Here is a 52,083-nt window from a genome sequence, read left to right as displayed (position 1 = left end):
CCATTTCCTCAGGATTTTCCCGGCTGAATCCCTTCGGCGGTTCGGGCACGGCCAGTGACACAGCATCATTGGGCTGCACCAGCCCGATGCGACGCAACTGCCAATCCTGCATGCGGGTGTCCCAGACAGACAGGCTGATGACGCCATAGGCAAACCAGCCAAGCAGTATGGCTACCGCAACGAGGTTCCCGCGCAGCGCTGTTCCGTGTCGCTGGCCCACCAGTATGCGGTAAACCAGTGCGGCGAACAGCAGCATGATGATATCCAGGCCCTTGGCGCCAACCAGATCCACCGCCTGCAGAGCAGGCAGAAACGAGGATTGCGCCTCGGCGAAATGTGTTTGGAACAACAAAGGATAGACTGCCATCACGCCGACCAGACACAGTGGAAAGCTCAGAAGCTCCGCCCCCCCCAGCCGACGGGTCAACCAGTGGAAAAGCAGGCAGGCCAACCCCAGAGAAAGACCGGCGTACAACCAGAAGCCGAGGCTCAGCAGTACAGTAGCGAAAGTTGAGTAGTCGTCGAGATGAGCGACAAAGTCCAGCATCCAATGGCTGGCGATGGCAAAACATACCGTGCCGGTAGTCCATCCGCAGAGCAGGGCCGTGCCGGGACTGGCATGGCGAAGCGCGAACAGAAGGGGTACCCAGCCAAACCAGGCAGTCCAGAATAGCTCCGGACTCAGCCAGGGAATCCCGATGAAGCCCCCGCCGAGAAACGCGAGCGCCAGCCGCACCGTTAGCGGCAGTGCGCTGATGTGCGGGTCTGTCCGCTTGGAAGTGCCATCGATGGCCTGTGATGAAACGAGTTGCCGCGACATCGGACAGGAACTCCAGGGCATGCCCGGGCGGATAGTAAGGCCGAGGCTATTGAGCCGACACGTTAAGTACAACCCAGCACGCGAACAATCACCCTAACGGGTGATGGCAGCCGCAGTCAGTGAGACACAGGCTGCCAGCACAGGCAAAAAAAGCTATTCTTTTGCTATCGCGGATTGGAAACAGCTACATGCCACACTGGTTAACCGGCACGCTGACCTGCCTGGTCATTCTGTTCTATACCCTGATCGGAATCGGACCGATGCTGATCCTAGGACTGCTCAAGGTTGCCATACCCCTGCGGGGTTTCCAACGGCGCTGTTCCCAGGCTGTGATGTGGATCGCGGAAACCTGGGCAGAAGGCGTGAATGCGACCATCAGCCGTATGACTGGCACCCGCTGGGATATCCGCTGCGAGGGCGAGTTGAGCCCCCAACATTCGTATCTGGTGGTCTCCAACCACCAATCCTGGGTTGATATTCCGGCCCTACTGCAGGCATTCAACCGCAAAACGCCCTATTTCAAGTTCTTCCTGAAGAAACAACTGGTATGGATCCCGTTCCTCGGCCTGGCATTCTGGGCACTGGACTATCCGTTCATGAAACGCTACAGCAAAGCCCATCTGGCAAAAAGACCACAGGACAAGGGCAAGGATCTGGAGATTACCCAGCGCGCGTGCCAGAAATTCCGCGACATGCCTGTCACCATCGTCAACTATCTAGAAGGTACGCGCCTCACCCCGGCCAAGCATCGGGCGCAGAACTCACCCTTCCGGTATTTGCTCAGACCCAAATCCGGCGGCGTCGCTTTTGTAATGGCTGCCCTGGGCAAACAAATGCGTTCGCTGCTGGACGTTACTATCGTCTATCCGCAGGGCAAGCCCCCCGGATTCTGGGCTCTAATCAGCGGACGCGTCGACCGGGTGGTGATCGACATCCGCCAGCTAGAGCTCGCCGACGAGCTGTTTGCCGGCGACTATGCGAATGACCCCGCGTTCCGGATCCGCTTTCAGAAATGGGTCAATAATCTGTGGCAGGCGAAGGACCAGCGCATAGAGGAGCTGCATGCCGAGATACTGCAGCGCAGATCCGTGTACCTGATTCCGCAGGTGTCCACCGACGCAAATCAGCGCATCGCAGCCAAAGCATCTTCAGGCGATTGAGCCGGTATTCCCAGCGCTTCGCCGACGCTGGCGTTGGTAAGTTGCCCCGCCGCCACATTCAGTCCGCGGCGCAAGTGGGGATCTTCGCTCAATGCCTGCCTGCCACCCTTGTTGGCGAGCGCCAATACAAAGGGCAGCGTCGCGTTGTTCAGCGCCTGAGTGGCGGTGCGCGCCACCGCACCTGGCATATTGGCGACACAGTAATGCACTACATCATCGACTACATAGGTGGGATCGGCATGGGTCGTGGCGCGCGAGGTTTCGGCGCAACCACCCTGATCGATAGCCACATCAACCAGCACCGCCCCAGCCCGCATGCGTGAAACCAGCTCCGCGCTGATCAACTTTGGCGCAGCGGCACCCGGAACCAGAACGGCGCCGATGACCAGGTCCGCAACCACGACCTGCTCCTCGAGCGTTGCCGTGGTGGAGTAAAGGGTATTGATACGGTTGCCGTAGCGAGCGTCAAGCAGGCGGAGCACCTCGGGATTCTTGTCCAGTACGGTAACGTCGGCGCCCATACCAATTGCCATGGCCAGCGCGTTGCTGCCGACGACCCCACCACCGAGAATCACTACCCGCCCACGCGGAACGCCTGGAACGCCGCCAAGCAGTACACCGCGGCCCCCACGGGCTTTTTCCAGACACCCGGCACCGGCCTGCACGGCCATCCGCCCCGCCACCTCCGACATGGGCGCCAGTAAGGGCAGGCCGCCGCGGGCATCGGTCACTGTTTCATAGGCTATACACAACGCGCCGGAGGAGAGCAGGCCCTGCGTTTGCGGCCGGTCCGGAGCGAGATGCAGGTAGGTAAAAAGAATGTGCTTCGGTCCCAGGCGCGCGCGCTCCTGCTCCTGCGGCTCCTTGACCTTGACGATCAACTGCCCTCGCTGGAAAACCGTCTCGACACTACCCAGCTGCGCGCCGGCCGCGGCATAGTCGTTATCAGTGAAGCCAATCGCCGCGCCTGCATCATGCTCGACCGTTACCTCATGCCCGCTGCGCACCAGTTCGGCAACGGCCGTCGGCGTCAGGCCTACCCGATATTCATGGTTCTTGATTTCCCGCGGCACACCAATATGCATGTCATTCTCCTTCTGCTCGGACCAGGGGCCTCACGCCCGACAATCAGTGTAGAAGATAACAGTGCGTATTCAGTTTTATTTACATATGTGCGTTATTTATTACAGCCGCGTTACGTCATAGATGACGCGGGGTAGAGAGCGGATATTGCTGGCCGGCAGCCACGACCTGGTCGCGTCCGGCCGCTTTCGCTTCGTACATGCGCCTGTCAGCGGTTTGCATCAGCTCATCCAGGGATTGTCCATCCTCTCCGAGCGCCGCCACTCCGGCACTGAAGGTCATAACCTGGCTAGCCGCGCCGACATCCAGGGGATTGTCGCTAAGATGCCGGCGCAGATCATTGGCAAGCTCGGCAGCCTGATCAAGCGCAGCGCCCGGCAGCAAAATAGCGAACTCCTCGCCGCCGAGCCGGCAAAGCAGGTCGGTGTCACGCAGGCGGCCAGAGAGCGTTGTGGACAGATGACATAGCGCGCGATCACCCACGTCATGGCCATACTGATCATTGATGCGCTTGAAGTAGTCGACATCCAGAACAATCAGCGAGAGCGGCTTGTTGTCGCGCAGTGCATGGCTACGCTCACGTTCGAGTACTTCGGCGAGCTTCATGCGATTGGCCAGGCCCGTCAGATTATCAGTGCTCGCCAGCTCGATGAGTCGCGCTTCGTTCCTGACCCGGCTGCGCTCGTAAATATGAGAGAGCAGCAGGATTGCCATGCTGCTTAAACCTACGTTCGCCATCATCATCAGGCTAAGCAGCGATTCCTGCACCTGATAGCGATAACCGAAAGCGGCCACGGCCAGACTGATAAACACAAACGACATCCAGAAACCACCGCGCAGACCCAGCAGTAAATAGCAGATGATCGGAATAGTCTGGATCCAGGCGAACACGGTGAAAGAAGTGCGTGGGAGCAGCATCGCCAGTACCATCAATGAAAAAAATGGAACCAGAAAGGCTACTGTTACCCACATCAGATGCCGGGTACGGTCGACAAGACGCAATACAGCGAGGGCAAGCAGCACAAAAAAAACCTCGCCCACCGCGAGAAGCCACAATTCGCGGCCTATATTCAATCCAGCGAACAGGGTACCGCTCACGACTGTCATCCATAATAGCGCCTTGAGTACCAGTCGCCTGTGCTGCTGGCTGGCCTCCAATCCCTCGTCCATCCGTTCACTCCTGAATCGGCTGCCAATTTTCTCCATGGGCCTCCCCGGCTGGCGGTTAACGAAAAAGTCCTCGACTTTTGCGCATAATCGCTTCTCAATTACCACGCGGCTTGGCATTCTTGCGCAAAGTATGGCCAAATGCCTTCGCTAGGCAAGCGCCAATTGGCGACAAATTCATTCAAATCGCGCAATGTAACAAGGATAGTGGATGTGAGTACCATACCATTGCTGGTGTGCGACGACTCGAACATGGCCCGCAAACAACTTATCCGGTCGCTGCCATCCAACTGGCCATTCCGGATAACACAGGCAGCCAATGGGTTGGAAGGACTGGAAGCCATTCGCCAGGGCGATGGCCAAATCGTTCTCCTCGATCTGACGATGCCCGAAATGGACGGTTTCGGGCTGCTCTCCCGGCTGCGCGAAGAAGGACTGCAGGCTGAAGTCATTGTAGTGTCCGGCGACGTCCAGGATGAAGCGGTACGCAGAGCCAAGGCGCTGGGCGCAAAGGCTTTCATAAAGAAACCAGCTGACCCGATGCAGCTGGCCGACGCGCTCAATGCACTCGGAGTCGATATTCCGCTGACCCGGACGGCAGCAGAACAGACATCCCATTTCTCCGACCTGCCCAATGTTTCATTCCGCGACGCTTTTCGGGAAGTAACCAACATTGCCATGGGCCGGGCAGCCAACCTGCTGAGCAAGGTGCTCGGCGTGTTCATCCAGTTACCGATACCCAATGTGAACATCCTGGAGGTCGGCGAGCTGCACATGACTCTCGCTGATGCCCAGCGCGGCCAGAGTCTTACTGCCATTTGTCAGGGTTATATTGGCGGCGGCGTGGCCGGCGAAGCGCTGCTCATATTTCATGATGCTGAAATCAACGATGTTGCCAGGCTACTGGAGACCCAGGAGGATGAGTCGGCGCGGCTGGAGATGCTGCTCGATCTGGCTACCATCATTATCGGCGCCTGCCTCAATGGCCTATCGGAACAGCTCAACATCAGTCTGTCACAAAGCCATCCCCTGGTACTCGGGCAGCACTGCCCGATTGAAGACCTGGTACGCATCAACCAGCGGCGCTGGAAACGCACTCTGGCTGTGGAAATCAGTTATGGACTGGAAGACCTGGATATCCATTTCGACCTGCTGCTGCTGTTCACCGAGGATTCGGTTCCCCGGCTACGGGAAAAACTCGACTTTATGATCAACTGAAAGCACGAAAAGGACCGGACAATGCCCGCCCAGTTTGACATCACCGAACTTCACTGGCTTCTGGACGTAGTCCAGAGCATCGACGTCGGTGTAGTGGTCATGGATCGCGAGTACCGGATCGACGTCTGGAACAGCTTCATGGAAAACCACTCCGGGCTGGGAGCGGACGAAGTTGCCGGGCGAACACTGTTCGAGGTGTTTCCCGAAATAGAGCGCAACTGGTTCAGCCGCAAGGTCGAAACGGCGGTGATGCTGGGCACGCGCGCCTTCACGATCTGGGAGCAGCGTCCCAACCTGGTCCGGTTCAAGAGTTACCAGCCGATCACCGGACTGGCAGACGAGATGTATCAGAACGTCACCATTCTGCCGCTGCGCAGCACCAGCGGCGTCAGCGACCATGTTTGCCTGATCATTTATGACGTGACCAGCGTGGCGGTCAACAAAAGGCAACTGGAGTCGGCGAACACCCAGCTGCAGGAGCTGGCGCTGCGCGACGGCCTTACCGGGCTGCTCAACCGCCGCCACTGGGAACAGTGCATGGAGAACGAGTTCTCCCGCCACCAGCGCTACGAGCGCCCGACCAGTCTGCTGATGTTCGATATCGATCACTTCAAGAATTTCAATGATACCTATGGGCACCAGCTAGGCGACGAGGTAATTCGCGAGGTGGCCCGTCTGACCCGGCTCTATGCCAGGGAGACCGACTTCGCTGGGCGATATGGCGGGGAAGAATTTGCGGTACTCCTGCCCGACACCCCGGTCGACGGGGCCTACCAGTTTGCCGAACGCCTGCGCAAGGCAATAGCGGCACTGCAGATCCCACATAATGGGCAGGTCCTGCACGTGACCATCAGCCTCGGTGTGGCGGAGCTGGTCGACACCATGCTCAATCACACTCAGCTAATCGAATCGGCAGACAAGGCCCTGTATCAGTCCAAGGAAAATGGACGTAATTGCACGACGATTGCAGCAAATGACTAGTCGCAGACAGAAAATGAATATTTGTAGGTTCTTCGCTCCGCGCTCTTTTATTGTGCTGGCACATTGACGTAATATGCGCCGAACCAGGACGTGCCAATAGATAGACGCAGGGATAGCCTATCCTCTCCCGATGACGTTAACCCGTCACATCCTGGTAGTCATCTATTCAAAAATCGTTTAAGACAATGATCATCATGGAGTGATTATCATGGGCAGTAGCAACCGCGGTTGGAGCTGGGCGTACAACAAGGCACGCAGCTATCATGTTTCCCGCGCCAGCGCAGTTATTCGTGCGACGCGTTTCTGGATGACCGGCGATACCGGCTCTTTCACCAGCCATGGCGGGTTTCGCAGGTCACGTATCAGGCGCTGAGGGATAAAAAATTGGTGCGGCCAGCCAATTAGCCATTCTGCTACAATGGGCCGCCATTACGCTTCAGGTGCCCCCCTTGCATTCGTCTTCCTTTTCATCGCTACCGCTGCCATCGGCACTCCTGCAAACCCTCGAGCACCTGGGTTTCGAACAGATGACGCCGGTGCAGGCTGCGGCATTACCGCTGATCCTCACTGGTAACGACCTGATTGCCCAGTCGCGGACCGGTAGCGGCAAGACCGCCGCGTTCGGTATCGGATTGCTGGTACCGCTCAATCCGGCCTTTCTGGGTTGTCAGGCGCTGGTCATGAGCCCCACCCGCGAACTCGCCGCGCAGACCGCCACTGCGCTGCGCACGCTGGCCAGGGCGATGCCCAACATCAAGATCGTCACGCTCTGTGGCGGCACGCCTTTCGGGCCCCAGGCGGCCTCACTGGAACAGGGAGCCCATGTTATCGTCGGCACCCCAGGCCGGATCAAGGATCACCTTGATCGCGGCACGCTGGAACTCAACGGGCTGAACTGCCTGGTGCTGGACGAAGCCGACCGAATGCTCGACATGGGCTTTCATGATGCCATCAGCGCAATTATCGAAATGGCGCCCAAACGCCGACAGACATTGCTGTTCTCGGCTACCTATCCAGCGTCGATCGAGGCGCTCGCCAGCCGTTTCCTGCAGGCGCCCCAGCGCGTCAGCATCGAGGATAGCGAACCACAGAACCCGATTTTGCAGCGCTTCTACGAAATCACGCCCAAGGAACGGCTGCAGGCGGTAGTCCGCCTGCTGGCCGCAGAACGCCTGCAACCCTGCATAGCGTTCTGCCATACCCGTCAGCAGTGCCAGGACCTGCTCCAGCACCTGCAGGCGCACAAGGTCAGTGCCCTGACCCTGCATGGCGATATGGAGCAGCGCGAGCGCGATGAAGTGCTCGCGCTGTTCGCCAATCAGAGCTGCAGCGTACTGGTCGCCACCGATGTGGCCGCGCGGGGTATAGATATTGCTGGTGTTGCCGCCGTGATCAACGTCGAGCTCTCCCCCGATCCGGCAGTGCATACTCATCGTATTGGGCGTAGCGGCCGCGCCGGCGAGCCCGGCCTGGCACTGAGTCTGGTTGCTCCCTCGGAGGGCGGCCGCGCGACCGCGATCGAAACCGCCCAAGGGCGCCCGCTTGACTGGCATCCTACCGCCCAGCTACCGGAAACGCTGGATACCCCGCTCATTGCCCCGATGCGTACCCTGGCGATTTCCGGGGGCCGAAAGGACAAGGTACGTCCCGGCGACTTGCTTGGCGCGCTGACCGGAGACGCAGGACTGCCCGCCGATGCGATTGGCAAGATCAGCATCACCGACTATCAGGCGCTGGTTGCGATCAAGCGCGACTTGGCGCCGGTCGCGCTGCAGCGTCTGGAGCAAGGCAAGATCAAGGGTCGTCGTTTCAAGGTGCGACTGTTTTGAGCGCATCCAAAAGTATTGAAAGCTTTGCCAAGATGAGTACAAGATGAATCTTGAGCAAGTTATGATTTTCGCTATCTTGGCCACCACCATCGGCCTGTTTCTGTGGGATCGCCTGCGTCACGACGTTGTCGCCCTCGCCGCTTTGCTCGCTTGCGTATTTACCGGCCTGATCCCGACTACCGAAGCGTTCAGTGGTTTCGCTCAACCTGCAGTCATCACGGTAGCCGCCGTGCTTATTCTCGGTTATGGCCTCCAGACCACGGGCGCCGTTGAGTATGTGGCTCAAAAGATTCTGCCGCGAGACAGCGGACCGCTAATCAGCATTGGTGCGCTGACCCTCCTGGGAGCCGCGTTTTCCGGATTCATGAACAACGTTGGCGCCATGGCACTGCTCATGCCCATCGCCATGCAGATAGCTAAACGTCAGGAGATAGCCCCTGGCAAGGTGCTGATGCCCCTGGCATTCGGCACGATTCTCGGTGGCATGACTACCCTTATCGGCACGCCGCCCAATCTGATCGTCGCAGACTTCCGTCGTGCTGAGATCGGCTCGTCCTTCACTATGTTCGACTTTACCCCGGTAGGACTATCCGTCGCCCTGATTGGCGTCATATTTATTGTCCTTTTTGGACGCTGGCTTGTCCCCCATCGCGAGAAACATGACGCTGAAAGCTTCGATACCGGGACCTACCTTACTGAAGTGCGTATAGGAGAAGATGCCAAACTGGTGGATCGCCGGCTCGGCGACGTAGAAAAGCTCCTGGACGAAGAAGATGCCCAGATAGTCGGACTGGTACGTAACGATTTCCGGGTCATCTCCCCGCTGCCAAATGAGACATTGCGCGCCGGTGACATTCTGGTCATAGAAGCAGACCCCGGCGCACTGGGGACGACGCTCACCACGCTGGGCATGAAACTGGAAGAGGCTGTGGACACGCGTAAGAGCGCGCACGCCCACGACCAGGAAGAGACAGAGGATGGTTCGGGAACCACCGCGGCACAAAATGCGAATGCACAATCTGCAGCTGTCGAACCAGCGGAAGCAAAGGAAAAAGCAAAAAAAGAAAGCAGTGAGAAGAACCAGGATGATCACATGACGCTGCAGGAGCTGGTCGTACAAACCAACTCCCTGCTAGTCGATCGAAGCGCAACGGACCTGCAGATCCGCTCTCGATTCGGCATTAACCTGCTCGCCATCTCACGGCAAGGTCATCGCTCCATCAGGCGCCTGCGCTGGACACATCTTGGTGCGGGCGACGTATTGCTGATGCAAGGCCGGGCCGAAGCAATCAACACATTTGCTAGCGAGTACCGCTGCATTCCCCTGGCGCCACGGGCAATACTGATTCCGCACCGAAACAAGGCCATCACCGCAGTGGCCATCATGCTCGCAGTCGTGCTGCTCGCGGCGACCGGCGTACTGCCCGCTGCGTTGGCATTCACGCTGGGCGTCCTAGGTTACATGCTGACCAAAGTCATTCCGCTGCGCAAAATATATGATGCGGTGGATTGGCCGATAATCGTTCTGCTCGGAGCCTTAATGCCCCTGGCTGCGGCAATGGCCGAAACTGGCGCCGCGGACCTTCTGGCCCGAACGCTGCTCGACCAGGTGGCACAGGGCAACGCTGTTGTCGGACTGACACTGGTTCTGATCATCACAATGATGCTCTCTGATTTCATGAACAATGCCGCTACGGCGGCCGTCATGTGCCCGATTGCGCTGAGCATCGCAAATCTTTTGGGAGTCAATCCCGACAGCTACCTCATGGCGGTTGCCATAGGCGCCTCGTGCGCCTTTCTGACACCCATCGGGCACCAAAACAACACTCTGATTCTTGGCCCGGGCGGTTTCCGCTTTGGCGATTACTGGCGTCTCGGCTTACCGGTCGAAGTCTTGGTCGTTGCCGTCAGCGTGCCGATGCTGCTCTGGGTCTGGCCGCTCTAGGGCGGGCTTTCGTCGCTGCCGGTGAAGTCGTCCTTGTAGCTAATGGCGCAATCGGGGCAGACGAAGTCCTCCGGGAGCTCGTCCCAGGCGGTCCCTGCCGAGAAGCCCATGTGCGCATCGCCAACCGCCTCATCGTAGACATAGCCACATTCAGGACAGAGATAGCGGCTCATGCAACCACCCCCTCAGCCACAGGGTCTTTCTGTGCATCGCCCAGACCATACCTACGCATCAGCCGTTCACGCTTGGCCGGCTCGAAGTTGATCCGCGAAGGGTCGCGCTCTACGGCGTCAAGCAACCGCTTGTCCATCACCTTGAACCACAGCGACGGAACGTAGGCAATCGCGTACATGCCGAAATAGCCGTTCGGCAGGCGCGGCAGGTCGGGGAAATCACGCAGGGACTGGTAGCGACGCGTGGGATGCGCATGGTGGTCGGAGTGACGCTGCAGATGAAACAGAGCCCAGTTCGAGAACAGATGATTACTGTTCCACGAATGGTAGGGCTGACACCGTTCATAGCGGCCATTGGCCTGCTGCTTGCGCAAAAGACCGTAATGCTCGATGTAATTCGCCTGGGTCAGCTGGAAAGCACCCCAGAACGCGATCAGCAGCAGCACCGGAATCATCTCCACTCCCAGAAACGCGATAAGCGTGCCATATAGTGCAATGCTGATTAGCGCCGGCTGGATGATTTCGTTGTCCAGACTCCATACTGACTTGCCACAGCGATCAAGTCGCTCGGCTTCAAGATCCCAGGCCCGGAAGAAGGCGCCGGGCATCTCGCGAAAGACAAAGCGGTAGATGCTTTCGCCCATGCGCGAGGAGGCCGGGTCTATCGGGGTGGCCACGTCGCGATGGTGACCCCGGTTATGTTCAACAAAAAAATGTCCGTAGAAGCCCAGCGCCAGCGTAATCTTTGCCAACCAGCGTTCAAGGCTGGTCTTTTTATGGCCCATTTCGTGGCCCAGATTCAAGCCATATCCCAGGGTACCGCCGGCAGCCAGTATCACCGCCAGCACACCATGCCAGGGCAGATCGTGAGTGCCGACGAAAATAACACTGACCAGAAAGCTGGCCCAGAGAATCGGCACCAGGGCATAGGTGACGTACTTGTAGTACGGGTCTGCTTCCAGTGCCGGAACCGCGTCCTCTGGAGGATTGCTCTGGTCCTCACCGATTACCGCATCGAGCAGCGGAATAATCAGATAGCTGAAAAGGGTCGGCAGCCATAACCACAACGGATTCGCCGACACGAACATGTACATCAAAGGGCCAATCAGAGCGATGCAGGGCACGAGAAGCGAAAACAGCCAGAGGTGTCTCTTGCGGTCGACATACTCCGGGCTCGATTCGGAGGCAGGGGCGAAACTGTTCATATCGGATACCTTTGTTGTTATTTCACGGAATTAGCCGATTACAATTCGATCATCCTCCCCCGCTCTGACGCCGCCTACCGTTGCAACGGGCAATAAATCGTCATATTGTGACAATTCCATTCGGCAGCGGTGCGGTTCATGTTCAACCAGCAACTCTGGCTAAGCCCCTCGATTCATCCGGTCTATGCGCGACTGATCTGCGCCGAACTGAAACGGCGCGGTTTTTCCGAAACGCAGATTCTGGAAGGAACGCGGCTGAACTGGAATACGCTGCACCACGACAACAGCTTTCTCAGCTTTGATCAGATGCACCGCCTGGTACTGCACGCGCTTGCGCTCAGCCAATGCCCGTGGCTGGGCATCGAAGTGGGTCGACACACCGACGTCTCCGCCCACGGCGCAGCTGGCTATGCCAGTATCGTCACCGGCAACGTCCGCTCAGCCGTGGGCATAATCAATCGGTACTCAAGCCTACGGCAGAACATTGCCGCGTTCAGGATCGATCCCCAGCAGCCAGCGATGCTGGTGCTCGACGAACGACTGATTCTGCCCGAACTGCGCGAATATCTGCTTGGCCATTTCACCACCGCGATACTGCGCTTGCTGGAAACGGCGACCGGCCTGCCCATGCATCAGCAGCTGACCCTGCACTGGCCCATGCCGGAAACCCAGTGGTCCGAGGCCTATCGCCAGGTGGCGGGCAAGGTGCAGTTCAACAGCGATCAGCTCCGCCTGGAGCTGCCGATAGGCTATCTGGACAGCCCCTGCCTGGCCTCGGATCTTGAAGCAGAACGCCTTGCCCTGCGCGACTGTGAGAATCAGTTACAGCGCCTGGTGCGCGGCGGCTCTCTCAGCGAGCGGATCAAGCAACGCTTGCTCAGCTGTGACAGCCAGTATCCGACCCTTGAGCAGATGGCGGCCCAGGAACACATGGCGCCGCGCACGCTGATACGTCATCTGGGTGATGAGGGCGTGCGCTACCAGACCCTGCTGGACGATGTCCGCTGTGATCTGGCGTGCTGGTTTCTATCCCAGACCAGCCTGAGTATCGAAAGCGTGGCGGAGCGCCTGGGCTATCTCGATCCGACCAACTTCAGCCGCACCTTCCGTCGCTGGCTGGGTGTGACGCCCCGTGGCTTTCGGCAGCAGGCACGACGCTCGTCATCCGAGTTTGACGCAAGCACCAGCACAGACCTATAGTCGCGGTCAGGGAAAGCCAACCACTTCACAAAAGCTGCTGATCGCAATTTCAGCCAGCCTGGCAGAACACGCCGGCCGCCGATGATGAATTACCAGGGATTCAGGTCACACTTCGCATATGGTCCTTTTAACGCACGCTCGACCCTGCAAGGCCATGCGCGTCTTGTCATTGCGCATTCTGCTGCTCGCCTGGGTTTCATTGCTCAGCATCACCGCGCTGGCCGCTCCAACGCTGGTGCTCGATGACTCCACAGTAACAGTCTCCGACCTGCAGCCTTTTGTCAGTTACCTGCGCGACCCCGGAAACAGTCTCGACCCCAGCAGTGTAATGGACCAGCCTGGTGCGTTTCGCCCGACCAGCGAACGCGGCGGCCTCAATTTCAGCTATACCCAGGATCGGGTCTGGCTGAAAGTGACGGTAGTCTCCGCAGCCGAGCACAGCACCGACTGGATACTCGAGATGCGCTATCCGTCATTGGACCGGGTCACTCTCTACAGTGTCGGTGCAGACGGCACCAGCGTGCAGCACCAGGGCGATACGCTGCCATACAAGCAACGGGATCTGAAGCATCGGAACCCCATCTTCGGGTTGCGCCTGGAGCCTGGGGAAACCCGCACGCTGTACATTGCCGCGCAATCGCATGGCAGTCTCACGCTCGATGCGCAACTATGGCAGGCAGAGCATTTCCATGAACACAGCCAAGCCTCCTACGTCCTGCTAGCTCTCTATTTTGGCATGTTGCTGGCACTGGCCATCTACAACCTTCTGTTGTTCGCCGTACTGCGTGAACGCTCTTTTGTACTCTACGTATGCTTCGTCGTCTCTTTCGGCGCCGGTGTGGCTGCAATCAATGGCCTGGGCGCTCAGTTCATCTGGCCCGGTCTGGGCGCACCCGGCAATCGCATTCTCCCTTTCGGACTCAGCCTTTCAGCTGCAGTGGGCGTGCTGTTCACCCGTTCGTTTCTCGATACCGCAAGGCGCACACCGGTTCTCGATGCGCTGCTGGCGACCTTTGCCTGGTGCGCGATGCTGGCCACCCTGGTCACCCTGTTCATTCCTATCCAGCCGGCCTTGCAGTTGATGTCGATTACCGGCCTGTTGACCACGGTGGTACTTTTCGCTGCTGGCCTGGTTTGCGTGATCAAGCGGATCCCCGGTGCAAGAATATTCGTCATTGCCTGGCTCATGTTGCTGGTTGGCGGGATGCTCCTGGGATTGCGCAATTTCGGCTTGGTCCCCTCCAACTTCATTACTGTAAACGCAATGCAGATCGGCTCAGCAGTGGAAATGCTGCTTCTCTCGCTGGGACTGGCGGCGCGATTCAACGAGCTCAAACGTCTCAAGGAACAGGCCCAGCTCCAGGCACTTTCCGCGCAGAAACAGGTTGTGCAGGCGCTGGTCCATCAAGAGCGCATACTCGCGCTGCGCGTTGCCGAGCGCACCGAAGCACTGGCCGAAGCCAACAAGCAACTGGAATTACTCGCCATGCAGGACCCGCTGACCGGTCTGGGGAATCGTAGTGCGCTGAGCCGCCACTTGCCGCAAGCGATGCAGCGCACTGCCCGACGACGCGAGTTTCTGTCGTTGACCCTTATTGATCTGGACGGTTTCAAGTCGATCAATGACGAACTGGGGCACGATGTCGGCGACCAGGTGCTGGTTGAAATCGCCAGGCGCCTGACTGACTGCGCCCGCCAGACCGACCTGGTCGGCCGGCTTGGAGGCGACGAGTTCATACTGATCAGCGAAGGAATAGCAGGCCCGGAGGATGCCCTGCAGCAGGGGCAGCGACTGCTCGACGCCTTGAGCATGCCGCTCGAGCTGGACGGTGTCAGTGTCAGCGTTGGTGCCAGCATCGGCATCAGTCTGAGCAACGGCATCGAGCCTGACGTGGAGGCATTGATGCGCCAAGCGGATCAGGCCATGTATCAGCGCAAGCGGAGCGGCCGTCATGGCGTCGTGCTGCATACCACACCGTCGCCCTCGAGGCGTGAGGCGTGAGGCACCTCCGGCGCTGCCTTCCGGCGGCACCGAGGCCTGGACTGCGACTTCCAACTACAACAACATGCACTTCGGCTACAGCTCTGATGCTCTCCGGATGAATATCGGGATCCAGTCCACTGCAACCCACGAGAGCCTGTTGCATGTTTATTTCCCCTACTCTTCGCTGAGCCGGGTGGTGGCTATTCCAGGAAGGCCAGCCCGAGCGTGTAAGCGGTCTCGGCGTAGCGCTGGCCGAGCGCGACTTCCCCCGCCGCAATGCTGTTTTCACGCTAAGCTTGCGCCGGGCGAGCAGATCACTGTGTATGCGCGCGCCGAATCCATGGGCAGCATTGGCGTTACCAGCCAGCTCTGGTCCCCGGCGGCGTTCGCCAGCCACAACGTGGGAAGCACAGCAACGGTCGCACTCTACTGCGGACTGATGCTTGGCCTGGGGATCTATCATCTGCTGCTCGGCGGTTTGCTGCGTAATCGCAATTACCTCCTTTACGGCAATCACCTTCTGTTATTCATGCTGGCCGCGGCGAATGCCTGTGGCCTGCTGTTGCTGCGCAACCTGTATGCTGGCAAGCGCTTTCCGACCCCTGGCGCGCGCTGCTCGGTGGGCTGGCACTGATCAGCGCGGCGCTCGCGCTGATTAGCCTGCTGCTGTCCCCTGCGTGGGCAAGCCGCGCCGTACCCTGGCTGGCGATCGCGGGTACGCTGCTTGCGTTCATTTGCCTAATGCGAGCCGTGGGGCAACAGCTCACCGCGGTCAGAGTCTTTCTACTGGAAACCACATTCATGCCCTGGGTATCACGCTGTTTACGCTGCGCGCAACAGGCCTGGTTCCTGTGCATTCGCTGACCGACCTGGCTGTCCAGGGCAGCAGCGCGGCAAGCCTGTCAGAATCAACTCAGTGTCGCGCCGAGTGCGCATGCGGGGGCCCAACTGTAACTGAAACAAACCGCTACGGAACTGGAGGATGCCCGAGCCAAGTCAAGCAAGGCATTGCTCGAGGATCCACTGACCAGTCTGGCTAACCGAGCTGCGCTGGATCGCCATATAGATCAAGTCCTGCGGCGCAGCCGGCGGCGCCAAACGCCGCTGGCAGTGATGCTGATCGACCTGGACAGATTCAGGCAACTGGCTGACCAATTGGGCGGCGCGACTGCAGACGCGATACTCTGCGTCATCGCCCATCGGCTGGCACGGGCGGCAAGGGAAACTGACTTTGTTGCCCGCCTGGAAGGTGCTGAATTTGTTCTGGTAGCTGATGATGTATCAGACCCGAACGCGGCGCGGATTGTAGCCGAGTGGCTGCTTGAAACGCTCACGCCAAGCGTCGAACTGGAGGATCAGAGCGTGTCGATGGAGCCAAATGTCGGGGTGACTCTGACCCAGGCGGCGGAACTGGACATGCCGCTACTGCTGCGCCACGCCGACATGGCGCGTTACGCGCGCAAGCGCAGTGGTAGGGGTGGCGTCAGCTTCTATCATCCAGGTCCGGTTGACGGCCAGCCGGCCTGACCGCAAGCTGATCGGCCGTCCCGTCCACTCAATCTGCGGGTACCACTCGCAGAACCTTGCCTTCAGCAGCGTCGGTCAGCAGATACAAGGCACCGTCAGGGCCGGTGCGCACGTCACGAAAACGCGCTCCCAGTTCCTCGAACAGGGTTTCCTGTGCGATGACTTCGTTACCCTCGAGCTCGACCCGGCGCACATTACGGGCTGCCAGCGCAGAGATCATCAGGCTGTCTTGCCAGGCAGGAAACAGGTCGCCGCGATACAGCGTCATGCCGGAGGGGGCGATGGACGGCGTCCATTGCACCAATGGCTGCTCCAGCCCAGGTAACGAGGTGTAGGGACTGATGACCGAGCCGTTGTAATCCAAGCCGTAGGTGATCTTCGGCCAGCCATAATTGTTACCCGACTCGATCAGGTTCAGCTCATCGCCGCCACGCGGCCCGTGCTCGTGGCTCAGTACGCGACCGTTCTGCTCGTCATAGACAATTCCCTGCACGTTGCGATGGCCGATGCTGTAAAGCTCCGGCAGCGCGTCGCTCTGGTCGATATAGGGATTGTCTTCCGGCACCGAGCCGTCACGATTCAGGCGCACGATCGAGCCGATATGACTGGCGGTCTTCTGTGCTTCTTCCCGGTAATCGAAGCCATCACCCAGCGTCAGCAACAACGTGTGGTCGGGCAGAAAGGCGATGCGTCCACCGTAATGGGCATCGCCGGCCTTGGCAGGTTGCACACGGAACAGCTCGTCCACCTCCCGCAAGCTGCCGCCGGTGAAGACCGCGCTACTCAGACAGGTATGGTTGGCCTCCTGGGTACCACAGGCATAACTGAGGAAGATGCGGTTGTTACTCTCAAACTCCGGGTCCAGGGCTACTTCGAACATCCCGGCCTGGCCGCTGGCAAACGCCTCTGGGATACCCTCGATCGCCGCTGCCTGCAGTTCACCTGCAGCATCAATATGCCGCAAACGACCGGCCCGTTCGGTGACCAGCATGCCACCGTCAGGCAAAAAGGCCAGGGACCACGGAAACTCGAGTCCTTCAGCTACCGTTTCAATCTGGTAATCCGCTGCCTGTGCGGCGCTGGCAAATGCCACCGCGACCATTGCAACAAGGGCACCACCACTCTTGCTCTTCATGCTCAAATCTCCCATGGACGATGTTCAGCCAAGTACGCGTAAACCACGGCGTGCTGGCGGGCGGGTCAGTCGACCGAACAACCAGCTACCCATACCAACCGCAGCCATCATTATCAGCAAACCGGGCGTTTCACGTGTGGCAGCGATAAAGGTCGGCATCGGCAATACGTAGTTGGCGGTCAGAAAGGCCACCCATATGCCCACCGAACCTGCCAGGAAAAACAGCAGCCAGCGCCAGGGCTTGAAGATCTTGCCGAGCCCGTGTGCCACCGGCAAGGCGACAACGAAGGTGGCAGCCACCATAACCCCGAAAAATGGCGTAAACCCTCCCAGGTCGCGCAGGGTAGCGTCGAGCCGTTCGGACCAGGGTATCGGGACGCCCAACTGCTGGAGTTCCCACAGATTCAACTGGGTTTGCGCGATGGAGCCAAGCGCGGTGGCCAGCAATACGCAGACCAGATAGAAGAAAATCACCCGCAAGATCGTCATTAGCATCGATCGTGTTCCTGTTCCTGTTCTTGTTGTCGTGCTCAGTCAGTAGTTTCGGGCAACTCAGGCAAATTGCGCAACGCTTGCTCGTAAGCAGGCATGTCGAAGGGCTCGTCGCGATCGAGCATCAGGCCGACACTGTAGGCCAGCACCTGGGCCATGAGCTCGACACTTTCCTCCCGCGCATAACCCACCAGGGTGAGCTTGTTCTGGGTAGCCTGCGCGGCAGGAGGCTGGTCAGCAGCAAGCTGATTCTCCACCGCCTCGACCAACCTCTCGCGTGCAAAATTCTCGTCTGGCTCTTCTTCTGGCGCGCGCATGGCCTCTCCTTGCAACAGCGGGTTGCGAACCCTCAGGCTCAGTTGATTTTCGGATCCAGTTCGCCAGTGGCGTAGCGCTGGTACATCACTTCCAGACTGACCGGCTTGATCTTGGAGGCATTGCCGGCTGCACCGAAGGCCTCGTAGCGGGCGATACAGATGTCACGCATCGCCTTAACGGTTTCACCGAAGAACTTGCGTGGATCGAACTCGCTTGGATTCTGCGCCATATGGCGACGCATCGCACCGGTGGACGCCAGACGCAGGTCGGTATCGATGTTGACCTTGCGCACACCGTGCTTGATGCCTTCAACGATTTCCTCGACGGGGACGCCATAGGTCTCCTTGATGTCGCCACCGTACTGATTGATGATCGCCAGCCATTCCTGCGGCACAGAAGACGACCCATGCATGACCAGGTGAGTGTCGGGGATGCGTGCGTGAATGGCCTTGATCTGGTCGATCGCCAAGGTGTCGCCGGTCGGTGGCTTGGTGAACTTGTAGGCCCCGTGACTGGTACCAATCGCAATCGCCAGCGCGTCGACGTGGGTCCGCTTGACGAAATCAGCAGCTTCTTCGGGATCAGTCAGCATCTGGCTGTGATCCAGCGTGCCGGTCGCACCGATACCATCCTCTTCCCCGGCCTGGCCGGTTTCCAGACTACCCAGACACCCCAGCTCGCCCTCGACCGACACGCCGCAGGCGTGGGCCATCTCGACGGTACGGCGGGTCACATCGACGTTGTAGTCATACTCTGTAGGAGTCTTGCCCAGCTCACACAGGGAGCCGTCCATCATTACCGAGGAGAAACCCAGCTGGATCGAGCGCTGGCAAATGGCCGGGGTAGTACCATGGTCCTGGTGCATGACGACCGGGATGTGCGGGAATTCTTCAATTGCGGCCAGAATAAGGTGGCGCAGGAAGGGCGCACCGGCATACTTGCGGGCGCCGGCCGAGGCCTGAACGATAACCGGGGAATCGGTTTTGTCGGCAGCTTCCATGATGGCGCGCATCTGCTCGAGGTTGTTGATATTGAAAGCCGGCACTCCGTAGCCATACTCGGCCGCGTGATCCAGCATCTGGCGCATACTGATAAGAGCCATGAATGTTCTCCTGAACGAATGGTGCAAAAATTGTGTATCAGCCTGCCGCACCTGACGGATGGCTGCAAGTTGTCAGCCGCGCGAACCCGAGCGGTCCGCGCGGGACGAGTATTGCCTCAGAGCTTGGTTGGGCTCGCGGCGGCTTCTTCGAGTATCTGTACCGCTGGCAGGGTCTTGCCCTCGACGAACTCTAGAAAGGCGCCGCCGCCGGTGGAAATATAGGAGATGCGATCAGCTACACCATATTTATCTATCGCCGCCAGGGTGTCGCCACCCCCGGCTATCGAGAATGCGGAGCTTTCGGCAATCGCCAGCGCCAGCGCGCGGGTACCCTCGCCAAACTGGTCGAACTCGAATACACCGACCGGGCCATTCCAGAGGATAGTCCCGGCGGATTTCAGCAGTTCGGCAAAATGCTCAGCGGTCTGCGGGCCGATATCGAGAATCATGTCATCCTCGGCAACGTCAGCGATCAGCTTGACGGTGGCTTCGGCGTCTTCGGCAAAGGCCTTGGCCACCACCACATCGGTTGGCAGGGGCACACTGACACGTGCGGCGAGCTCGCGCGCGGTATCCAGCAGGTCGGCTTCGTGCAGCGACTTGCCTACCGGATAACCTGCGGCAGCAAGGAAGGTGTTGGCGATACCGCCCCCCACGATCAACTGATCACACTTTTCCGACAGGGCGTTGAGCACATCCAGCTTGGTCGAGACCTTTGAGCCGGCAACAATCGCGGCCATCGGACGCGCCGGCTGCTTCAGCGCCTTGCCCAGTGCATCCAGCTCGGCAGCCAGCAGCGGGCCGGCACAAGCCACACGGGCAAACTTGGCCACGCCATGGGTCGAACCCTGGGCACGGTGGGCGGTGCCGAAGGCATCCATGACGAAGACATCGCAAAGCGCGGCATACTGCTGCGCCAGCTCGTCATCGTTCTTCTTCTCGCCGCGGTTGAAACGTACGTTCTCGAGCAGGACGACCTGGCCCGGCTCGATTTCCACGCCCGCAAGATAGTCGCGAATCAGCGGCACATCACGCTCCAGCGCCTTGCTCAGGTAGGCGGCGACCGGCGCCAGACTGTCCGGCTCGCTGAACACGCCTTCTTCCGGCCGCCCCAGGTGTGAACAGACCATCACTGCAGCACCCTTGTCCAGCGCCTGCCGGATTGTTGGCAGCGCGGCCAGGATGCGCGCGTCGCTTTGCACTTTGCCGTCCTTGACCGGCACATTCAGGTCCTCGCGAATCAGCACTCGCTGACCCTTCAGATCCAGTTCGCCCATCGTCAATACGCTCATTTGCGACTCCTTGCTAGTCAATTACAGAATTCATGCCCCTGGGTGCTATCCGGGGCGGACCGCCCGGGCCTGCAATTCCCGGACACTATTCACTTTCTCAGCCAGTAACCCGCCACATCGATCATGCGGTTGGCGAAGCCCCATTCATTGTCGAACCAGACCAGCAGGTTGACCATGCGCGGGCCCGACACCCGGGTCTGACTGCCGTCTACGATGGCCGAGTGCGGATCATGGTTGAAATCACAACTGGCATGCGGCAGCTCGGTGTAATCGAGCAGCCCCCGATAGGCTCCATGAGCGGCATCCTCAAGCAGACGATTGACCTCTGCGGCGCTGGTGTCGCGGCGTGTCTGAAGGGTGATGTCCAACGCTGACACGTTCACCGTCGGAACCCTGATGGCTTTGGCCTGAATCCGGCCTGTCAGTTCCGGTAAAAGTCGCTCTATCCCCCGCGCCAGTCCAGTAGAGACCGGAATGACCGACTGGAACGCGGAACGGGTCCGACGCAGGTCGTCATGATGGTAGGCATCGATTACCGGCTGATCGTTCATCGCCGAATGAATGGTGGTGATCGACACATAATCCAGACCAATCTGCTCATCAAGCAGTTTCAGCAGGGGCACGCTGCAATTAGTCGTGCAGGAGGCGTTGGAGACCAGCCGTGCATCACCATCGAGCTGCGTCTGGTTCACACCGTAGACCACAGTGGCATCCACCGCCTCGGCGTTGGCCATCGGCTGGGAGAACAATACTCGGGGAATCCCGGCGTGACTGAAGCGCAATGCTTCCTCCCGGGTGGTGTACTGACCCGAGCACTCCAACAGCATGTCGATATTCAGTGCACGCCAGTCTATGCCCTCGGGCTCGGACTGCCGCAACACCTGGATGGATTGACCGTCGATCTGCAGGTGCCCGCGCTCAAACGACACTTTTCCGGGAAACCGGCCATGGGTCGAGTCGAACCGGGTCAGATACTCGATACCGGCTTCGTCGGCGAGGTCGTTCAGCGCAACGATCTGCATCCCTTCGCCGCCGCGCTCATGCAGCGCACGCAGCACGCACCGCCCTATCCGGCCATAGCCATTGAGGGCGATACGAAAAGGGGCCGGTGGCACCATCACTCCTCGAGCAGCTCATCGGCTGCTGCCAGAATATTTTCCACAGTAAAGCCGAACTCCTCGAACAGCGCTGGCGCGGGCGCAGATTCGCCAAAGGTATTCATGCCGATAACACGGCCGTCGAGACCCACGTACTTGTACCAGAAGTCCCCGTGGCCGGCTTCGATGGCAATACGCGCGCCGACTTCCAGTGGCAGCACTGCCTGGCGGTATTCGGCATCCTGCTGATCGAACACGCTGGTGCACGGCATGGAAACCACGCGCACCCGATACCCCTGCTCGGTCAGCCTGGCATGCGCCTGCATCGCCAGACCGACTTCGGAACCGGTAGCGATCAGGATCAGCTGGGGCTCACCCTCACAGGCCTTGAGGATATAGCCGCCGCGGGCGATCGCGCCCTCGGTCTCGTTATCGCGCAGCTGGTGCGGCAGACTCTGGCGCGAGAATATCAGCGCGCTCGGCCCGCCCTTGCGTTCCACCGAGTACTTCCAGGCAACCGCCGCCTCGACTGTGTCGGCCGGACGCCAGGTATCCAGATTCGGTGTGCTGCGCAGGCTGGTCAGCTGTTCGACCGGCTGATGCGTCGGACCGTCCTCGCCCAGACCGATGGAATCGTGGGTAAATACATACAGCACCCGCACCTTCATCAGCGCAGACATGCGCACTGCATTGCGCGCATATTCCATGAACATCAGGAAGGTGGCGCCGTAGGGAATCAGACCGCCATGCAATGCGACGCCGTTCATGATTGCGCTCATGCCGAATTCGCGCACGCCGTAATACATGTAGTTGCCCGAGGCATCTTCCTGCACTACCGGCTTGCAGCCTTTCCACAGGGTCAGGTTGGAGCCGGCCAGATCAGCCGAGCCGCCAAGCAGTTCCGGCAATAGCGGACCAAAGGCGTTCAGACAGTTCTGGCTGGCCTTGCGGCTGGCGATGGACTCGCCCTTGCTGGCCACATCGCGGATGAACGCGGAGGCCTTCTCGGAAAATTCTGCCGGCAGCTCACCCGCCATTCGGCGCAGAAACTCGGCGGCGAGCTCGGGATATTCGCTCTGGTACGCAGCAAACCGCTGATTCCATTGCTGCTCGGCCTGGCTACCGGACTGACGGGCATCCCATTCGGCGTAGATGTCGTCGGGGATCTCGAACGGACCGTGCTTCCAGCCCAACTGCTCGCGGGTCAGCGCAATTTCCTCATCACCCAGCGCGGCACCGTGTGAGTCTTCCTTGCCCTGCTTGTTCGGCGAGCCGAAGCCGATAATGGTCTTGCAGCAGATCAGGGTCGGCCTATCGCTCTTGCGCGCGGTTTCGATCGCCGTCTTGATCTCGTCGGCGTCATGACCGTTTACGTTGCGAATGACCAGCCAACCGTAGGACTCGAAGCGCTTGGGCGTATCGTCGGTAAACCAGCCATGCACCTCCCCGTCGATCGAGATGCCGTTATCGTCGTAGAAACCGATGAGCTTGTTCAGCCCCAGGGTGCCCGCCAGCGAGCAGACCTCATGAGAGATACCCTCCATCAGGCAGCCATCACCCATAAACACATAGGTGTGGTGATCGACCACATCGTGACCCGGACGGTTGAACTGGGCAGCCATGATCTTCTCGGCCAGGGCAAAACCCACAGCGTTAGCCAGCCCCTGCCCCAGGGGGCCGGTGGTCGTTTCCACGCCCGGCGTATAGCCATATTCGGGGTGACCCGGCGTCCTGCTGTGCAACTGGCGGAAATTCTTCAGCTCATCGATCGGCAGGTCATAGCCGGTCAGATGCAGCAGCGAATAGATCAGCATCGACCCATGGCCGTTGGACAGTACGAAGCGGTCGCGGTCAGCCCACTGGGGGTTCAGCGGATTGTGCCTCATGTAGTCACGCCACAAGACTTCGGCGATATCGGCCATGCCCATCGGCGCGCCGGGATGGCCGCTATTGGCTTTCTGCACAGCATCCATGCTGAGGGCACGAATGGCATTGGCTCGGTCACGACGGCTGGGCATGGGTAACTCCTGTGAGGCTGACAGATTGACTGGTCAGCGGATAATCCGACCAGGTGCAAGGCCCGGCATTTTCGCGCAAACCGCGGCGCCGGGCAATGAAAACCCCATTGCGATTGCTTCGGGCACCATCCGGGCACCAACTCGGACCCTATATCAAACTATTTTGATATAGATCTTGCGCCGTTGCCATTGGCCACCTACACTGCCCACATGAATGATCTCGCCCGGCTCGCGCCACAGCATCCCAGCCCCACCGACCAACTCGCCGCCTTTTGCAAGGCTGCCGGGGATGCGCTGCGTCTGGATATATTGCGCGTGCTGCGTAATGACTCGTTCGGCGTACTGGAGCTGGCGCAGATTTTCGCGATGCGCCAGTCCGGCATGAGCCACCACCTCAAGGTGCTGGCCAATGTCGGCCTGGTCAGCACCCGACGGGAAGGCAATTCGATTTTCTACCGGCGTAGCCTGCCCGATGCAGGGGGTTGCTGGTCAGGCGTGCATGAAGAGCTGCTCAATGGCCTGGACGACTTGCCGCTTAGCGCTGATCTGCAACGGGCTATCGCGGTGATCCACAGCCAGCGCGCGGAAATGTCCCGTCAGTTCTTCGCCCGGTTTGCCGTAGGCACGCCGGCGCAGCAGGATCTGATCGCGCATTTTGGCCTGTATCGCGAGCCGCTGCTGGGGTTGATCGACGGCCTGCGGTTACCGGCCCGTCGCCTGGCTATCGAGGTGGGGCCGGGTGAAGGCGGGTTTCTGCCCGACCTGGCAGCCCGCTTCGACCGGGTAGTCGGTCTGGATAATGCTGCCTCGATGCTTGATCGGGCGCGCCAGCAATGTGCCGAGGCCGGCCTGGGTAATGTCGAGTGCCTGCTGGCCGATGCGCTCGCAGCCCAATCGGCACTGCCACTGGCCGATTGCGTGGTGTGCAACATGGTCCTGCATCACATGCCCGCTCCGGCAGAGGCCCTGAAACGCTTTACCCGCCTGCTCAAACCAGGCGGCAGCCTGATCCTGACCGAGCTGTGCAGCCATGATCAAAGCTGGGTACGCGATACCTGCGGCGATCTCTGGCTGGGCTTCGATCAGCATGACCTCAGCCGCTGGGCCGCCGATGCCGGCCTGCTGGCGGGCGGTAGCCTGTATATCGGGCTGCGCAACGGATTCCAGATACAAGTACAGCAGTATTTCACACCCGAACTGACCACAACGAACTGACAAACTGACAACAAGAGGGATGGCACCATGAGCGATTACTCGTTATTCACCTCCGAATCGGTCTCCGAAGGCCATCCGGACAAGCTGGCCGACCAGATATCCGATGCCGTGCTCGACGCGATCATCAGCGAAGACAAGCATGCACGCGTCGCCTGCGAAACCATGGTGAAAACCGGTGTCGCGATTGTCGGCGGTGAAGTCACCACCAGCGCCTGGGTCGACCTCGAAGATCTGGTGCGCAATGTGATCAAGGATGTGGGCTATACCTCCTCCGATGTCGGCTACGACGGCGATACCTGCGGCGTGATCAACATCATCGGCAAGCAATCGCCGGACATTGCCCAGGGCGTCGACCGGCAGAAGCCGGAAGACCAGGGTGCCGGTGACCAGGGCCTGATGTTCGGCTACGCCAGCAACGAGACCGATGTGCTGATGCCAGCGCCGGTCACCTTTGCCCATCGCCTGGTCGAGCGGCAGTCCGAAATCCGCAGAAATGGCACCCTGCCATGGTTGCGTCCAGACGCGAAATCCCAGGTCACCTGTCGTTATGACAACGGCAAGGTGGTGGGTATCGATGCCATCGTGCTGTCGACCCAGCACAATCCCGAGATCAGCCTGAGCGATCTGCGCGAGGCAGTGATGGAAAACATCGTGCGCCATGTGATTCCGGCCGAACTGCTGCACGCCGACACCCAGTACCACATCAATCCGACTGGCAATTTCGTGATTGGCGGCCCGGTAGGTGACTGCGGCCTGACCGGCCGCAAGATCATTGTCGACACCTACGGCGGCATGGCCCGCCACGGCGGCGGCGCGTTTTCCGGCAAGGACCCGTCCAAGGTCGATCGCAGCGCTGCCTATGCCGGTCGTTACGTGGCCAAGAACATCGTTGCCGCAGGTTTAGCCGAGCGCTGCGAGATCCAGATCTCCTACGCCATCGGCGTCGCGCAACCCACGTCGATGTCGATCAACACCTTCGGCACTGGCAAGATAAGCGATGACAAGATCATTCAGCTGGTGCGCGAGCACTTCGACCTGCGCCCCTATGCCATCACGCGCATGCTTGACCTGCTCCATCCGATGTATCGAGCCACTGCGGCCTACGGCCATTTTGGCCGCACGCCGCAGGAAGTAACGGTCAATGGCGACACCTTTACCACTTTCCCCTGGGAAAAGACCGACCGCGCCGAGGCCCTGAAAGCCGACGCCGGACTGTAAACAGATTCTGACCCCATCCGAGGGGCGCTGCAGCGACCAGGCACAGTACCGCCAACAGGTCGTCAGGCTCGGCTGGTGTCACTAAACAGGTAACCGCGCCCATTCGCTAACTACGAATGGAGTAATCGCATGAGTGCAGTCATGAACGAGAAAGAATTCAACGACTACAAGGTCGCCGATATGTCGCTGGCCGACTGGGGTCGCCGGGAGATCATCATCGCCGAGTCGGAAATGCCGGCGCTGATGGCGATGCGTCGCAAATACAATGCCGAGCAGCCCCTCAAGGGCGCGAAGATCCTCGGCTGTATCCACATGACCATCCAGACCGCTGTGCTGATCGAAACCCTGACCTCACTGGGTGCCGAAGTTCGCTGGTCGTCGTGCAATATCTTTTCGACCCAGGATCAGGCTGCTGCGGCCATCGCCGCTGCTGGCGTGCCGGTTTTTGCCTGGAAAGGCGAGACCGACGAAGAGTACGAATGGTGTATCGAGCAGACCATCCTGAAAGACGGCAAGCCATGGGATGCCAACATGATCCTGGATGACGGCGGCGACCTGACCCAGATACTGCATGACAAGTACCCGCAGGTACTCGAAGGCGTACATGGCGTCACCGAAGAGACCACCACCGGCGTCCATCGTCTACTCGACATGATGAAGAATGGCTCCTTGAAAATACCGGCGATCAACGTCAACGATTCGGTGACCAAGAGCAAGAATGACAACAAGTACGGTTGCCGTCACAGCCTCAACGATGCGATCAAGCGTGCCACTGACCATCTGCTGTCCGGTAAGCAGGCGCTGGTTGTCGGCTATGGTGATGTCGGCAAGGGCTCCGCTGCATCCCTGCGTCAGGAAGGCATGATCGTCAAAGTCACCGAATGCGATCCGATCTGCGCGATGCAGGCCTGCATGGACGGCTACGAACTGGTATCGCCCTACAAGAACGGCATCAACGATGGCACCGACGCCAGCGTGGACGCCGCTCTGCTTGGCAAGATAGACCTGATCGTGACCACTACCGGCAACGCCAACGTGTGTGACGCAGGTATGCTCAAGGCGCTGAAGAAGCGTGCAATCGTCTGCAACATCGGACACTTCGACAACGAAATCGATACCGCCTTCATGCGCAAGAACTGGGGCTGGGAAGAAGTCAAAGCGCAGGTGCACAAGATTCACCGTACCGGCAAGACCATCGACGTGCAGAACGATGACTATCTGATCCTGCTGGCCGAAGGCCGTCTGGTGAACCTGGGCAATGCCACCGGTCACCCAAGCCGGATCATGGATGGCTCGTTTGCCAACCAGGTATTGGCGCAGATCCATATGTACGGCGAAAAGTTCGGCGACCTGCCCCCTGCAGAGAAGGCCAAGAACATCACTGTTACGGTCTTGCCGAAGAAGCTTGATGAAGAAGTCGCACTGGAAATGGTCAAGGGCTTTGGCGGCGTCGTCACCCAACTGACCAAAACCCAGGCCGATTACATCGGCGTTGAAGTCGAAGGCCCCTTCAAGCCCGACAGCTACCGCTACTAAGCAGCGACAGATTGCGCGCCCCGCGGCGCGCAGTCTGCAGCCGTAGCTCCCAAGGAACCGCAATGACCGAACATACCAATAAAGTCAGCTTTGAATTCTTCCCGACCAAGACCGACGCCGGGCATGAAAAGCTGATTGCTGCCGCCCACGTGCTGGCAGAGCACAACCCCGAATTCTTTTCCGTCACCTACGGTGCCGGTGGCTCCACCCGTGACCGTACGCGCAATACCATCTTGCAGCTTGACCAGGAAGTGAAGGTGCCTGCTGCTCCGCATCTGTCCTGTGTCGGCGACAGCCGGGATGACCTGCGAAACCTGCTCACCGAATACCGCGAAGCAGGTATCAAGCGCATCGTCGCTCTGCGCGGCGATCTGCCCTCGGGTATGGGGCAGGCATCTGGTGAACTGCGCTATGCCAACGAGCTTGTTGATTTCATCCGCCAGGAAACCGGTGATCATTTCCATATCGAAGTGGCCGCCTACCCCGAAGCCCACCCCCAGGCCCGGCACTATGATGCAGACCTGGACAACTTCATTCGCAAGGCCAATGCGGGTGCCGACAGCGCGATTACTCAATACTTTTTCAATGCCGACTGTTATTTCCACTTCGTCGAGCGGGTTCGCAAGGCCGGCGTGGAGATACCCATAGTGCCGGGCATCATGCCCATCACCAATTACAGCAAGCTTGCCCGTTTTTCGGACGCCTGCGGCGCCGAAATTCCGCGCTGGATTCGCAAGCAACTGGAATCCTATGGTGACGACAGCGCGAGCATTGCCGCCTTCGGCACCGAGGTCATAACCCGATTATGCCAACGCCTTATTGACGGCGGCGCGCCCAGCCTGCACTTTTATACCCTGAACCAGGCAGAACCCAGTCTGGCTGTATGGCGCAACCTGCACGGCAAGTAAGCCGCCGCAGGCCTTACCAGGACCGGAGCCCACTGATGAAGCTGACAATCTTTCTGTTCATATCTTCATTGACAGTGGGCGCCATGGCATACGCAGAGCCTCTGCGCATCGTCACGGAAGAGTGGCCACCCTTCATATATGCCGAAAAGGGCGAAATAAAGGGTGCTGACAAGGAAATTACCGAACATCTGCTCCATCAGCTTGGTTATCAGGTGACCTGGAAGCTCAAGCCCTGGCGGCGCGTGCTCCGTGAGGTGGCGGGAGGCGAAGCTGATGCCATCCTCGACATTGCCCCGCACCCCGAATACCGGGCCCGCTTCCTGTTCGCCGAAGAGCCCCTGTCCAGCCATGAAACCGTGCTATTCCATGACAAGCGTCGCCCCTTTGCATTCAGTGGCGTAAATGACCTGGCGGGGCTGAGGATCGGCGTCTCTCCTGGCTATCTGTACAACAACGATGCGTTCATTTCATCCGATGCCTTTTTTCGCGAGCCCGCTCCTACTTTCGAAGCCAATATGCAAAAACTGATGCGTGGCCGCGTGGACATGGTCGCCATGAGTCGGCCGGTGGGGCTGTACACGAGCCGTAGCCTGGGAATCAGTCACCAGCTTCACTATCACCCGACGCCTTTGAGCCAGAGCGATTTCTACCTTGCCTTCCATCAATCGCCCCGATGGCAGAAGACCGCACGGGCGTTTTCCCAGGCGTTAAAAGCATTCAAAACCACGGATGAGTATCAACGCATCCTGCGCGATTACCGCCTGGAAAGCGTCGACGGAACGCTCACCCTGTCTCCCTGATTCACCCTCCGCCAGCTGGCATCAACGTTTTAGCTGCGGTATTGCCTTGTTTCTGTTACAATCTCGCTCCTCCATTTTTTTCATCATCGGCCGCACGGGCAACTTAGCTCCGCAAACGGCCATCACAGGGTTATCTGAATGTCCTTTGCTACTCTCGGCTTGTCCGACGTGCTTGTGCGCGCCGTTGCAGCCACTGGTTATACCTCCCCCACCCCCGTACAGGCCCAGGCCATCCCAGCAGTTCTCGAAGGTCGCGACCTGATGGTTGCTGCCCAGACCGGTACCGGCAAGACCGCAGGCTTTGCGCTGCCGATCATCGAAAAGCTGTATCCGGCCGGCCAGGCCGAGGCCGGCCAGCGCCGCGCGCCGAAGCAGGTTCGCGTGCTGGTATTGACGCCGACCCGCGAACTCGCGGCTCAGGTACATGAAAGTTTTCGTACCTACGGTGGCGAGCTGCCGATGAAAACCGCCTGCGTTTTTGGCGGCGTCGGCGCCAACCCGCAGATGAAAGCCATCGCACCGGGTCTGGACGTATTGGTCGCCTGCCCCGGTCGGCTGCTTGATCTGGTCGGCCAGCGCGCCGTCGATTTGTCCAAGGTCGAAATCCTTGTGCTTGACGAAGCTGACCGCATGCTCGATATGGGTTTTGTGCATGACGTGAAAAAGGTCATCGCCAAACTGCCTTCCCAGCGTCAGACCTTGCTGTTTTCGGCTACTTTCTCTAAAGATATAACCGATCTGGCAAACAAGCTGCTGAACAACCCGGCTCGCATTCAGGTTACGCCACCGAACACCACCGTCGAGCGTATCGAACAGACCGTGTATCGCGTACCGGCCGGTCACAAGCGTGCACTGGTTGCCCACCTGATCACCATGGGTGCCTGGGAACAGGTTTTGGTATTCACCCGCACCAAGCACGGCGCCAACCGTTTGGCCGAATACCTGGACAAGAACGGTCTTCCGGCGGCCGCGATCCATGGCAACAAAAGCCAGAGTGCTCGCACCAAGGCGCTAGCGGATTTCAAGGCCAACAAACTGCGCATTCTGGTTGCCACCGATATCGCGGCCCGCGGTCTGGATATCGATCAACTGCCCCATGTGGTCAATTTCGAGCTGCCGAACGTATCGGAAGACTATGTACACCGGATCGGCCGGACCGGCCGTGCCGGCCGCAGTGGTGGCGCGGTATCACTGGTCAGCCCGGACGAAGAGAAGCTGCTGCGCGATATCGAGCGTATGACCAAGCAGAAAATCGAAGACGGCAGCCTCGAAGGATTCGAGCCGCCGGCGCAGGCGGAGCTGAACAGCGACCGTCCCGAGCGAGCCCGTGGCGCGCCGTCTAACAACGGTCGCGGCCAGCGGCCGGCCAACGGCGCCGGGCGTGGCCAGCAGACTCGCAGCGACAAGCCCCGCGGTGACAAACCCCGCGGAGACAAGCCACGCGGCGACCGTCCACGCACAGACCGACCGCGTAGCGATGCACCGCGCAGCAATCAGCCTCCACGTGCCGCGCGTCCGAACAGCGAGCCACAGGACAGCGTGAGCGAAGAACGTCGTCATCAGGCTCTGGGCAATCGCATCGCGCCAAGCCCGGCGTCAGCCGACGCACCGCGCAAGCCTGCCGGCAACCGTCCGCAGCGCGAGAAGCCGGCTCTGTTCGGTCGGTAAAAGCGATCGTTCTAGAGTAGTCAAAAAAAGCGGACCTGCACCAGGTCCGCTTTTTTCATTTCCGTGGCCAGTATCAGATAACCGGGTCGCGCTCGACCGGGTCAGACTCGACCGGAAACTGTCGTTTCGCTCCACTATGCTGGCCGCTCATCCGCTCCGGGAGCTCTGCCGATTGCAGGTTGCCTTCCCGATCATTATGCAGAGTCATCAATTGACTACTCTGCAACTCCCTCATCAGCGTCGCGTCCACCCCGAAGTTTCTCGACAACGTTTCCTCGGAGAGGTTAGGTACTCGCGCACGGCGCTCGTAACCGGCTGCCTGACGACGTCGATAACCGGCCCAGATGATGATCGTGGCAGCCACAAGCAGACTCAAGATAAGATACAAAACAAGACTGTCTACACCAGAGAGCGTATTGACACCCAACTTCATCCTTGGTCCTTGCCGCTCGTCGATCATGATTCCTCGAATGTTGCCCAGCAGCAACCAGATGAATACCAGCCAGGCAATGAGCGTAAAGACAATATCGACCAACTGCGGAAACCAATGCCGAGGTGTGCGAATAAGATTCATGCTTGCCTCCTGGCGATGCCGCGATCGGGACTGGTCCAGCGGGCGCGCTTCTGTCTTGGCCTGAGCATGACACGCGGAAAGCTGGCCAGCGTGGTGAACAGCGTGATCATCCAGAACACCAGCGGATACCAGATAATCCAGAACAGTGTGCGACCGAGACGCTCTTCGTAGCGCCTTTCGATCATCAGACTGAGGGAAAACTGCAGCAAGCAGACACAGGCCAGCACAAGCCCGGTGAAGCCCGGCGGTACGATAGTCACTACCTGAAGGCTTTCCGGCAGCGTAACGAACAGACCCAGCGTCCAGAGCACGATTGTCATCGCGAAAGTAAAGGCCCACACTGCAGAAAGACCGAACTCTATCAGCAACGGCCACATGTAGCGGAATCGCCACTTCCAGATACTGCTGATATTCTTGCGCAGCACCTCTGCGCCGCCCTGGGACCAGCGCAGACGCTGCTTCCACAGGCCGCGAAGCGTTTCCGGCATCAGGATCCAGCACAGCGCACGCGGCTCATAGAAGACCGACCAATGGTCCAGCTGCAGCTTCCAGCTGATGTCGATGTCTTCGGTGATCATGTTCGGGCTCCAGTAACCCACCCGGCTCAGAGCACTGCGCCGGAAGGCGGCAACCACACCCGAGACAGTGAAAACACGCCCATAAACCCGCTGAGTGCGCTTGATCAGCCCGATGATCGACGAGAACTCCCCAACCTGGATACGTCCGATCAACGTCGAGCGGGTGCGTATACGCGGGTTACCGGTTACGGCGCCAACACGCGGGTTTTCAATCAGAGGCGCAACCAGATAAGCGACTGCGTCTTCGGCGAGCAACGCGTCCCCGTCGATACAGACCAGATATTCGCTACGAGCCGCCAGGGCGCCCATGCGCAGCGCAACGGCTTTACCCTGATTCTTCGCCAAATGCACCACACGCAACCTACTGTCAGTCTCGAGCAGACTGTCGAACAGTGCAGGGGTGCCGTCACTGGACCCATCATCAATGACGATCACTTCTATATTCCAGTAACGCTGCGCCAGCGCGGCCTGTATGGTTTCTACCGCACAGCCTCCTTCATTGAAACAGGGGATTAGGATCGTCACCAGAGGATTGCCTTCCAGCTCCGGGGCCGGCACTTCGCCGGTGCGCGACCAGGGCCAGCGCCGCTCCCAGTGCAACCAGAAGTAGAGTCCACCGGCAATCCACAGGGCAGACATCAACAACGGATAGAAAAAAACAAAACTGAGTAATAGCTCACCCGTGAGCATCAGCGCGAAACCCAGAGGACCGGCAAGCACCAAGAGCAGTACGAGAAATGCAATTAGGCGCTCTTTCATCGCTGGGTACTCCACGCATTCGACAAGACAGGCCGAATCTTGCCTAGGGAGGGGTTATCGGTGTGAGGATCGTCAGGGTAGTAACCGAAATGACGGGCTCCATTCCATTGCAACTGACGCATCCAGCGCACCAACACATCGCTATCTACCGGGGCTCGCTGCCCGGCTCGCCAATCCTGCGCCTGCAACTCGAACACCGTTCGCTCCAGCGCGCCTGAGTGCTTTGCAACCTGCTGCACCAGGGCGGCGAGCCAGCTATCGGATTGCTCCAGGCTGACACCTTCCATCAGGGGCATCGCCATGATTGCGGTCCAGTCATAGCTGACCAGGAAGTCCTGGAGGTTTTGCGCGAACCAGGCTTCACTCCGGGGATTGATCACCGGTCTGGCGAACAGATTGCGCGCGGTAAGTATTTGTGGTCCGCGAATGGCCTTGACCCGCCCCGCTAACTCAAGGGTGAAATCGAGCAGAAAACGGCTCTTGAATCGGGTCCAGCGTTGCATCTGCTCGGCGTCCGAGCGCAACTGGCCGATATCGGCCGGCATCCCCGCCGCAGAATAAGCAGCCAGAGCAGCCGGACTCGCATCCTCAAAGTCTGAAAGTAACGCATCATCGTGAAACAGCAGCCCATGAAAGCTCGCGTGCCGGGCGAGGTCTTCATAGATCTCTGCAATCTGCTGTCTGGCACGCGGATCGAACGGAGACAGTCGCTGGTACTGATCTGGATCCACAGCAATCAAACCTGTCTCCGGGTCAATCGAGGCGACTCTCGGCAACTCTGGATCCAGCGCGAAGCTGAGCACGGGCATCCACGCGAAGACCTCAACGCCGGATCGCGTGCGCAGCTGCCAGGCCGCACGGTTGAACAGGTCGGCACGCATCGGCAAGTGGCGATTAGGGAAATACAGCTCCCTGACCGTGCCATCACCGGTGGGATCGGCGTAAGCCTGCAAAAAGACCGTATTGATGCGCATGTCGGCGATACGCTGCACCAACAGGCCAAGATTCTTTTCCATCTGAACCGGATCAGGATCGTAAACATAATCCAGATCCACGTGGGCCACTCGCATCGCATTGGTTTCTTCGACCCTGGTCACGGCGTTGGCGAAACTGCGGGTGTCAGGGTTTTCACCAACTAACAGGCGCGGCGCGTTGCGCAAATCGTTGACGCTGGCAAGACCGCTGACCAAGGTCAGCGCTACCTTGTGTCCGTTAGCGGCAACAATCTCCAGCGCGGTGCCGCTGGCGGCGCCATATGGCCACACCCAGACCCGTGGCTCGGTGCCGGTAATCGCCTTTATCTTGCTGTTAATCCGCACCACATCGGTAGCGATACGCTGGCGATAAGCCTCCTCACTCTCGTAACGCCCGGTGCGCTCGTCGTACAGGCGACTGGCTGCGGCGGGCTGCAGATTACCCTGCGGGTTGGCGCGCGCGCCAAAGTGCAGATTGTCAGTATGAGCACCAATCTCTACCAGACCCGAGTCGACGATCTCGCGTAGCTGCGCTGCGTCGGCAAAGCGGGCTCGGGGCACCGGAATACCACCGTAATCCACTGCCTGATTCGCCGGCGTATCCAGCCAGACTCCGACCGGCGCGAGAACAGCCGGCCATTGATAGGCCTTCAGGATCGGCAGAACACGTTCTCTGAAACTGGCAAAGCCGTCGTCGAATGTCAGCAACACAGCCTTCTCCGGCAGCGGCTTGCCGCCCAGGCTGGCTTCGAGCACTTGATCCACCGAAACTGCCTGATAGCCGTTCTCGCGTAACCAGGCAAGCTGCTCAACCAGATTCGCGGTACCAACAGACAGAAAAGCGTTGTCTGGATCGGCGTCCTGGACGTCATGGTAGGAAAGCGCCAGCAAGCGACCTGCGGGCCAGGGCGTCTCGCGCGCTGCGACCGGGCGATCCGCGGGAGCAGTGTAGGGGACAGGCTGTTGCGCACACGCGGTCACCAACAGAAACAGCATGGTGACCAGCAACAGGCGATAACGTTCAAGCATATTCATCATAGCCCCTCGAAGCGGAAATTGAGATCGAGTACGAGACGGTACTCCCGCTCCCGTTCGCCGTCGTAAGGCCTGCTCAACGCCGACACGACAAAACCGGCATCAAGCACGCTGTTGAAGCGAATGCGTTGGCCGTAGCCAACCAGACCCATAGCTCCGCCATCAAATCCGTTCTGGCTGTAATGGCCGACACCCACCTGAAGATCGTGGCTCCAGATCGACTCGTAATGCCGGCGCAGAATATGCGAAAGGTTCAGCGTAGCCATCAGACCCAGATCATTCTGTGGATTGAAATAGGGGCCCTCGTCGCCCTGACTATTGCTGCTGGCTGAGAGTTCGGCGCCAAGGTCAAGCAGCAGTCTGGGCGCAGTGTAGAGGCGCTGACGCCCGTCCAGCACGACGCTGAACCGATCATTGCCGTCACTGAACTGCATAGGCGACACGGACAGACCGACTTCGCGCTGCTCGCTGGCTCGCCAGCGAACAAAGGCTGACAGACTGTCAGCGTCGATATCGCTGTTCAACGCGCGCAGCGGCGTTTGCGCAGACAGCAGTTCGGCCGACCAGCCATACTGCCAGAGGTCGTTGATATCATGGGTGCCCGACAGGCGCCCACCCAGACGATTCCCGTAGCCGAAGTCATGCCGCGATACTTCCGCTTCCAGCGTATGATCGCGAATACGGTGCTCGACGCCGGCACGCAGCCATCGGTGATCGGCACTGCCCTCTTGAAACTCACCACGGCCGAACCCGCCACCAGCAAATAGACGCCAGGCATCGCGCATTGGCTCGCTGTATACCACTGCTTCCAGCCCAAGGTCACCCGCGCCGGATATGCTGTCGTCCGAGCTGCTACCGCGGTAGCCGGCGAGGCGCAGTTCAGCCATATGGTGCACCTGCCGCGCACGCTCGAGCCGCTGCGCAGTCAGCGATTCGGGCAAGCGCTGGATTAGATCATCAGCCAGATCATCCGCCTGTCGCCATTCCTGCAGGCTCAACGCGTTGAACCCCTGCCCGGCTTCGACTTCCAGACTGCGGGGCGACGTGCTCTCAGCGATCTTCAGCTCCTGCTCGGCGCGGCGCGGCCAGCCACGGGCCGCGTAAACGCTGGCTCGGCTGGTACGCAGGGATACGTTACCGGGTGCGGCATCGGAAAGCTGTTCGAACGCCTGTTGCGCTGCCGGTAAATCATCACGATAAAGCGAATTGTTCGCCAGCAAACTCTGGCTGTCGAGCCAAGCATTGTTCGGCCGCCCCTGGGGAATTCCGAGAGGGTAAAGCCGGGCCGGCTGAGCCGCCGCAAGCTGCTTGCTCAGGTCATCGGCCTCACTTAACTGCTCACTCTCGATCAAGGAAAAGTACAAGCCCTGGTGATCGGCGATCCACAAAGGATCTCTGCTGTTACCCGCCGCTATCACACGCCGATAAAGCTCCGCCGCTTCCGCAGGCTGACGTGTATAAAGCAACGCACTGGCTACCCAGCGCAGGGCATAAGGGGGCAAAACTGATTGCTCGGCCTGAAAACGTCGATATTCTGCGACCACTTCCGCCATTCGGACTCGCGCATGCAACGCGCCCAGCCGATCAACACGAACCCGCTGCAGATCGGCATCGGCCGCAGGTTGATTCTGCCACTCATCACCTAACGCGTCGGCCTGCTGGAGCGCGCGATCCGCAACCATGAATCTTTCATGCTCGGCGCGCGAAGCAGTGTCAGCCAATCTCACTCGCTCAGCCAGTATGTCGCCACGAATCGCACGAAACTCGGCGCCCGCTATCAAATCTCGATTCTCTTCGGCGACGCGTAGCGCCATTACCGGCAAACCTGAACGCTGCAAAGCAAATATGTACTCGCGCAAAACGTCGGATCTGCCAGGGGCCATGTCGTGCGCGCGATCATATTCGGCCAATGCGGCATGTTGCTGGCCGTCGCGCATCAGGGCGTAGCCTAGCGCAAGGCGGGCATCGAGCAAATCGGGAGCGCGCTCCAACCATACGCGGGCTCGCCTGATTGCTGCAGGGGTCTGACCCATATCGGCCATGGTCATGAGCAAAGACAGGTGGAAGTCGTTGCGCTCGGGCGCTAGCGAACGGGCAAGGTGGTAGCCGTTCAACGCTTCACTCCATTCACCCCTGTTTCGCCGCGCCCGCGCCATCGCCGCCACCGCATCAGGGTTATTGGCAACCAGTGGCTTGTTCTGTTCGTAGAGGCGAATGACCTCGTCATCCTTGCCCGCCCAGCCCGCAATCAGCAGGTGGTCCAGCCGCTGAGCCGCAGTGGGCGCCGGCAAAGCACGCAGGTATTCCAGAGCGGCTGCTTGGTCGCCTCGGCGGGCCTGCTCAACCAGCTGGGCATAAGACGGGGCGGCGAACGCGGGCGCCCCGCAGATGCCGATACCGGACGCAATAAAGCAGGCTAGAGCGAGCTTCCCTACCGATCTGCTGGGCAAGTTGATCAACCTCGATGGTTTAGTACGGTTCCATGGCAACATGTCGAAAGCTTGAACATTCGACCGGCCGATTAAACAGTGATTCTACTCTGACATCACTAATGATAAACATTTTTTGACACATCGCTCAACCATTTGAAAGCGCGTTATTTTTTTGGCGGCGCAAATACCCAAACTCCGAGCGAAACCGCGGACAAAAAAAAGGAGGCCCAAGGCCTCCTCCTAGCGCACCCTTAACCTCATCCGTCAAGCAGTGCCATAGCCTTGCCGAGCACCTCGACAGACTCCGCATGCTTGCCTGCCTCATGCAGCTTTCCTCCTTCCTCGCGCAGGCTTCGCACCTGTTCCAGAACAGCAGGATCGCTCGGCGGGCTGCCCTCCAACTGAGCATCGATTCGTGCCATGTCTGCGGGACAATGCATTGCAAATAGGGGCGTGCTGATTACGGCGGCAGCCAGAAATAACGTTATACGGCGCATATCCAGTTCCTCGAATTCTGATGAGTCGGTAATGGAGCTACTGCAGTATAGACGTGATGCAGATTCTGCCCGGTCAACACCACAGATATCTGCAGGCGGGATGCGGATAAACCGTTTTTTGGCCGGACATGACTTAAGCGTCTATAGTTTTGGGGACCGCTTCCAAAGAGAAACAAGCAGATGAGACTGCGCACCTGCCTGGCCAGTATCGCTACCTGCCTGTATCTGGCCAGCGCACAGGCCGACACTATCTCCCCCGAGCCTGAGCCCGGCCTGTGGCGGCGCGAGTCCACCACGCTGGTCAATGGTCAGGATCTGCAGGTGGCCATCCGCGACGCTCAACAGCAGATGCTGCAGACGCTGCCGGCCGAACAGCGACAGATGATGGAGGAGATGATGAACCTGGGCGGTGAGCCTGGTGTCGAAATGGAGTGCATTTCACCGCAGATGGCGGCTGATCTGACTGATCCTGAAGCACTTCTGCAGCGTGCACGCGACGATGAAGCACTTCTGCAGCGTGCACGCGACGGTATGGACGAGTGCTCACTGACCATCAACAAGGTTAGCGGCTCGACCATGGCCATTGCTGGCAGCTGCGCAGGTAACCAGGGATACGCTGGCGAAATGCAGGGCGAGCTGACCATCGTCAGCGCCCGCGAGATGCGCTCGACCTTCAGCGGTACCGGCACCAAGCAGATGGATGCGGGTCAGACTCCACCTGCCCTGCAAGGCATGGCCGGTGATCAACCCGTCGCAATTGAACATACCGAGGTGTCCACGTGGCTCTCCGCTGACTGTGGCGACCTGGAGCCTCCAGAGTAAAAAGTAACTGTGGCCCGCCATGGCGCTGCAACAAGGAGCTTATTCATGCTGAAACACTGCGTTCTGAGCGTCGATTATTCCGAGAGCTGGGAGAAGACCCTCGATCATCTGCCCGCTACCGTGAGACTGCTTGGTCTGAACAGGCTGACCCTGGTCCACGTCATCGAAACCCACAAGCGCCAGCATATCGAGGACAGCGAGGGCGTCATCGAGGGACGACTGAAGAAGCTCGCCGAACAGCTCTCTGCCGAACTGAATCTGACCGTCGACTACCGGCTTCGCAAAGGCTTTGCCGCATCCGAATTGCTGGACGCGGCCCGCAAGGTCGAGGCGAACCTGGTAATTGCCCTGAATCGCAGTCACTCCTCCGGGCGCGAACTGTTCCGCGGCAACATTGCGTTGAACCTGGCGCGTATGACCCGTATCCCCCTGCTTATCCTGCCGATGGACAGCAAGGTAGCCGAACCGGACGGCGCCATCATGCTCGCCACCGACGGCTCAACAGCGAGCCAGAAGGCGGAAAAATGCTTCCGCAGCTTCATGGACGGGGGCAACCTTGGGCTGGTGGTCTGGGTAGACGAAGGGGAAGCCGATGCCAGCGGGATGCTCGAGGCACTCAGCAGTGAATACGGCAGCCTGTCGGTGCAGCGCCTCAGCGGGTCACCAGGCAAGGAAATCGTCGAGGCGGCGCGGCAGGAAGACGTGACCCTGCTGATCCTCGGCAAGCGAGGTGCAACACCGATCAACGAGCTGCCGCTGGGCAGCGTCGCCGAGCATGTCTGCAGGGAAAGCCATAACCCGGTCCTGCTTATACCCTGACCAACCCGTAAAGCAGCGCTCAGTCAGCACAGCCCAACCAGTCGCGCATCACCTCTGATGCGTGCTGGTCAAGTAATGGCGGTGCCGAACGATAGCGTATCGGCGTACGCGACAGGCGTATCGGGTTGGCCACCAGATCAACCTGGCCGGCAAGCGGGTGTTTCATGCGAAGCTTCAGACCGCGTGCCAGCACCTGTGGATCATCGAAAACCTCGGCGAGGCTATTGATTGGCCCGCAGGGCACACCCGCAGCTCCGAGATCCGCCACCCACTGGGCGGTGGAGCGAAAAACGGTGACCTGCCGGATCAGTGGTATCAGTATCTTGCGATGACCAACCCGTTGCGCATTGGTCGCAAAACGGGGGTCGTCCGCCCACTCCGGATGTCCGGCCACCTCACTGAAACGCCTGAACTGCGCATCGTTGCCGACAGTCAGAATGAAATCGCCATCGGCGCTGGGGAAATCCTGATAAGGCACGATATTGGGATGGGCGTTGCCCATGCGTTGAGGCGCCTGGCCGGTGGTCAGGTAGTTGAGGCTCTGGTTGGCCAGGCAGGCCACCTGCACATCCAGCAGCGCCAGATCGATATATTGCCCCTGGCCGCTGCGCTCACGCTCGGCAACTGCGGCAAGAATGGCGTTGCTGGCATACAGCCCGGTAAGAATATCGGTCACCGCGACGCCCACCTTGACCGGTCCGGCTCCTGGCTCGTCGTCGGCCCGACCCGTCACACTCATCAGCCCGCCGATTGCCTGGATCATGAAGTCATATCCGGCACGCTCGGCATAAGGACCGTCCTGACCGAAACCGGTGATCGAGCAGTAGATAAGCCGCGGATTGATCGCAGCGAGACTGGCATAGTCCAGGCCATAGGCAGCGAGCCCGCCCACCTTGTAGTTCTCGATCAACACGTCCGCAGCCATGACCAGCTGACGCAGCCTGTCCTGTCCTTGCGACTGCGTGAAATCAACTGCCAGTGAGCGCTTGTTGCGGTTGGCCGACAGGAAATAAGCGGCCTCGGATGTGTCCCGCCCCTCCGCGTCGCGCAGATAGGGCGGGCCCCAGGCACGGGTATCATCGCCGCAGCCGGGCCGCTCTATCTTGACCACGTCGGCGCCCAGATCCGCGAGCATTTGCCCGGCCCAGGGGCCGGCCAGAACGCGGGAGAGATCCAGCACCTTCAGCCCGCTCAACGCCTCGGCCATTTGCTCCACTCCTGATAAGCCTGCCAAAACCAAACGGGGCCGATGGTCAGCACTCTGCCCATCAGCCCCGCTGGAGATTACCTGTTACGGTCGAGCGGCTTAGAAAAACGCCTGCAGACCGGTCTGTGCCCGACCCAGAATCAGGGCGTGCACGTCGTGGGTACCTTCATAGGTGTTAACCACCTCCAGGTTGACCACATGACGGATCACCCCGTACTCGTCGGAAATACCGTTACCGCCGAGCATGTCACGGGCAACGCGGGCGATGTCCAGGGACTTGCCACAGGAGTTACGCTTCATCATCGAGGTAATCTCCACCGCGGCAGTGCCCTCGTCCTTCATGCGGCCCAGACGTAGACAGCCCTGCAGAGCCATGGTGATCTCGGTCTGCATATCGGCCAGCTTCTTCTGGATCAACTGTGTCTGCGCCAGCGGACGGCCGAACTGCTTGCGATCCAGGGTGTACTGGCGGGCGGTGTGCCAACAGAATTCAGCGGCACCCAGGGCGCCCCAGGAAATACCGTAACGCGCCGAGTTCAGGCAGGTGAAAGGACCTTTCAGACCAGTGACGCCGGGCATCAGGTTCTCCTCCGGTACGAACACATCCTCCATCACGATCTGGCCGGTGATCGAGGTACGCAGGCCAACCTTGCCCTTGATCGCTGGCGCGCTCAAACCTTTCCAGCCCTTTTCCAGGATGAAACCGCGGATCACGTCGTCCTCGGTCTTGCCCCAGACCACGAATACATCGGCAATCGGGCTGTTGGTGATCCACATCTTGGCGCCGTTGAGCTTGTAGCCACCGTCCACTTTCTTCGCGCGGGTGACCATCGAGCCCGGATCGGACCCGTGGTCTGGCTCGGTCAGACCGAAGCAGCCAATATATTCGCCGCTGGCCAGCTTGGGCAGATACTTCTGCTTCTGCTCTTCGGTGCCGAATTCGTTGATCGGCACCATGACCAGGGAAGACTGCACGCTCATCATCGAGCGGTAACCGGAATCGACGCGCTCCACTTCGCGGGCGATCAGACCGTAGGACACATAGTTCAGGCCGCTCCCGCCGTACTCCTCGGGGATGGTAGCGCCCAGCAGCCCGAGGTCACCCATCTCGCGAAAGATCGCTGCGTCAGTCTGCTCATGACGAAAAGACTCGAGCACACGTGGCATCAGCTTTTCCTGGCAGTAGGAGGCCGCCGTATCGCGCACCATGCGCTCTTCTTCGGTAAGCTGCTGCTCGAGTAAAAGGGGATCGACCCAGTTGAATTGTGCTTTGGATTCGGCCATGTGAACTCCGTAAATGTGAGGACTGAAACGCCGGCAGGCGCATTCGATGTAAACAGACTAGACCTGTCGGACTCTGGCAGCAAACGCCTTTTTGTCAGCTACCTGTGCTATTTTGGAACTCTGTAATTCCAGCTCCGAAGGAACCCTCATGCGCCGCAAGATACCTCCCACTCAGGCTCTGGTATGTTTCGAATCATCGGCACGCCACGAAAGCTTTACCAAAGCAGCCGAGGAACTTTCGCTGACCCAGAGTGCAGTATGCCGCCAGATCGCCAATCTGGAAGAATTTCTCGATGTGCAGTTGTTTCGCCGCACCCGCCGCGGCGTGAAACTGACAGAGGCCGGGCAGACCTATAGTCGCCGAATCAGCAGCCGACTGGACGCGGTGGAACGCGACACCTTGTCGGTCATGGGCAATCAGGGCACGGCGACGCTGGAGCTGGCCGCCGTCCCCACTTTCAGTACGCAATGGCTGTTGCCGCGTCTGGGTGATTTCCTGCAGAAACATCCCCATGTCTCGGTCAATCTGACCAACCGCACCCGGCCCTTTCTGTTTGCTGACACCGAGTTTGACGCCGCCATCTATTTTGGCGACGGCGACTGGTCAGGTACGGAGGCGCACTTTCTAATGCAGGAGTCACCTGTGCCGGTCTGCAGCCCCGGACTGATTGCGCCCCGGACCCGGCTGGAACCCGCGCAGATCGCCGAACTGCCATTATTACAACAGACTACGCGCCCTTATGCCTGGCGGCAGTGGTTCGGGTCTCTGGATATGCGGGTTGAGCACGACCTGAACGGTACGCGTCTTGAGCTGTTTTCCATGCTCGCGAAGGCGGCCACGCACGGGATGGGGGTGGCTTTGATTCCGCCATTCCTGATTCGGGACGAACTGGACAGTGGTCGCCTGATCACGCCATGCGAACACAGCTTTGACAGCGATCACGCCTACCATCTGGTCATACCGGAACGAAAATCTGAATCCGCTACACTGCAGGCGTTCAGAGACTGGATAATCGAGGAAGCCGCCCGCTACCGGGGGGCCTGAAAAAAAGCCCGGAGACCTGTCGGTGTCCGGGCGCTTGCAACCTCCGCCGTTACTGACGAATGCCTTCGACGCTGAGGATCAACTCCACTTCCTCGGAAGCCGGCCCGAGATCCTTGGTAATATCAAAGTCGGCCAGCTTCAACGTGGTAGTACCCGCAAAACCAGCGCGGTAGCCACCCCATGGATCTTCGCCCTCGCCAATGAACTGCGCCTCGAGCACAACCGGTCGGGTCACACCATTGAGCGTGAGGTCACCGGTAATGTTGGCGGTTTCATCTCCGGTCATTTCCACAGACGTGGACTTGAACGTTGCCTGGGGATGCTCATCGACACTCAAAAAATCGTCGCTACGCAGATGCTTGTCGCGCTCGGCATGGTTGGAGTCGACACTGGCGGTATTGATCACCACATTGACGGTACTGTCCTCGGGCTTGTCTGCGTCCCAGTTGAAGGAGCCATCGAAATCATTAAAGCCACCGTATAGCCAGCTGTAGCCCAGGTGACTGATCTTGAAGTTGATGAAGGCATGCTGACCTTCCTTGTCGATAGCATATTCGGCCGCCTGTAGCCCGCCACTCAGCGCAACCAGACCGCTCAGAGCCATACCGGCAATTACTTTTTTCATGCGTCTTTCTCCTCGGATGTGCGCGAGCGCATGCCCAGCATGCGTCGCAAGGTATTATCGTGATCCAGAAAATGATGCTTGAGAGCGCCCAGTGCGTGTAGCGCGATCAGGCCCAGCAGACTTACCCCGAGCCAGTAGTGGGCGAAGCCGGCGCGATCTGCCTGGGCCGGCAGGCCGGTAACAATAGCGGGCAGCTCGAACCAGCCGAATATGCTGACACCCTGCCCCTTGGCGGTGGAAATCAGGTAGCCACTGGCGATGATAATGAACAGCAGAAGGTAGAGCAGGGCGTGAACCAGCGACGCCAGCCTGACCTCCCAGCGCGGGTGGTGGGGTAGCGGCGCCGGGCGGGGATTGCTCCAGCGCCAGAGCAGCCGCAGGATTATCAGCGTTGCCAGGGTAATACCGATACTCTTGTGCCAGAACGGAGCACTGCGATACCAAGCGCTGTAGTAATCCAGACCGGTCATCCACAGACCGAGAATTGCAGTCCCTATCACGCCCAGGGCGATAATCCAGTGCAGGCTGACAGCCATCAGCCCATATGTTTTTCGAGTGTTCCGTACTTGCATCATGCCAATCCTGTTTACGATGCATTGATTCTTACATCGAAACAGGCAAACCTAAAGCGCAAGAATCAGTTGAAAACAATCGGAAAAATTGATGCTTACGCCCGGCGTTACGCTCTCAGAAAAACAGCCGCTTCAGCTCCCCGCCCGGATTGGCCACCCGCATGAAAGCCTCACCAACCAGGAATCCATACACATCATGGGCCAGCATCAGCTCTACATCCGCGCGGCTGAGGATGCCGCTTTCGGTAATGAGCAGGCGGTCGGCCGGTACCTGCGGGAGCAGTTCGAGGGTGGTATCCAGCGTCACTTCGAAGGTGTGCAGGTTTCGGTTGTTGATACCGATCAGCGGGGTGTCCAGCTTCAATGCCCGATTCAGCTCGTCGCCGTCATGCACCTCGACCAGTACATCCAGCCGCTGCTCGCGGGCGACCGCGGCCAGCTCGGCCAGTTGCACATCATCCAGCGCAGAGACGATTAGCAGCACGCAATCGGCTCCCATCGCCCGGGCTTCGACCACCTGATAGGGGTCGACCAGGAAATCCTTGCGGATGATCGGTAAGCTGCATGCAGCGCGAGCCTGACGCAGATAATCGTCACTACCCTGGAAGAAATCGATATCGGTCAGCACCGAAAGACAGACCGCGCCACCCTTCTCGTAACTGGCGGCGATCTCGGCCGGCATGAAGTGTTCGCGTAGCACACCCTTGCTCGGGGAAGCCTTCTTGATCTCGGCGATTACCGCCGGCCGCCGAGCAGCGGCCGCACGTTTGATAGCGTCAGCGAAACCGCGGGGCGCGTCGGCACTGGCTGCTTCGCGCTCCAGTTCGGCCAGCGAAATCAGGGTCTTTCGCTCGGCTACTTCCTCGTGCTTGCGCGCGATTATATTCTGCAGAATTGTCGGTACGCTCACTGGGCTGAGTCCTCACGGAAGATGTCTGTAAAGGCGATCAGCTCGTTAAGCTTCTCCCGGGCCAGGCCCGAATGCAGCGCATCCGACGCCAGTTGCACACCTTCCAGGAAAGTGGCGGCCTGGTCACAGGCATACAACGCTGCGCCGGCGTTCAGAATGATCATGTCGGCGGCCTTCTCGCCCGCTTCGGTCTTGCGCTTGCCGAGGGCATCGTTTATCAGCGCCAGCGATCCGGCGGCATCTTCAACGCTCAGGCCGATCAGACTGCGGCTGACGATGCCCAGATCCTCGGGACTGATGTCGTACTCAAGTATCTCGCCATTCTTCAGCTCGGCCACATGGGTGGGCGCTGCCAGGCTGACCTCGTCGAGGCCATCGCGCGCGCTGACCACCAGCACGTGCTCACTGCCCAAACGCTTGAGCACCTCGGCCATCGGCCGGCACAGCCGGTCGGTAAACACGCCGATGACCTGGTGACGCACACCGGCCGGGTTGGTCATTGGTCCAAGCATGTTGAACAGGGTGCGCAGACCCAGCTCCTTGCGCGGGCCCACTGCGTGCTTCATCGCGCTGTGGTGGGCCGGAGCGAACATGAAGCCCACACCCACCGCCTCGACGCAGCGGCCGACTTGCTCAGGCGTGAGGGTCAGGTTCACCCCTGCGATCTCCAGCAGATCGGCACTGCCGCTCTTGCCGGAAACCGCGCGGTTACCATGCTTGGCGACCTTGCCTCCGGCCGCCGCTACTACCAACGCCGCTGCAGTGGAGACGTTGAAAATATTGGCGCCGTCGCCGCCGGTACCGCAGGTGTCCACCACCCGGTCGCCCGTGACCGCCACACCGGATGCCAGCTCGCGCATCACCATGGCAGCACCGGTAATCTCGTCGATGCTCTCGCCTTTCATGCGCAGGCCAACCAGGAATGCACCGATTTGTGCATCCGTGCATTGCCCGGTCATGATCGCGCGCATCACCTCACGCATCTCCTCGGTACTCAGGTCAATATGGTCGACGACCCGCGCCAGTGCTGTCCTGATGTCCATAAATACTCCCTGTCTAGTTCAGCTGCGCTGGCCGCCCTGCTGCTTGAGAAAGTTGGCGAGCAATTCGTGACCCTGCTCGGTAAGAATCGACTCGGGGTGAAACTGCACACCCTCGATCATGTGGTCGCGATGGCGCACGCCCATGATCTCATCCACCGAACCGTCCTCGTGCTGGGTCCAGGCGGTGATTTCCAGGCAATCGGGCAACGTCTCGCGGCTCACCACCAATGAATGATAGCGGGTAACCACCAGAGGGTTGGCCAGACCGGCAAACACGCCCTGGAATTCGTGGAATACCGGGCTGGTCTTACCGTGCATTACCTGGCGGGCACGTACCACATCACCACCGAAAGCCTGACCAATAGCCTGATGGCCAAGGCACACGCCAAGAATCGGCAGCTTGCCAGCAAAGTGCCGAAGCACTTCCACCGAGACACCTGCCTCATTCGGCGTGCAGGGACCGGGCGAAATGACGATGCGCTCCGGTTGCAACGCTTCGATCTGGTCCACGTTCATTTCGTCGTTACGGATCACTTTGACCTCAGCGCCCAGCTCGCCCAGGTACTGCACCACGTTGTAGGTGAAGGAGTCGTAATTATCGATCATCAGTAACATATGGTGCTCCTCACTCTACCGACTGTTCAGCCAGGGCTACGGCCCGGAACATTGCACGACGCTTGTTGATCGTCTCTTCCCACTCCAACGCCGGCACCGAGTCGGCAACGATGCCGCCCCCGGCCTGTACGTGCAGCTCGCCGTTCTTGATCACCGCGGTGCGAATCGCAATCGCGGTGTCCATGTTGCCGTTCCACGCCCAGTATCCCACCGCACCGCCATAGACGCCGCGCTTGACAGGCTCCAGCTCGTCGATGATTTCCATTGCGCGGATCTTCGGCGCGCCGGACAACGTACCGGCGGGCAGAATCGCGCGCAGGGCATCCATCGCATTCAGGTCATCAAGCAACTGACCTTTGACGTTGGAAACAATGTGCATAACGTTGGAATAGCGCTCGATCACCATCTTTTCGGTGACCTTTACCTGTCCGATCTTGGCAACCCGGCCGACATCGTTGCGGCCCAGGTCGATCAGCATCAGATGCTCGGCGATCTCCTTGTGATCGGCCAGCAGGTCCCGCTCCAGCGCCAGATCGTCTTCCTCGGTTACCCCACGCGGCCGCGTGCCGGCGATCGGCCGCACGGTAACCTCGCCATCCTCGACCCGTACCAGCACTTCGGGCGAGCTGCCCACGACATGAAAGTCGCCAAAGTTGAAGAAGTACATATACGGGGTCGGGTTCTGGCTGCGCAGCGCCCGGTACAGATCAATCGGTTCGGCGCTGAAATCGATACTCATGCGCTGGGACGGCACAACCTGCATGCAGTCGCCGGCCAATATGTATTCCTTCACGGTATCCACCGCCCGCTCGTAATCCTCGCGGGTAAAACTCGCGCGATAATCCAGATCACGGTCAGGCGGATTGTCCAGTGACAGCGAGCGGCGCTGGGCCAGCGGCTGGCGCAGCTTGTCGAGCAGGTCTTCCAGACGTGCATTGGCCCGCTCGAACGCATTCTCGGCTGCCGGATCGGCGAGCACAATCGCATGCAGCTTGCCGGCCAGATTGTCGAACACCACAATCTCGTCGGACACCATCAACAGGATGTCGGGATTGTTCAGCGGGTCGGGGTTGGGACAGTGGGCCAGACGCGGCTCGACGTAGCGCACACAGTCATAGCCGAAATAGCCCACCAGTCCGCCGTTGAAACGGGGCAGGCCGGGAATGCTGGGGACGTTGTAGCGGGCCTTGAATGCTTCGACAAAGGCCAGAGGGTCTTCACACTCATGGCGTTCAGTCTCGACATCGTCGATCAGCACGCGAGCGCTGTGTCCGTAGACACGCAGTACCGTGCGGGCCGGCAGCCCAAGGATCGAGTAGCGGCCCCACTTCTCGCCGCCCTGCACAGACTCGAGCAGGTAGGAATAGGGTGCGTCGGCCAATTTCAGATAGGTAGACAGCGGGGTGTCCAGATCGGCCAGCACTTCACGTACCACAGGTACACGGTTGTAGCCCTGGTCAGCCAGGCGTAGGAATTCGTCTTGAGTCATGATCAGCCTCATGGGGCGGGTAATTGTCACACAAACAGAGAAGGCCCGCGCCGAGCGCAGACAAGCAGAATCAGGTGCGCCAACGCCAGCGGGCGAGCGCCTTGATCACTCTCATCAGTTTGCGGTTGCTGACAAACACGGCTGATCCGTCTCGAAAGGGTCTGAAGTAAGGCTGAAAGACTATATGAGCGCGTCAAGTGAATCAACCAGCAAATCCGGGTTTTCCACGGCTATTGGCTCACCGTGATTATAGCCATAACTGACCGCAACGACCTTCACCGCGGCGGCCCGGGCGGCCCGGACATCGTTACGTGAGTCGCCGACGAACAGGGTATTTTCAACGGTGACGCCCGCCTGCTGAATAATCCAGAGCAGCGCCATCGGGTCGGGCTTCTGCACCGGCAGCGTGTCGCCGCCCACCAGCCAGGAAAAATAGTTGCCGAGACCCTTCTCCTGCAGCAAAGGCGCGACAAAACGCTCTGGCTTGTTAGTCGCTACAGCCATCGCGACGCCCTGCTGCTGCAGCCACTCAAGCAGCGTTTTCACGCCCGGATAGACTTGGGTCAGATGATGTTCTCCGGCGTACGCCTGAAGAAAATCCCGGTGCGCAGCATCCGCTGCCGCCGCATCCACGCTGGCGTGCTCGATATTCCCCGCCAATGCCCGACGTACCAGTACCAGCGAGCCATTGCCGACCCAGTTTTTCACCCTGTCGCGCCCGGCCGGCGGACGACCGCGCAGCACCAGCATGGCGTCCACGGCCGCAGCCAGATCCGGCACCGAGTCGAGCAGGGTTCCGTCCAGGTCAAAGATCACCAGAGCCGGCAGATGTCCATCAAAAAGACTATGCAGCTGGGTCACTTCAGCCCTTCACCTGGGCCAGTTCGGCGCGCATCTGATCGATGACCTGTTTGTAATCGGGCTGATTGAAGATTGCCGAGCCGGCTACAAAGGTATCGGCGCCCGCTTCAGCGACCTGACGGATGTTCTGCACATTGACGCCACCGTCGACTTCCAGGCGGATATCGCGGCCGCTGGCTTCAATCAGAGCCCGCGCCTCGCGCAGCTTGTCGATCGTGCCAGGAATGAACTTCTGGCCGCCAAACCCCGGGTTCACACTCATCAGCAGGACCATGTCGACCTTCTCCATGACGTACTTCAGGCTATCGAGCGACGTCGCCGGATTGAACACCAGCCCGGCCTTGGCACCGCCCTCACGGATCAGTTGCAGGGAGCGATCGATGTGCTCGCTGGCCTCCGGGTGAAAGGTGATGAACGAGGCACCGGCATCGATGAAATCCCCAATAATCCGGTCTACCGGCTTGACCATCAGATGCACATCGATCGGGGCGGTGATGCCGTATTTGCGCAGCGCGCTGCAGACCATCGGACCAATAGTCAGGTTGGGCACATAGTGGTTGTCCATTACATCAAAGTGAACAATGTCGGCACCAGCGGCCAGAACCTTGTCGACTTCCTCGCCCAGGCGGGCGAAGTCGGCGGAGAGAATCGAAGGGGCAATCGCATAATCAGACATGACGGACCTCGGCTAGCAAACGGATGCACCAGTCTAACCCAGCAAGCGGCTGATGGGCTGTATACTGGCGTACCTTCCCCGTTACCCGCCTAGGATACCGACCCATGCTTCGTCCAATACTGCTTCTGAGTATATGCCTTGCGCTGGCCGCACAGGCGTCGGGCATCCATGCCCAGGAAGCCGGGGATCCCGCCGAGCCTGCCGGGCAGGCCGAGCCGGAAGCACAGGAAGAGGCAGCGCCAGCGGCGAGTCTGCCCCGCGCCGAGCGCCAGGAGCAGGCGCTGCACAAGCAGCTGCCCGGCGCGCAGCTACGCCAGCTGGAGTCCGGCGATGATCATTTTCTGGGACTTTTCCTCGCGGCAGCGCAACCCGAACCGCGTGGCGGCGTGCTGCTGATTGCCGATCGCAATGAACATGCCGACTGGCCCGAACTCATCGCCCCGGCGCGGCGACAGCTGAGTGACCTGGGCTGGCACACCCTCGCAATCACCCTCCCCGACGCCCCTCTGGCAGACCCGACACTGGAGGGATCTGACCGCATTGAAATGATGGCAGAAGCAGCAGAGCGCACCATCAGGCGCATCAACATTGCTGCCCAGGCCCTTCAGGCTGAGGGCGCGAAGAGTCTTGTTCTGCTCGGGCGGGGCGAAGGGGCATTCTGGGCACTTCATGCAACCGCAGCCTCGGCAAGACCCCAAATCGAAGCCGCGGCGCTGATTCTGGCCCACTCCAGACCGCCAGCGTTGGCCGAAGGTGGCTGGGAAAAAATCGACGAGCTACTGGCGCAGTGGCAGAATCCGGCCTATGAGATATTCGCCGGTTCCGGCGCAGTGACACATAAGCGCGCCCGGCAACATGAGCTCAGCGCCAGGCGCAATGCCAACGGGCAATATCAGCAGTTGCTGCTACCAAAACAGGATCGCTCGGAACTGGGCCAGCGGATGCTGGTCAAGCGCTTGCAGGGCTGGCTGGACAAGAAGCTTCCAGCGCAGCCCTAGCGAAACCCACGGTATCGTTTCAGCCGCTCGTAGGCATCCTGGATCAGGTGAATACGCTCCCCTGCGCCATCATGGGTCTTCTTCTCACCATCGCCGCGGGCCATCAGCTTGTCGGGGTGATGTCGGCTCAACTGCCTTCGATAGGCACGCTTGATTTCCTCGGGAGTGGCGTCAAGATCGACCTCCAGCAACAGCGCAGCGGCTTTTAGGCTGTCCCGGCTGGTAACCGGTGTCTGCCGCGTCCGGCGCTCGGTGCGATCGCTGCGCTGGCGCTGATGCCGCTGATGCATCCGCTGCTGCTCGGCGCTCCCAAGGCCCGCCTTACTGCCCCACTGGTCGAGCAGATCGCGCTCACGACCACCCAGATTGCCATCGGCCAGCGCCATTCGCCAGCAGCAATCGAGCAGCTCCGCGCTCCGCTCGGGTTCGCGCCGATGCAGCTTGCGCACCATCGGGGTCAACCGATCGCCGGCTTCCTTACCCTCGTTGAACCAGCGCATCGCCTGCATGCGCCCCTCGTCATCAAGGCGATACTGCTGCATCAGATCACGCGCCAGCTGCAGATGCTCGGGTATCACCCGACCCTCCGACTTGGCTATCCGACCCAGGCACAGAAACAGAATCTGTTCGAAGCTCAGGGGCTGCGTGGCAAACGTCTGGCGGACTCGCGACGGCAGTTCTGACCAGCGTCTGATCCGCCAATGACGGTCCAGCGCATGGCCCAGGACCCCACCCAGAATTGCGCCGGGCACATCGCCAAGCCAAGCACCGAGAACCGCTCCCGCAATCGTCACTGGCCACAGCATAGTGATCAAACTCCCCCGGCCAGACGCTCGGCCTCGGCCAGACGCTCGGGCGTACCGACATCCAGCCAGGTGCCGGAGAAATACTCCCCGCTGACCAGCCCCCGATCCGCCGCATCACGCAGCAGCGGCGCGAGCGCAAAAGCGCCGCCGTCGCGTTGGGCAAACAGCTGCGGGTTGAGCACGGCGATACCCGAATAGGTCAGCGTCGACGAATCACCCCTGCGCTCTATCGGATTGACGACATGGCCATCATGCAGGCTGAAATCGCCGATCTGCTTGTGGGCCGGATTGTCCACCAGTACCAGATGCGCAAGCTTGCCGGCCGGCAGATCCAGGCGGGCGAAATCGAAATCGGTCCAGATGTCACCATT

At 59.7% G+C, this 52,083-nt stretch carries 47 protein-coding genes, 2 pseudogenes and 1 riboswitch; of the genes and pseudogenes, 20 read left to right on the top strand and 29 right to left on the bottom strand.

From position 1 onward, the window contains the following. Positions 1-820: hypothetical protein (locus ABYA88_RS05005; protein WP_373185835.1), on the bottom strand; the 820-nt coding region annotated here is incomplete at its 3' end. A 188-nt stretch (positions 821-1,008) separates the two neighbouring features. On the opposite strand from ABYA88_RS05005, the gene ABYA88_RS05000 reads away from it, so the two are divergent. Beyond that, complete coding sequence (locus ABYA88_RS05000; RefSeq protein WP_373185833.1) at positions 1,009-1,980, top strand: acyltransferase; 972 nt, start codon at positions 1,009-1,011, stop codon at positions 1,978-1,980. Here the strand turns inward: ABYA88_RS05000 and ald are convergent. Then, positions 1,944-3,065 (bottom strand): alanine dehydrogenase, encoded by a 1,122-nt coding sequence (ald, locus tag ABYA88_RS04995; RefSeq protein WP_373185831.1) that lies wholly within the window; start codon positions 3,063-3,065, stop codon positions 1,944-1,946. The two genes, ABYA88_RS05000 and ald, sit on opposite strands and share 37 nt — an antisense overlap. 115 nt (positions 3,066-3,180) lie before the next feature. Beyond that, complete coding sequence (locus ABYA88_RS04990) at positions 3,181-4,233, bottom strand: GGDEF domain-containing protein (protein ID WP_373185829.1); 1,053 nt, start codon at positions 4,231-4,233, stop codon at positions 3,181-3,183. A gap of 210 nt (positions 4,234-4,443) precedes the next feature. On the opposite strand from ABYA88_RS04990, the gene ABYA88_RS04985 reads away from it, so the two are divergent. The 5 genes from ABYA88_RS04985 (at position 4,444) to ABYA88_RS04965 (ending at position 10,203) form a co-directional block, all read left to right on the top strand. Then, positions 4,444-5,448: a response regulator gene (locus ABYA88_RS04985; RefSeq protein WP_373185827.1), complete on the top strand. Its 1,005-nt coding sequence runs from the start codon at positions 4,444-4,446 to the stop codon at positions 5,446-5,448. Between the two features lie 21 nt (positions 5,449-5,469). After that, positions 5,470-6,429 (top strand): diguanylate cyclase, encoded by a 960-nt coding sequence (locus ABYA88_RS04980; RefSeq protein ID WP_373185825.1) that lies wholly within the window; start codon positions 5,470-5,472, stop codon positions 6,427-6,429. 208 nt (positions 6,430-6,637) lie between these two features. Then, positions 6,638-6,802 (top strand): hypothetical protein, encoded by a 165-nt coding sequence (locus ABYA88_RS04975; protein ID WP_373185823.1) that lies wholly within the window; start codon positions 6,638-6,640, stop codon positions 6,800-6,802. Between the two features lie 76 nt (positions 6,803-6,878). After that, positions 6,879-8,258 carry an ATP-dependent RNA helicase DbpA gene (gene dbpA, locus ABYA88_RS04970; protein WP_373185821.1) on the top strand — a complete coding sequence of 460 codons (1,380 nt, stop codon included), beginning with the start codon at positions 6,879-6,881 and terminating at the stop codon, positions 8,256-8,258. 43 nt (positions 8,259-8,301) lie between these two features. Then, entirely contained in the window at positions 8,302-10,203 is a 1,902-nt protein-coding gene (locus ABYA88_RS04965; RefSeq protein WP_373185819.1) for an SLC13 family permease, read from the top strand. Here the strand turns inward: ABYA88_RS04965 and ABYA88_RS04960 are convergent. Next, complete coding sequence (locus ABYA88_RS04960; protein ID WP_373185817.1) at positions 10,200-10,376, bottom strand: rubredoxin; 177 nt, start codon at positions 10,374-10,376, stop codon at positions 10,200-10,202. The genes ABYA88_RS04965 and ABYA88_RS04960 overlap by 4 nt on opposite strands. Beyond that, a complete protein-coding gene (locus ABYA88_RS04955) occupies positions 10,373-11,581 on the bottom strand; it encodes an alkane 1-monooxygenase (protein WP_373185815.1) in 1,209 nt (402 codons plus the stop codon). The genes ABYA88_RS04960 and ABYA88_RS04955 overlap by 4 nt, the downstream gene beginning before the upstream one ends. A gap of 138 nt (positions 11,582-11,719) precedes the next feature. Between ABYA88_RS04955 and ABYA88_RS04950 the strand changes: the two genes are divergently transcribed. The 4 genes from ABYA88_RS04950 to ABYA88_RS04935 all read left to right on the top strand — a co-directional run bounded on the left by ABYA88_RS04950 (position 11,720) and on the right by ABYA88_RS04935 (position 16,292). Further along, positions 11,720-12,781, top strand: a complete 1,062-nt coding sequence (locus ABYA88_RS04950) for a helix-turn-helix domain-containing protein (protein ID WP_373185813.1) — start codon at positions 11,720-11,722, stop codon at positions 12,779-12,781. 154 nt (positions 12,782-12,935) lie between these two features. Then, positions 12,936-14,783 carry a 7TM diverse intracellular signaling domain-containing protein gene (locus ABYA88_RS04945; protein ID WP_373185811.1) on the top strand — a complete coding sequence of 616 codons (1,848 nt, stop codon included), beginning with the start codon at positions 12,936-12,938 and terminating at the stop codon, positions 14,781-14,783. A gap of 301 nt (positions 14,784-15,084) precedes the next feature. Beyond that, positions 15,085-15,399 carry a hypothetical protein gene (locus ABYA88_RS04940; RefSeq protein ID WP_373185809.1) on the top strand — a complete coding sequence of 105 codons (315 nt, stop codon included), beginning with the start codon at positions 15,085-15,087 and terminating at the stop codon, positions 15,397-15,399. 374 nt (positions 15,400-15,773) lie between these two features. Beyond that, complete coding sequence (locus ABYA88_RS04935; protein WP_373185807.1) at positions 15,774-16,292, top strand: diguanylate cyclase domain-containing protein; 519 nt, start codon at positions 15,774-15,776, stop codon at positions 16,290-16,292. A gap of 28 nt (positions 16,293-16,320) precedes the next feature. Here ABYA88_RS04935 and ABYA88_RS04930 read toward each other — a convergent pair whose 3' ends face one another. From ABYA88_RS04930 to tkt, 7 genes are all read right to left on the bottom strand, one after another. Beyond that, a complete protein-coding gene (locus ABYA88_RS04930) occupies positions 16,321-17,427 on the bottom strand; it encodes a PQQ-dependent sugar dehydrogenase (RefSeq protein ID WP_373185805.1) in 1,107 nt (368 codons plus the stop codon). A 24-nt stretch (positions 17,428-17,451) separates the two neighbouring features. Further along, positions 17,452-17,922, bottom strand: a complete 471-nt coding sequence (locus ABYA88_RS04925) for a hypothetical protein (protein WP_373185803.1) — start codon at positions 17,920-17,922, stop codon at positions 17,452-17,454. Between the two features lie 35 nt (positions 17,923-17,957). Next, positions 17,958-18,236, bottom strand: coding sequence for a hypothetical protein (locus ABYA88_RS04920; RefSeq protein WP_373185801.1), 279 nt, complete (start codon positions 18,234-18,236; stop codon positions 17,958-17,960). Positions 18,237-18,274: 38 nt separating this feature from the next. Then, complete coding sequence (gene fba / locus ABYA88_RS04915) at positions 18,275-19,339, bottom strand: class II fructose-bisphosphate aldolase (protein WP_373185800.1); 1,065 nt, start codon at positions 19,337-19,339, stop codon at positions 18,275-18,277. A gap of 116 nt (positions 19,340-19,455) precedes the next feature. Continuing rightward, the gene (locus ABYA88_RS04910) at positions 19,456-20,631 is read right to left on the bottom strand and encodes a phosphoglycerate kinase (RefSeq protein ID WP_373185798.1); all 1,176 of its coding nucleotides are present in this window, start codon (positions 20,629-20,631) and stop codon (positions 19,456-19,458) included. Between the two features lie 89 nt (positions 20,632-20,720). Next, a complete protein-coding gene (gene epd / locus ABYA88_RS04905) occupies positions 20,721-21,746 on the bottom strand; it encodes an erythrose-4-phosphate dehydrogenase (RefSeq protein ID WP_373185838.1) in 1,026 nt (341 codons plus the stop codon). A 2-nt stretch (positions 21,747-21,748) separates the two neighbouring features. Continuing rightward, complete coding sequence (gene tkt, locus ABYA88_RS04900; RefSeq protein ID WP_373185796.1) at positions 21,749-23,746, bottom strand: transketolase; 1,998 nt, start codon at positions 23,744-23,746, stop codon at positions 21,749-21,751. 210 nt (positions 23,747-23,956) lie between these two features. Here tkt and ABYA88_RS04895 point away from each other — a divergent pair, with 210 nt between their 5' ends. The 6 genes and pseudogenes from ABYA88_RS04895 to ABYA88_RS04870 form a co-directional block, all read left to right on the top strand. Further along, on the top strand, positions 23,957-24,961 hold the full coding sequence (locus tag ABYA88_RS04895; protein ID WP_373185794.1) for an ArsR/SmtB family transcription factor: 1,005 nt from the start codon (positions 23,957-23,959) through the stop codon (positions 24,959-24,961). Between the two features lie 27 nt (positions 24,962-24,988). Next, positions 24,989-26,179 (top strand): methionine adenosyltransferase, encoded by a 1,191-nt coding sequence (gene metK / locus ABYA88_RS04890; RefSeq protein ID WP_373185792.1) that lies wholly within the window; start codon positions 24,989-24,991, stop codon positions 26,177-26,179. 13 nt (positions 26,180-26,192) lie between these two features. Next, a riboswitch (S-adenosyl-L-homocysteine riboswitch) is annotated at positions 26,193-26,287 on the top strand. Positions 26,288-26,308: 21 nt separating this feature from the next. Then, positions 26,309-27,715, top strand: coding sequence for an adenosylhomocysteinase (gene ahcY, locus ABYA88_RS04885; RefSeq protein ID WP_373185790.1), 1,407 nt, complete (start codon positions 26,309-26,311; stop codon positions 27,713-27,715). Positions 27,716-27,777: 62 nt separating this feature from the next. Then, positions 27,778-28,623 carry a methylenetetrahydrofolate reductase [NAD(P)H] gene (gene metF, locus ABYA88_RS04880; protein ID WP_373185789.1) on the top strand — a complete coding sequence of 282 codons (846 nt, stop codon included), beginning with the start codon at positions 27,778-27,780 and terminating at the stop codon, positions 28,621-28,623. A 35-nt stretch (positions 28,624-28,658) separates the two neighbouring features. Beyond that, complete coding sequence (locus ABYA88_RS04875; protein ID WP_373185788.1) at positions 28,659-29,423, top strand: substrate-binding periplasmic protein; 765 nt, start codon at positions 28,659-28,661, stop codon at positions 29,421-29,423. Between the two features lie 138 nt (positions 29,424-29,561). Next, positions 29,562-31,064, top strand: a pseudogene (locus ABYA88_RS04870) (DEAD/DEAH box helicase); the annotation flags it as partial. A gap of 100 nt (positions 31,065-31,164) precedes the next feature. Here the strand turns inward: ABYA88_RS04870 and pgaD are convergent. The 5 genes from pgaD to ABYA88_RS04845 all read right to left on the bottom strand — a co-directional run bounded on the left by pgaD (position 31,165) and on the right by ABYA88_RS04845 (position 37,940). Then, on the bottom strand, positions 31,165-31,665 hold the full coding sequence (pgaD, locus tag ABYA88_RS04865; protein ID WP_373185786.1) for a poly-beta-1,6-N-acetyl-D-glucosamine biosynthesis protein PgaD: 501 nt from the start codon (positions 31,663-31,665) through the stop codon (positions 31,165-31,167). After that, positions 31,662-33,002: a poly-beta-1,6-N-acetyl-D-glucosamine synthase gene (pgaC, locus tag ABYA88_RS04860; protein WP_373185784.1), complete on the bottom strand. Its 1,341-nt coding sequence runs from the start codon at positions 33,000-33,002 to the stop codon at positions 31,662-31,664. The genes pgaD and pgaC overlap by 4 nt, the downstream gene beginning before the upstream one ends. Continuing rightward, the gene (gene pgaB / locus ABYA88_RS04855; RefSeq protein ID WP_373185783.1) at positions 32,999-35,011 is read right to left on the bottom strand and encodes a poly-beta-1,6-N-acetyl-D-glucosamine N-deacetylase PgaB; all 2,013 of its coding nucleotides are present in this window, start codon (positions 35,009-35,011) and stop codon (positions 32,999-33,001) included. Before pgaB ends, pgaC begins: the two co-directional genes overlap by 4 nt. Next, positions 35,011-37,461 carry a poly-beta-1,6 N-acetyl-D-glucosamine export porin PgaA gene (pgaA, locus tag ABYA88_RS04850; RefSeq protein ID WP_373185781.1) on the bottom strand — a complete coding sequence of 817 codons (2,451 nt, stop codon included), beginning with the start codon at positions 37,459-37,461 and terminating at the stop codon, positions 35,011-35,013. The genes pgaB and pgaA overlap by 1 nt, the downstream gene beginning before the upstream one ends. A gap of 239 nt (positions 37,462-37,700) precedes the next feature. Next, entirely contained in the window at positions 37,701-37,940 is a 240-nt protein-coding gene (locus ABYA88_RS04845; protein ID WP_373185779.1) for a hypothetical protein, read from the bottom strand. A gap of 180 nt (positions 37,941-38,120) precedes the next feature. Between ABYA88_RS04845 and ABYA88_RS04840 the strand changes: the two genes are divergently transcribed. Together ABYA88_RS04840 and ABYA88_RS04835 are read left to right on the top strand one after the other, a co-directional pair. Further along, on the top strand, positions 38,121-38,762 hold the full coding sequence (locus tag ABYA88_RS04840) for a DUF3617 family protein (RefSeq protein WP_373185778.1): 642 nt from the start codon (positions 38,121-38,123) through the stop codon (positions 38,760-38,762). Positions 38,763-38,807: 45 nt separating this feature from the next. Beyond that, the gene (locus ABYA88_RS04835; RefSeq protein WP_373185776.1) at positions 38,808-39,581 is read left to right on the top strand and encodes a universal stress protein; all 774 of its coding nucleotides are present in this window, start codon (positions 38,808-38,810) and stop codon (positions 39,579-39,581) included. A gap of 19 nt (positions 39,582-39,600) precedes the next feature. Here the strand turns inward: ABYA88_RS04835 and ABYA88_RS04830 are convergent, their stop codons facing one another. Together ABYA88_RS04830 and ABYA88_RS04825 are read right to left on the bottom strand one after the other, a co-directional pair. Next, positions 39,601-40,788 (bottom strand): CaiB/BaiF CoA transferase family protein, encoded by a 1,188-nt coding sequence (locus ABYA88_RS04830; protein ID WP_373185774.1) that lies wholly within the window; start codon positions 40,786-40,788, stop codon positions 39,601-39,603. A 99-nt stretch (positions 40,789-40,887) separates the two neighbouring features. After that, a complete protein-coding gene (locus ABYA88_RS04825) occupies positions 40,888-42,072 on the bottom strand; it encodes an acyl-CoA dehydrogenase (protein ID WP_373185773.1) in 1,185 nt (394 codons plus the stop codon). A 148-nt stretch (positions 42,073-42,220) separates the two neighbouring features. Between ABYA88_RS04825 and ABYA88_RS04820 the strand changes: the two genes are divergently transcribed. Further along, positions 42,221-43,117, top strand: a complete 897-nt coding sequence (locus ABYA88_RS04820) for a LysR family transcriptional regulator (RefSeq protein WP_373185771.1) — start codon at positions 42,221-42,223, stop codon at positions 43,115-43,117. 49 nt (positions 43,118-43,166) lie between these two features. Here the strand turns inward: ABYA88_RS04820 and ABYA88_RS04815 are convergent, their stop codons facing one another. From ABYA88_RS04815 to rpe, 8 genes and pseudogenes are all read right to left on the bottom strand, one after another. Further along, complete coding sequence (locus ABYA88_RS04815; RefSeq protein WP_373185769.1) at positions 43,167-43,742, bottom strand: YceI family protein; 576 nt, start codon at positions 43,740-43,742, stop codon at positions 43,167-43,169. After that, positions 43,739-44,314, bottom strand: coding sequence for a cytochrome b (locus ABYA88_RS04810; protein WP_373185836.1), 576 nt, complete (start codon positions 44,312-44,314; stop codon positions 43,739-43,741). Before ABYA88_RS04810 ends, ABYA88_RS04815 begins: the two co-directional genes overlap by 4 nt. Positions 44,315-44,429: 115 nt before the next feature. Then, the gene (gene trpC, locus ABYA88_RS04805; RefSeq protein WP_373185768.1) at positions 44,430-45,224 is read right to left on the bottom strand and encodes an indole-3-glycerol phosphate synthase TrpC; all 795 of its coding nucleotides are present in this window, start codon (positions 45,222-45,224) and stop codon (positions 44,430-44,432) included. Continuing rightward, the gene (gene trpD / locus ABYA88_RS04800) at positions 45,221-46,267 is read right to left on the bottom strand and encodes an anthranilate phosphoribosyltransferase (protein ID WP_373185767.1); all 1,047 of its coding nucleotides are present in this window, start codon (positions 46,265-46,267) and stop codon (positions 45,221-45,223) included. Before trpD ends, trpC begins: the two co-directional genes overlap by 4 nt. Positions 46,268-46,285: 18 nt before the next feature. Continuing rightward, entirely contained in the window at positions 46,286-46,882 is a 597-nt protein-coding gene (locus ABYA88_RS04795; RefSeq protein ID WP_373185765.1) for an aminodeoxychorismate/anthranilate synthase component II, read from the bottom strand. 10 nt (positions 46,883-46,892) lie between these two features. Continuing rightward, positions 46,893-48,371: an anthranilate synthase component I gene (gene trpE, locus ABYA88_RS04790; protein ID WP_373185764.1), complete on the bottom strand. Its 1,479-nt coding sequence runs from the start codon at positions 48,369-48,371 to the stop codon at positions 46,893-46,895. A 70-nt stretch (positions 48,372-48,441) separates the two neighbouring features. Beyond that, positions 48,442-49,232 (bottom strand): annotated as a pseudogene (locus ABYA88_RS04785) (phosphoglycolate phosphatase). Position 49,233: 1 nt separating this feature from the next. Next, on the bottom strand, positions 49,234-49,908 hold the full coding sequence (gene rpe / locus ABYA88_RS04780; protein ID WP_373185763.1) for a ribulose-phosphate 3-epimerase: 675 nt from the start codon (positions 49,906-49,908) through the stop codon (positions 49,234-49,236). A 104-nt stretch (positions 49,909-50,012) separates the two neighbouring features. Here rpe and ABYA88_RS04775 point away from each other — a divergent pair, with 104 nt between their 5' ends. Further along, a complete protein-coding gene (locus tag ABYA88_RS04775; RefSeq protein ID WP_373185762.1) occupies positions 50,013-50,906 on the top strand; it encodes a DUF3530 family protein in 894 nt (297 codons plus the stop codon). Here ABYA88_RS04775 and djlA read toward each other — a convergent pair. Both djlA and ABYA88_RS04765 read right to left on the bottom strand, forming a co-directional pair. Then, positions 50,903-51,712 carry a co-chaperone DjlA gene (gene djlA, locus ABYA88_RS04770; protein ID WP_373185761.1) on the bottom strand — a complete coding sequence of 270 codons (810 nt, stop codon included), beginning with the start codon at positions 51,710-51,712 and terminating at the stop codon, positions 50,903-50,905. The two genes, ABYA88_RS04775 and djlA, sit on opposite strands and share 4 nt — an antisense overlap. A 5-nt stretch (positions 51,713-51,717) precedes the next feature. After that, positions 51,718-52,083: NDP-sugar synthase (locus ABYA88_RS04765; protein WP_373185760.1), on the bottom strand; the 366-nt coding region annotated here is incomplete at its 5' end.

The organism is Halopseudomonas sp., assembly GCF_041579695.1.
Classification (GTDB): domain Bacteria; phylum Pseudomonadota; class Gammaproteobacteria; order Pseudomonadales; family Pseudomonadaceae; genus Halopseudomonas.
This window is presented reverse-complemented; position numbering and strand designations above follow the sequence as displayed.

Bases quoted from the DNA above. Each gene is read 5' to 3' on its own strand.
- ABYA88_RS05000 (WP_373185833.1), top strand. From the start codon at position 1,009: ATGCCACACTGGTTAACCGGCACGCTGACCTGCCTGGTCATTCTGTTC.
- ald (WP_373185831.1), bottom strand. From the start codon at position 3,065: ATGCATATTGGTGTGCCGCGGGAAATCAAGAACCATGAATATCGGGTA.
- ABYA88_RS04990 (WP_373185829.1), bottom strand. From the start codon at position 4,233: ATGGACGAGGGATTGGAGGCCAGCCAGCAGCACAGGCGACTGGTACTC.
- ABYA88_RS04980 (WP_373185825.1), top strand. From the start codon at position 5,470: ATGCCCGCCCAGTTTGACATCACCGAACTTCACTGGCTTCTGGACGTA.
- ABYA88_RS04975 (WP_373185823.1), top strand. From the start codon at position 6,638: ATGGGCAGTAGCAACCGCGGTTGGAGCTGGGCGTACAACAAGGCACGC.
- ABYA88_RS04965 (WP_373185819.1), top strand. From the start codon at position 8,302: ATGAATCTTGAGCAAGTTATGATTTTCGCTATCTTGGCCACCACCATC.
- ABYA88_RS04960 (WP_373185817.1), bottom strand. From the start codon at position 10,376: ATGAGCCGCTATCTCTGTCCTGAATGTGGCTATGTCTACGATGAGGCG.
- ABYA88_RS04955 (WP_373185815.1), bottom strand. From the start codon at position 11,581: ATGAACAGTTTCGCCCCTGCCTCCGAATCGAGCCCGGAGTATGTCGAC.
- ABYA88_RS04950 (WP_373185813.1), top strand. From the start codon at position 11,720: ATGTTCAACCAGCAACTCTGGCTAAGCCCCTCGATTCATCCGGTCTAT.
- ABYA88_RS04945 (WP_373185811.1), top strand. From the start codon at position 12,936: ATGCGCGTCTTGTCATTGCGCATTCTGCTGCTCGCCTGGGTTTCATTG.
- ABYA88_RS04930 (WP_373185805.1), bottom strand. From the start codon at position 17,427: ATGAAGAGCAAGAGTGGTGGTGCCCTTGTTGCAATGGTCGCGGTGGCA.
- ABYA88_RS04925 (WP_373185803.1), bottom strand. From the start codon at position 17,922: ATGCTAATGACGATCTTGCGGGTGATTTTCTTCTATCTGGTCTGCGTA.
- ABYA88_RS04920 (WP_373185801.1), bottom strand. From the start codon at position 18,236: ATGCGCGCGCCAGAAGAAGAGCCAGACGAGAATTTTGCACGCGAGAGG.
- fba (WP_373185800.1), bottom strand. From the start codon at position 19,339: ATGGCTCTTATCAGTATGCGCCAGATGCTGGATCACGCGGCCGAGTAT.
- ABYA88_RS04910 (WP_373185798.1), bottom strand. From the start codon at position 20,631: ATGAGCGTATTGACGATGGGCGAACTGGATCTGAAGGGTCAGCGAGTG.
- tkt (WP_373185796.1), bottom strand. From the start codon at position 23,746: ATGCCCAGCCGTCGTGACCGAGCCAATGCCATTCGTGCCCTCAGCATG.
- ABYA88_RS04895 (WP_373185794.1), top strand. From the start codon at position 23,957: ATGAATGATCTCGCCCGGCTCGCGCCACAGCATCCCAGCCCCACCGAC.
- metK (WP_373185792.1), top strand. From the start codon at position 24,989: ATGAGCGATTACTCGTTATTCACCTCCGAATCGGTCTCCGAAGGCCAT.
- ahcY (WP_373185790.1), top strand. From the start codon at position 26,309: ATGAGTGCAGTCATGAACGAGAAAGAATTCAACGACTACAAGGTCGCC.
- metF (WP_373185789.1), top strand. From the start codon at position 27,778: ATGACCGAACATACCAATAAAGTCAGCTTTGAATTCTTCCCGACCAAG.
- ABYA88_RS04875 (WP_373185788.1), top strand. From the start codon at position 28,659: ATGAAGCTGACAATCTTTCTGTTCATATCTTCATTGACAGTGGGCGCC.
- pgaD (WP_373185786.1), bottom strand. From the start codon at position 31,665: ATGAATCTTATTCGCACACCTCGGCATTGGTTTCCGCAGTTGGTCGAT.
- pgaC (WP_373185784.1), bottom strand. From the start codon at position 33,002: ATGAAAGAGCGCCTAATTGCATTTCTCGTACTGCTCTTGGTGCTTGCC.
- pgaB (WP_373185783.1), bottom strand. From the start codon at position 35,011: ATGAATATGCTTGAACGTTATCGCCTGTTGCTGGTCACCATGCTGTTT.
- ABYA88_RS04845 (WP_373185779.1), bottom strand. From the start codon at position 37,940: ATGCGCCGTATAACGTTATTTCTGGCTGCCGCCGTAATCAGCACGCCC.
- ABYA88_RS04840 (WP_373185778.1), top strand. From the start codon at position 38,121: ATGAGACTGCGCACCTGCCTGGCCAGTATCGCTACCTGCCTGTATCTG.
- ABYA88_RS04835 (WP_373185776.1), top strand. From the start codon at position 38,808: ATGCTGAAACACTGCGTTCTGAGCGTCGATTATTCCGAGAGCTGGGAG.
- ABYA88_RS04830 (WP_373185774.1), bottom strand. From the start codon at position 40,788: ATGGCCGAGGCGTTGAGCGGGCTGAAGGTGCTGGATCTCTCCCGCGTT.
- ABYA88_RS04825 (WP_373185773.1), bottom strand. From the start codon at position 42,072: ATGGCCGAATCCAAAGCACAATTCAACTGGGTCGATCCCCTTTTACTC.
- ABYA88_RS04820 (WP_373185771.1), top strand. From the start codon at position 42,221: ATGCGCCGCAAGATACCTCCCACTCAGGCTCTGGTATGTTTCGAATCA.
- ABYA88_RS04815 (WP_373185769.1), bottom strand. From the start codon at position 43,742: ATGAAAAAAGTAATTGCCGGTATGGCTCTGAGCGGTCTGGTTGCGCTG.
- ABYA88_RS04810 (WP_373185836.1), bottom strand. From the start codon at position 44,314: ATGCAAGTACGGAACACTCGAAAAACATATGGGCTGATGGCTGTCAGC.
- trpD (WP_373185767.1), bottom strand. From the start codon at position 46,267: ATGGACATCAGGACAGCACTGGCGCGGGTCGTCGACCATATTGACCTG.
- ABYA88_RS04795 (WP_373185765.1), bottom strand. From the start codon at position 46,882: ATGTTACTGATGATCGATAATTACGACTCCTTCACCTACAACGTGGTG.
- trpE (WP_373185764.1), bottom strand. From the start codon at position 48,371: ATGACTCAAGACGAATTCCTACGCCTGGCTGACCAGGGCTACAACCGT.
- rpe (WP_373185763.1), bottom strand. From the start codon at position 49,908: ATGTCTGATTATGCGATTGCCCCTTCGATTCTCTCCGCCGACTTCGCC.
- ABYA88_RS04775 (WP_373185762.1), top strand. From the start codon at position 50,013: ATGCTTCGTCCAATACTGCTTCTGAGTATATGCCTTGCGCTGGCCGCA.
- djlA (WP_373185761.1), bottom strand. From the start codon at position 51,712: ATGCTGTGGCCAGTGACGATTGCGGGAGCGGTTCTCGGTGCTTGGCTT.